The 54,366-nt window shown below is 65.8% G+C and carries 58 protein-coding genes and 1 tRNA gene (1 of these 59 only partly in view); 22 read left to right on the forward strand and 37 right to left on the reverse strand.

Annotated features, from left to right (window positions below; all coding sequences use genetic code 11):
• The first annotated feature begins 331 nt into the window (after window positions 1–331).
• Together LWH48_RS04550 and LWH48_RS04555 are read left to right on the forward strand one after the other, a co-directional pair.
• Window positions 332–1,015: a 7-cyano-7-deazaguanine/7-aminomethyl-7-deazaguanine transporter gene (locus LWH48_RS04550; RefSeq protein WP_232911549.1), complete on the forward strand. Its 684-nt coding sequence runs from the start codon at window positions 332–334 to the stop codon at window positions 1,013–1,015.
• 35 nt (window positions 1,016–1,050) lie between these two features.
• Window positions 1,051–1,839, forward strand: a complete 789-nt coding sequence (locus tag LWH48_RS04555) for an alpha/beta fold hydrolase (RefSeq protein ID WP_161432087.1) — start codon at window positions 1,051–1,053, stop codon at window positions 1,837–1,839.
• 3 nt (window positions 1,840–1,842) lie between these two features.
• Here the strand turns inward: LWH48_RS04555 and LWH48_RS04560 are convergent, their stop codons facing one another.
• Window positions 1,843–3,036, reverse strand: coding sequence for an ABC transporter substrate-binding protein (locus LWH48_RS04560; protein WP_232911551.1), 1,194 nt, complete (start codon window positions 3,034–3,036; stop codon window positions 1,843–1,845).
• A 146-nt stretch (window positions 3,037–3,182) separates the two neighbouring features.
• Between LWH48_RS04560 and LWH48_RS04565 the strand changes: the two genes are divergently transcribed.
• The 10 genes from LWH48_RS04565 to LWH48_RS04610 all read left to right on the forward strand — a co-directional run bounded on the left by LWH48_RS04565 (window position 3,183) and on the right by LWH48_RS04610 (window position 9,151).
• Window positions 3,183–4,889 (forward strand): potassium/proton antiporter, encoded by a 1,707-nt coding sequence (locus LWH48_RS04565; protein ID WP_232911553.1) that lies wholly within the window; start codon window positions 3,183–3,185, stop codon window positions 4,887–4,889.
• A gap of 74 nt (window positions 4,890–4,963) precedes the next feature.
• A tRNA-Ser gene (locus LWH48_RS04570) sits at window positions 4,964–5,053 on the forward strand.
• A gap of 95 nt (window positions 5,054–5,148) precedes the next feature.
• The gene (locus LWH48_RS04575; RefSeq protein ID WP_232911555.1) at window positions 5,149–5,706 is read left to right on the forward strand and encodes a YaeQ family protein; all 558 of its coding nucleotides are present in this window, start codon (window positions 5,149–5,151) and stop codon (window positions 5,704–5,706) included.
• A 105-nt stretch (window positions 5,707–5,811) separates the two neighbouring features.
• The gene (locus LWH48_RS04580) at window positions 5,812–6,267 is read left to right on the forward strand and encodes an NUDIX hydrolase (protein ID WP_232911557.1); all 456 of its coding nucleotides are present in this window, start codon (window positions 5,812–5,814) and stop codon (window positions 6,265–6,267) included.
• 109 nt (window positions 6,268–6,376) lie between these two features.
• The gene (locus tag LWH48_RS04585; protein WP_232911559.1) at window positions 6,377–7,051 is read left to right on the forward strand and encodes a Bax inhibitor-1/YccA family protein; all 675 of its coding nucleotides are present in this window, start codon (window positions 6,377–6,379) and stop codon (window positions 7,049–7,051) included.
• A 73-nt stretch (window positions 7,052–7,124) separates the two neighbouring features.
• A complete protein-coding gene (gene tusD / locus LWH48_RS04590; RefSeq protein ID WP_232911561.1) occupies window positions 7,125–7,517 on the forward strand; it encodes a sulfurtransferase complex subunit TusD in 393 nt (130 codons plus the stop codon).
• Window positions 7,518–7,529: 12 nt separating this feature from the next.
• Window positions 7,530–7,904: a sulfurtransferase complex subunit TusC gene (tusC, locus tag LWH48_RS04595; protein ID WP_232911562.1), complete on the forward strand. Its 375-nt coding sequence runs from the start codon at window positions 7,530–7,532 to the stop codon at window positions 7,902–7,904.
• Window positions 7,905–7,915: 11 nt separating this feature from the next.
• Window positions 7,916–8,203: a sulfurtransferase complex subunit TusB gene (tusB, locus tag LWH48_RS04600; RefSeq protein WP_232911563.1), complete on the forward strand. Its 288-nt coding sequence runs from the start codon at window positions 7,916–7,918 to the stop codon at window positions 8,201–8,203.
• A complete protein-coding gene (locus tag LWH48_RS04605) occupies window positions 8,203–8,556 on the forward strand; it encodes a TusE/DsrC/DsvC family sulfur relay protein (protein ID WP_232911564.1) in 354 nt (117 codons plus the stop codon). The genes tusB and LWH48_RS04605 overlap by 1 nt, the downstream gene beginning before the upstream one ends.
• Window positions 8,557–8,563: 7 nt before the next feature.
• Window positions 8,564–9,151, forward strand: a complete 588-nt coding sequence (locus LWH48_RS04610) for an acyl carrier protein phosphodiesterase (protein WP_232911565.1) — start codon at window positions 8,564–8,566, stop codon at window positions 9,149–9,151.
• Here the strand turns inward: LWH48_RS04610 and LWH48_RS04615 are convergent.
• From LWH48_RS04615 to LWH48_RS04665, 11 genes are all read right to left on the reverse strand, one after another.
• Window positions 9,135–10,346 (reverse strand): molybdopterin molybdotransferase MoeA, encoded by a 1,212-nt coding sequence (locus tag LWH48_RS04615; RefSeq protein ID WP_232911566.1) that lies wholly within the window; start codon window positions 10,344–10,346, stop codon window positions 9,135–9,137. The genes LWH48_RS04610 and LWH48_RS04615 overlap by 17 nt on opposite strands.
• A 162-nt stretch (window positions 10,347–10,508) precedes the next feature.
• Window positions 10,509–11,030: a molybdenum cofactor biosynthesis protein B gene (gene moaB / locus LWH48_RS04620; RefSeq protein WP_232911568.1), complete on the reverse strand. Its 522-nt coding sequence runs from the start codon at window positions 11,028–11,030 to the stop codon at window positions 10,509–10,511.
• Window positions 11,023–11,373: a DUF1244 domain-containing protein gene (locus LWH48_RS04625; protein ID WP_232911569.1), complete on the reverse strand. Its 351-nt coding sequence runs from the start codon at window positions 11,371–11,373 to the stop codon at window positions 11,023–11,025. Before LWH48_RS04625 ends, moaB begins: the two co-directional genes overlap by 8 nt.
• Before the next feature lie 86 nt (window positions 11,374–11,459).
• Complete coding sequence (locus tag LWH48_RS04630) at window positions 11,460–12,521, reverse strand: formate dehydrogenase subunit gamma (protein ID WP_232911570.1); 1,062 nt, start codon at window positions 12,519–12,521, stop codon at window positions 11,460–11,462.
• Window positions 12,522–12,533: 12 nt separating this feature from the next.
• A complete protein-coding gene (fdh3B, locus tag LWH48_RS04635) occupies window positions 12,534–13,148 on the reverse strand; it encodes a formate dehydrogenase FDH3 subunit beta (RefSeq protein WP_023005457.1) in 615 nt (204 codons plus the stop codon).
• Window positions 13,149–13,203: 55 nt separating this feature from the next.
• On the reverse strand, window positions 13,204–16,056 hold the full coding sequence (locus LWH48_RS04640) for a molybdopterin-dependent oxidoreductase (RefSeq protein ID WP_232911572.1): 2,853 nt from the start codon (window positions 16,054–16,056) through the stop codon (window positions 13,204–13,206).
• 26 nt (window positions 16,057–16,082) lie between these two features.
• Window positions 16,083–16,286 (reverse strand): twin-arginine translocation signal domain-containing protein, encoded by a 204-nt coding sequence (locus LWH48_RS04645; protein ID WP_161432104.1) that lies wholly within the window; start codon window positions 16,284–16,286, stop codon window positions 16,083–16,085.
• Window positions 16,287–16,363: 77 nt separating this feature from the next.
• Window positions 16,364–17,014, reverse strand: a complete 651-nt coding sequence (locus tag LWH48_RS04650) for a TorD/DmsD family molecular chaperone (RefSeq protein WP_232911574.1) — start codon at window positions 17,012–17,014, stop codon at window positions 16,364–16,366.
• A 4-nt stretch (window positions 17,015–17,018) separates the two neighbouring features.
• The gene (locus LWH48_RS04655; protein ID WP_232911575.1) at window positions 17,019–18,737 is read right to left on the reverse strand and encodes a 4Fe-4S dicluster domain-containing protein; all 1,719 of its coding nucleotides are present in this window, start codon (window positions 18,735–18,737) and stop codon (window positions 17,019–17,021) included.
• 62 nt (window positions 18,738–18,799) lie between these two features.
• Entirely contained in the window at window positions 18,800–19,381 is a 582-nt protein-coding gene (locus LWH48_RS04660; protein ID WP_232911577.1) for a DUF3306 domain-containing protein, read from the reverse strand.
• Window positions 19,378–19,809, reverse strand: coding sequence for a DUF3305 domain-containing protein (locus LWH48_RS04665; protein WP_232911579.1), 432 nt, complete (start codon window positions 19,807–19,809; stop codon window positions 19,378–19,380). Before LWH48_RS04665 ends, LWH48_RS04660 begins: the two co-directional genes overlap by 4 nt.
• A 94-nt stretch (window positions 19,810–19,903) precedes the next feature.
• On the opposite strand from LWH48_RS04665, the gene LWH48_RS04670 reads away from it, so the two are divergent.
• Window positions 19,904–20,755 (forward strand): formate dehydrogenase accessory sulfurtransferase FdhD, encoded by an 852-nt coding sequence (locus tag LWH48_RS04670; protein ID WP_232911581.1) that lies wholly within the window; start codon window positions 19,904–19,906, stop codon window positions 20,753–20,755.
• Here LWH48_RS04670 and LWH48_RS04675 read toward each other — a convergent pair whose 3' ends face one another.
• Window positions 20,756–21,388 carry a helix-turn-helix domain-containing protein gene (locus LWH48_RS04675; RefSeq protein ID WP_161432109.1) on the reverse strand — a complete coding sequence of 211 codons (633 nt, stop codon included), beginning with the start codon at window positions 21,386–21,388 and terminating at the stop codon, window positions 20,756–20,758.
• A 105-nt stretch (window positions 21,389–21,493) separates the two neighbouring features.
• On the reverse strand, window positions 21,494–22,483 hold the full coding sequence (locus LWH48_RS04680; protein ID WP_232911582.1) for a histone deacetylase family protein: 990 nt from the start codon (window positions 22,481–22,483) through the stop codon (window positions 21,494–21,496).
• A gap of 114 nt (window positions 22,484–22,597) precedes the next feature.
• On the opposite strand from LWH48_RS04680, the gene LWH48_RS04685 reads away from it, so the two are divergent.
• Entirely contained in the window at window positions 22,598–25,345 is a 2,748-nt protein-coding gene (locus LWH48_RS04685; RefSeq protein ID WP_232911583.1) for a bifunctional acetate--CoA ligase family protein/GNAT family N-acetyltransferase, read from the forward strand.
• Window positions 25,346–25,429: 84 nt separating this feature from the next.
• Here LWH48_RS04685 and pdxH read toward each other — a convergent pair whose 3' ends face one another.
• From pdxH to LWH48_RS04700, 3 genes are all read right to left on the reverse strand, one after another.
• On the reverse strand, window positions 25,430–26,071 hold the full coding sequence (gene pdxH, locus LWH48_RS04690; RefSeq protein WP_232911584.1) for a pyridoxamine 5'-phosphate oxidase: 642 nt from the start codon (window positions 26,069–26,071) through the stop codon (window positions 25,430–25,432).
• A 122-nt stretch (window positions 26,072–26,193) separates the two neighbouring features.
• The gene (locus LWH48_RS04695) at window positions 26,194–26,541 is read right to left on the reverse strand and encodes a branched-chain amino acid transporter permease (RefSeq protein ID WP_232911585.1); all 348 of its coding nucleotides are present in this window, start codon (window positions 26,539–26,541) and stop codon (window positions 26,194–26,196) included.
• On the reverse strand, window positions 26,538–27,233 hold the full coding sequence (locus tag LWH48_RS04700; protein ID WP_232911587.1) for an AzlC family ABC transporter permease: 696 nt from the start codon (window positions 27,231–27,233) through the stop codon (window positions 26,538–26,540). Before LWH48_RS04700 ends, LWH48_RS04695 begins: the two co-directional genes overlap by 4 nt.
• Before the next feature lie 124 nt (window positions 27,234–27,357).
• On the opposite strand from LWH48_RS04700, the gene LWH48_RS04705 reads away from it, so the two are divergent.
• Window positions 27,358–28,041 carry a cytochrome b/b6 domain-containing protein gene (locus tag LWH48_RS04705; protein ID WP_232911589.1) on the forward strand — a complete coding sequence of 228 codons (684 nt, stop codon included), beginning with the start codon at window positions 27,358–27,360 and terminating at the stop codon, window positions 28,039–28,041.
• A gap of 71 nt (window positions 28,042–28,112) precedes the next feature.
• Here the strand turns inward: LWH48_RS04705 and LWH48_RS04710 are convergent, their stop codons facing one another.
• From LWH48_RS04710 to LWH48_RS04730, 5 genes are all read right to left on the reverse strand, one after another.
• Complete coding sequence (locus tag LWH48_RS04710) at window positions 28,113–28,586, reverse strand: c-type cytochrome (RefSeq protein WP_232911591.1); 474 nt, start codon at window positions 28,584–28,586, stop codon at window positions 28,113–28,115.
• Window positions 28,587–28,663: 77 nt separating this feature from the next.
• On the reverse strand, window positions 28,664–29,068 hold the full coding sequence (locus LWH48_RS04715; RefSeq protein WP_232911592.1) for a DUF2069 domain-containing protein: 405 nt from the start codon (window positions 29,066–29,068) through the stop codon (window positions 28,664–28,666).
• Window positions 29,065–29,688, reverse strand: coding sequence for an NAD(P)H:quinone oxidoreductase (gene wrbA / locus LWH48_RS04720; protein WP_232911593.1), 624 nt, complete (start codon window positions 29,686–29,688; stop codon window positions 29,065–29,067). The genes LWH48_RS04715 and wrbA overlap by 4 nt, the downstream gene beginning before the upstream one ends.
• A gap of 35 nt (window positions 29,689–29,723) precedes the next feature.
• The gene (arsC, locus tag LWH48_RS04725; RefSeq protein ID WP_232911594.1) at window positions 29,724–30,071 is read right to left on the reverse strand and encodes an arsenate reductase (glutaredoxin); all 348 of its coding nucleotides are present in this window, start codon (window positions 30,069–30,071) and stop codon (window positions 29,724–29,726) included.
• A gap of 67 nt (window positions 30,072–30,138) precedes the next feature.
• Window positions 30,139–30,582 (reverse strand): gamma-glutamylcyclotransferase family protein, encoded by a 444-nt coding sequence (locus LWH48_RS04730; RefSeq protein ID WP_232911595.1) that lies wholly within the window; start codon window positions 30,580–30,582, stop codon window positions 30,139–30,141.
• A gap of 104 nt (window positions 30,583–30,686) precedes the next feature.
• Between LWH48_RS04730 and smrA the strand changes: the two genes are divergently transcribed.
• On the forward strand, window positions 30,687–31,280 hold the full coding sequence (smrA, locus tag LWH48_RS04735; RefSeq protein WP_232911596.1) for a DNA endonuclease SmrA: 594 nt from the start codon (window positions 30,687–30,689) through the stop codon (window positions 31,278–31,280).
• A gap of 181 nt (window positions 31,281–31,461) precedes the next feature.
• Here the strand turns inward: smrA and LWH48_RS04740 are convergent, their stop codons facing one another.
• From LWH48_RS04740 to metH, 4 genes are all read right to left on the reverse strand, one after another.
• Window positions 31,462–32,007, reverse strand: coding sequence for a DUF934 domain-containing protein (locus tag LWH48_RS04740; protein ID WP_232911597.1), 546 nt, complete (start codon window positions 32,005–32,007; stop codon window positions 31,462–31,464).
• Window positions 32,000–33,652, reverse strand: a complete 1,653-nt coding sequence (locus LWH48_RS04745; protein ID WP_232911598.1) for a nitrite/sulfite reductase — start codon at window positions 33,650–33,652, stop codon at window positions 32,000–32,002. Before LWH48_RS04745 ends, LWH48_RS04740 begins: the two co-directional genes overlap by 8 nt.
• A gap of 120 nt (window positions 33,653–33,772) precedes the next feature.
• On the reverse strand, window positions 33,773–35,101 hold the full coding sequence (locus LWH48_RS04750) for an MATE family efflux transporter (protein ID WP_232911600.1): 1,329 nt from the start codon (window positions 35,099–35,101) through the stop codon (window positions 33,773–33,775).
• Window positions 35,102–35,153: 52 nt separating this feature from the next.
• On the reverse strand, window positions 35,154–38,879 hold the full coding sequence (gene metH, locus LWH48_RS04755) for a methionine synthase (protein WP_232911602.1): 3,726 nt from the start codon (window positions 38,877–38,879) through the stop codon (window positions 35,154–35,156).
• Window positions 38,880–39,146: 267 nt separating this feature from the next.
• On the opposite strand from metH, the gene nfuA reads away from it, so the two are divergent.
• Window positions 39,147–39,737, forward strand: coding sequence for a Fe-S biogenesis protein NfuA (gene nfuA / locus LWH48_RS04760; protein ID WP_232911604.1), 591 nt, complete (start codon window positions 39,147–39,149; stop codon window positions 39,735–39,737).
• Between the two features lie 111 nt (window positions 39,738–39,848).
• Here nfuA and LWH48_RS04765 read toward each other — a convergent pair whose 3' ends face one another.
• Window positions 39,849–40,892 (reverse strand): DNA-binding protein, encoded by a 1,044-nt coding sequence (locus tag LWH48_RS04765; RefSeq protein WP_232911606.1) that lies wholly within the window; start codon window positions 40,890–40,892, stop codon window positions 39,849–39,851.
• Window positions 40,893–41,234: 342 nt separating this feature from the next.
• Here LWH48_RS04765 and LWH48_RS04770 point away from each other — a divergent pair, with 342 nt between their 5' ends.
• Together LWH48_RS04770 and LWH48_RS04775 are read left to right on the forward strand one after the other, a co-directional pair.
• Window positions 41,235–42,374 (forward strand): tyrosine-type recombinase/integrase, encoded by a 1,140-nt coding sequence (locus LWH48_RS04770; RefSeq protein ID WP_232911607.1) that lies wholly within the window; start codon window positions 41,235–41,237, stop codon window positions 42,372–42,374.
• A 28-nt stretch (window positions 42,375–42,402) separates the two neighbouring features.
• Window positions 42,403–42,828, forward strand: coding sequence for a SufE family protein (locus LWH48_RS04775; RefSeq protein WP_232911608.1), 426 nt, complete (start codon window positions 42,403–42,405; stop codon window positions 42,826–42,828).
• A gap of 3 nt (window positions 42,829–42,831) precedes the next feature.
• On the opposite strand, the gene yidD is transcribed toward LWH48_RS04775, so the two are convergent.
• The 6 genes from yidD to LWH48_RS04805 all read right to left on the reverse strand — a co-directional run bounded on the left by yidD (window position 42,832) and on the right by LWH48_RS04805 (window position 47,550).
• Window positions 42,832–43,185, reverse strand: a complete 354-nt coding sequence (gene yidD / locus LWH48_RS04780) for a membrane protein insertion efficiency factor YidD (RefSeq protein ID WP_232911610.1) — start codon at window positions 43,183–43,185, stop codon at window positions 42,832–42,834.
• Complete coding sequence (hisI, locus tag LWH48_RS04785) at window positions 43,185–43,625, reverse strand: phosphoribosyl-AMP cyclohydrolase (protein ID WP_161432130.1); 441 nt, start codon at window positions 43,623–43,625, stop codon at window positions 43,185–43,187. Before hisI ends, yidD begins: the two co-directional genes overlap by 1 nt.
• Before the next feature lie 39 nt (window positions 43,626–43,664).
• On the reverse strand, window positions 43,665–44,111 hold the full coding sequence (locus LWH48_RS04790) for a Fur family transcriptional regulator (protein WP_161432131.1): 447 nt from the start codon (window positions 44,109–44,111) through the stop codon (window positions 43,665–43,667).
• A gap of 65 nt (window positions 44,112–44,176) precedes the next feature.
• Window positions 44,177–45,151, reverse strand: coding sequence for an alpha-L-glutamate ligase-like protein (locus LWH48_RS04795; RefSeq protein WP_232911616.1), 975 nt, complete (start codon window positions 45,149–45,151; stop codon window positions 44,177–44,179).
• Window positions 45,152–45,154: 3 nt separating this feature from the next.
• Complete coding sequence (locus LWH48_RS04800) at window positions 45,155–46,660, reverse strand: UUP1 family membrane protein (protein ID WP_232911618.1); 1,506 nt, start codon at window positions 46,658–46,660, stop codon at window positions 45,155–45,157.
• Between the two features lie 35 nt (window positions 46,661–46,695).
• Window positions 46,696–47,550 (reverse strand): ATP-dependent zinc protease family protein, encoded by an 855-nt coding sequence (locus LWH48_RS04805; protein WP_232911620.1) that lies wholly within the window; start codon window positions 47,548–47,550, stop codon window positions 46,696–46,698.
• 324 nt (window positions 47,551–47,874) lie between these two features.
• Between LWH48_RS04805 and LWH48_RS04810 the strand changes: the two genes are divergently transcribed.
• Window positions 47,875–48,414, forward strand: coding sequence for a DUF3833 domain-containing protein (locus tag LWH48_RS04810; protein ID WP_232911621.1), 540 nt, complete (start codon window positions 47,875–47,877; stop codon window positions 48,412–48,414).
• A gap of 81 nt (window positions 48,415–48,495) precedes the next feature.
• Here LWH48_RS04810 and LWH48_RS04815 read toward each other — a convergent pair whose 3' ends face one another.
• The 4 genes from LWH48_RS04815 to gorA all read right to left on the reverse strand — a co-directional run bounded on the left by LWH48_RS04815 (window position 48,496) and on the right by gorA (window position 52,561).
• Window positions 48,496–48,885, reverse strand: a complete 390-nt coding sequence (locus tag LWH48_RS04815; protein WP_232911622.1) for an ectoine synthase — start codon at window positions 48,883–48,885, stop codon at window positions 48,496–48,498.
• Between the two features lie 89 nt (window positions 48,886–48,974).
• Complete coding sequence (gene ectB, locus LWH48_RS04820) at window positions 48,975–50,240, reverse strand: diaminobutyrate--2-oxoglutarate transaminase (protein ID WP_161432137.1); 1,266 nt, start codon at window positions 50,238–50,240, stop codon at window positions 48,975–48,977.
• A gap of 88 nt (window positions 50,241–50,328) precedes the next feature.
• On the reverse strand, window positions 50,329–50,907 hold the full coding sequence (ectA, locus tag LWH48_RS04825) for a diaminobutyrate acetyltransferase (protein ID WP_232911623.1): 579 nt from the start codon (window positions 50,905–50,907) through the stop codon (window positions 50,329–50,331).
• Window positions 50,908–51,181: 274 nt separating this feature from the next.
• Entirely contained in the window at window positions 51,182–52,561 is a 1,380-nt protein-coding gene (gorA, locus tag LWH48_RS04830) for a glutathione-disulfide reductase (protein WP_232911625.1), read from the reverse strand.
• A gap of 180 nt (window positions 52,562–52,741) precedes the next feature.
• Here gorA and can point away from each other — a divergent pair, with 180 nt between their 5' ends.
• Together can and LWH48_RS04840 are read left to right on the forward strand one after the other, a co-directional pair.
• The gene (can, locus tag LWH48_RS04835; RefSeq protein ID WP_232911627.1) at window positions 52,742–53,389 is read left to right on the forward strand and encodes a carbonate dehydratase; all 648 of its coding nucleotides are present in this window, start codon (window positions 52,742–52,744) and stop codon (window positions 53,387–53,389) included.
• 206 nt (window positions 53,390–53,595) lie between these two features.
• Window positions 53,596–54,366, forward strand: the 5' end (the start) of a protein-coding gene (locus tag LWH48_RS04840; protein ID WP_232911628.1) for an ABC transporter substrate-binding protein. 810 nt of this gene lie beyond the right edge of the window; 771 of the gene's 1,581 nt are visible here — the first part of the coding sequence; the start codon lies at window positions 53,596–53,598; its stop codon lies beyond the right edge, outside the window.

Consider the following 54,366-nt stretch of genomic DNA (forward strand, 5'->3'; position numbering starts at 1 on the left):
AGTATGCTGATTCATGGTCTCCTCCTTCGGATCGCCCGATCCTTGAATGGATGTCTCTTCCATTCTGGCGCATTGCGACGCCGCTAAAGAGGGAGGAGACCATCTCATCATCCCTGGGCGCTACCGATGCCATCCTTGGCATAGGACCCCCTCTACGACCTGTCCCCGGCGCCTTGCGCTATGGCATAGGGGCTAACGGCGATAGCCCTGTCTGGTGGGGCGGATGCATGGCCAGCGGGCGAGTCAGCCCGTATAATACGCCCGCGCCGGCAGATGCCGGCGCCTTCCTGCATGAGGGTTCCCTCACCCCTCCACCAAAAAAGGACCCGAGATGTTCGTGCTTTCCGACTCCCAGTATCGCCGCTGCCTGGCGCTGCTCGTCACCTTCCATATCGCCGTGATCGCCGCCAGCAACTACCTGGTGCAGTTGCCCTTCACGCTGTTCGGCTACCACACCACCTGGGGCGCCTTCAGCTTTCCCTTCATCTTCCTGGCCACCGACCTGACCGTGCGCCTCTTCGGCAAGGGCCCGGCTCGAGCCATCATCATGCGGGTGATGCTGCCGGCGCTGGTGATCTCCTATGTCGTCTCGGTGGTGTTCCCGCGTGGCGGCTTCGCCGGCATTGAGGCCCTGGGCGAGTGGAACCTGTTCGTTGCCCGCATCGCCGTGGCCAGCTTCATGGCCTACGTGCTGGGGCAGCTGCTCGATGTCCACGTCTTCGATCGCCTGCGCCGTCTGCGCGCCTGGTGGGTGGCGCCGGCGATCTCCACGGTGGCGGGCAACCTGGCTGATACCTTCGCCTTCTTCTCGATCGCCTTCCACAACAGCCCCGATGCCTTCATGGCGGCCAACTGGCTGGAGATCGCCTGGGTCGACTACGTGATCAAGCTGATCATCAGCCTGCTGTTCTTCCTGCCGCTCTACGGGGTACTGCTGGCCTGGCTGAGCCGTCGCCTGGTGTCCGTCACCGGCAGCGACGATCTCGCACCCGAGGTGGCGCGCGCTCGCTACTGATACGCCAACCGACACTCCTGGACGAGGACTACCCCATGCCTATCGAGCTCAATTACCTGGATACCGGTGGCGCTGGCACGCCGCTGGTGGTCATCCACGGCCTGTTCGGCAGTGCCGACAACTGGCGCTCACATATCAAGGCCTGGGAGTCCAGTCGCCGGGTGGTGGCGGTGGACCTGCGTAACCATGGCCGTTCGCCGCATGTCACCGGGATGGGCTATGCGGAGATGGCCGGGGATGTGCTGGCGCTGCTCGACCGCCTGTCTATTCCGTGCGCCCATCTACTCGGCCACTCCATGGGCGGCAAGGTCGTGATTTCCCTGGCCCGTCTGGCGCCCGAGCGTGTGGCGTCGCTGATCGTCGGCGACATCGCGCCGGTGGCCTACGGACACGACCACGACAGCGTATTCGCGGGGCTGCGCCGGGTGGTGGAGGGCCGCCCGGCCAATCGCCGCGAGGCCGATGCGTTGCTGGCCGAACATGTCAGCGAGAAGGCCGTGCGACTGTTCCTGGCCACGAATCTGGTGCGCGGCGAGCCAGAGGGCATGGCGCTGCGCCTGGGGCTGGACGAGATTCAGGATGACTACGAGTCGATCATGGGAGAGCCGGCCGGCAGCGAGCCCTTCACCGGGCCGACCCTGGTGCTGCGAGGCCGCGATTCTCACTATGTCGCCGATGAGCACCTGCCGGCACTTCATGAGGTGCTGCCGGAGGCCCGGCTGGTGACGCTGGAAGCGGGGCACTGGCTGCATGCCGAACAGCCCGAGGCATTCCGTGAGTCCATCGATGAATTCCTCGCGGCCGTGGAGTCGGGTGCCGCCTGACGCTCAGTCGGCGCCGAGGTCCACCGCAAGGCGTTCCAGCGGGCTGATCGATTCGATCAGACCGTTTTCGTGGAGGTAAGCCTCGACCTGGCTGTAGCGCCTACTGTCCAGCGCCGCGGGCTGGGCACTCAGACGCATCAGGGTGGCGCTCCAGGCGTCACGGTTGGCGGGGGTGTCGATGGTCGGCTCCAGTTCGACCAGGGCCTCCCATGCCATCTCGGGGTTCTCGATCATCCATAGGGTGGTGTCACGCAGGATGTCGACAAGCTCGATGATGGGCTCCCGGAGACGGACCAGGCGGTCGCGGTTTGCCACAAGGATCAGCCCGTCGTGGAACGGGATGCCGTGCTTCTCGACGTTGAACTGGCGGGTCGACACGCCGCGATCCGCCAGCTGGCGCGGCAGCGTCAGTCGCAGCGGCGTCACCAGGCCGTCCAGGGACTGTTCGGTCATGGCGGTGGCCAGGGCGAAGCCGGTCTCTACCATGCTCACCTCACCCTGGGCGATGCCGTGGGGGGCAATCAGGGCGGGAAGCAGGATGTCGCGGCCATCCTCGGTGGCATACCCGAGGGTGAGCCCGGCGAGGTCCTCCGGTCCCTCGACGCCGGTGGTTTCGCGGATCACCACGCCGGCCAGCGGGGTATCCGCCAGTGTTGCCACGCGTACCGGCGACTTGCCGCGATCGACCTGGAGATGCAGCTGCAGCTGATGAGTGAGGGCCAGGTCGACCAGGTTGGCATTCAGGAGCCGAAGCGGGGCGCCGGGGTCGGCCGGGGTCGTGAGTTCCAGCTCCAGTCCCTCGCGCTGGGGCAGCCCGTTGCCCGCCGCCAGGATCAGGGCGGCATGATGCAGGCCGGGATACCAGTCGAGCATGATCGTCAGTGACTCGAGCGGCGGGGGTTCCAGCGGCTCGGCAGGCGCGTGGGTCACGCTGGGGACCGGCGTATCGGGCTCGGCTCCTGCCGTCTCGTCGACAGGCGGCTCCTCGATCCTGGGCAAGCTCGGGGTTGCCGTCTGTTGTTCGGGGGTGGCGTCGAGGTCGGGCACCATGACATCGCCACCGAGGGTCAGCGGAGCCTCGGGGGGCTCCAGGCTCTCTTCTGCCCAGGTCAGGGAGGTGAGTAGTCCCAGGGCCAGCAGCAGGCACAGGACGAGACGCGAACATCGCCAGAGAACAGAGGCAGGGTGGTTGGGCATTCACGGGCTCCGCGACGAGATAAGGGGGCGCTTGGCCGGAGCCAAGTGTATCCGCGACGCGGACTGTGTGGCCAGTTGCTCGCCATCGGCATCGCGCGGTCATGGGCCGCATGCGATAATGCAATGTCAGCCATCGAGAGGATGCCATGGACGTCATCAATACCCTGTTCTTCTTCACCGGGCTGCTGATCGCCTTGAGCGTGCTGGGCAGTCGACTTTCCAGCCTCATCGGGCTTCCCCTGCTGCTGATCTTCCTCGGCCTGGGAATGCTGGCTGGGGAAGAGGGGTTGCTGGGCATCCAGTTCGACAACTATCCATTGGCCTTCATCATCAGCCATCTCGCCCTGGCGATGATCCTTCTCGACGGCGGGCTTCGTACCCGCCTGAAGACCTTTCGCGTAGGCTTCAGGCCGGCCCTGTCGCTGGCCACCCTAGGGGTCTTCATCACCAGCGGCCTGGTTGGCCTTTTCGCCATGTGGGTCTTCGAGCTCACCCTGATCCAGGGGTTGCTGGTGGGGGCCATCGTTGGCTCGACCGACGCCGCGGCGGTGTTCTCCATGCTCAGCGGCCGAGGGCTGAACCTCAACGAGCGGGTCGGGGCGACACTCGAGATCGAATCCGGAACCAACGATCCCATGGCCATCTTCCTGACCATGGTGCTGGCCGAGCTGCTGGTCGGCCAGATCGATGGTCCCCTGGAGACCGGGCTGCTGCTGGTCGAGCAGTTCGGGCTCGGGCTGTTGATCGGTGTGGGGGCCGGATGGCTGAGCGGGCGACTGTTGCGCTGGGTGGACCTGGCCCCCGGACTCTACTCCCTGCTGGCGCTGGCGCTGGGCTTCTGCATCTTCGGACTGACCAGTTTCCTCGGCGGCAGCGGTTTCCTGGCGATCTATCTGGCGGGCCTGATGATCGGCAACCAGAAGGGGCGCCACCTCAACTTTATCCTGCCGGTCCACGACGGCCTGGCATGGCTGAGCCAGATCGGTCTCTTCCTGATGCTTGGCCTGCTGGTTTCCCCCTCGGACCTGCTTCAATACGCGCTGCCGGCGGGGCTGGTTGGCCTGATGTTGATCTTCGTGGCCCGCCCCATCGCCGTGGTGCTGTCGCTCAAGCCGTTCTTCAAGTTCCGCTGGCGGGAGATCGGCTTCATCTCCTGGGTGGGGCTGCGCGGTGCGGTACCCATCGTGCTGGCCATCTTTCCGGTCATCGGTGGCGTGGAGGGGGCAGCGCTCTACTTCAATGTGGCCTTCGCTGTGGTGCTTCTCTCGCTGCTGGTGCAGGGTGGCACCTTGTCGTTGATGGCGCGCTGGACGAAGGTGTTGATGCCCAGTTCGGCGACGCCCAATCATCGCGGGCCTCTGGGCATCCTGCCCGAGAACGATTACGAGATGTTTGTCTACGCGGTGGAGAACGAGGACCTGGCCGATGTCCCGATCCGCCTGCTGCGCTTCCCCTCCGGTGCCCTGATCTCGGCACTGTTTCGTGAGCACGCCATGCTGCATCCCAAGGGGAGTACTCGGCTGCAACTGGGCGATGTGCTCTGCGTGATCGGCCGCAGCGAGGATCTGCCGGCCTTGAATCGGCTATTCAACGGCGAAGCCAAGCTGAAGCAGGAGCGTGCCTTCTTCGGTACCTTTACCTTCGACGGTGACGCCAGGATGCAGGATATTGCGGATGCCTACGGCCTGACCCTGAGCCCGGGGGAGCGCGAGATGAGCCTGAGCGAGTTCGTCTCGTTGCGCGTCGGTGGCCATCCGGTGGTGGGCGACGACGTCGACTGGCATGGCATCCATTGGGTGGTCAGTGCGATGGAGGGCAATCGCGTGACCCGGGTCGGCCTGCGACTCTACTGATGGCAGCTAAGGCCTTGATCGCATTTGGCTCTTGACCGAGGCATGAAAACTGGTAATATTCTCCGCCGTAAGCCGGAGGGATGGCAGAGCGGTTGAATGCACCGGTCTTGAAAACCGGCAAGGGTTAACGCCCTTCCAGGGTTCGAATCCCTGTCCCTCCGCCATTACACTAGGAAAAGCCACTGTTTACAGTGGCTTTTTTTATAGGCAGCGGTGTTCTGGAGCTGGCTATCATGCACGTTTCCTTGAGGCCACCCGAATGGCACTGAAAGCCACCATTTTCAAGGCAAGGCTCCAGATTGCCGATATGGATCGCCACTACTACGGCGAACATGCTCTCACCCTTGCCCGCCATCCGTCGGAGACCGACGAGCGCATGATGCTCCGCGTGCTGGCCTATGCGCGACATGCCCATGAGGATCTTGCCTTCGGCCGCGGTGTCAGTACCGACGACGAGCCCGATCTGTGGATCCGCAACCTGACCGGCGAGATCGAGCTCTGGATTCAGCTGGGTCAGCCGGATGAGCGCGAGATTCGCCGTGCCTGCGGCCGCGCGCGGCAGGTGGTGCTCTATACCTACAGCGGCCAAGGCGCCAGGGTCTGGTGGGAACAGCTGGGCAGAAAGCTGGCGAGCCTGGGTAATCTCAGCGTCTACGACATTCCCCCGGAGAGCATGGCAGTACTTGGCCAGCTGGCGGGCCGCGGCATGGATCTCAATATCACCATTCAGGATGGCGCCATCTGGTTGGCCAATGAGGAGACGGCGCTAGAGGTCAACGTCGAGGCGCGCCAGGAAGCCGTCCCGAGTCGGATGTAAGCGAGCCAAAGCCTGAGCGGGTACCGGCCCGCGTAGATCATCGTCTTGCGACGAGCGTCGGTAACTCTCAGAGTAGGAAAACATCCCTGTCGCCGTGAGTCCCGCATGTCGATTACCGAAGCCCCCCACGTCTTGACCCGCCCGATTCCCGCGGTCTCCACCGCCCTGATCTGGAACGACCGCATACTAATGGTGCGTCGTGCCCATGCGCCCAACGCAGGGCGGCTGGCTCTTCCTGGCGGCAAGGTCGAGCCAGGGGAGACGTTGCAGGCCGCCGCCGAACGCGAACTCCTCGAGGAGACTGGGCTGCAAGCGCGTGCCGGGGAGGTCTTTACCGCCATCGATGTGTTCGACCATGAGATCGACGGTAGCCTGCGGGGCCACTTTGTGATCATCGTCCTACGCATGGAGTGGCAGGGTGGCGAGGAGCGCGCCGCCAGCGATGCCACCGAGCTGGTCTGGCTGGATGAAGAGGCGCTGGAGGCCGCAGGTAGCGATGTCTGTTCCACGGCAGCGGGTGTTGCCAGGGCCTTGCTGCGGGGGGCACATTTGGGGGCATGAGAGCAGAAACAGCGTTGAGTGCCGTTCCCTCAAGCTCTTGCGTGCGGAACTTCCAGGCGGCATGCTAGTCCACTGGCAAGATCAATTGACGACAGGGAGCACAGGATCAATGGCCTATCAAGAGTCACAGATGACCCGCCAGGAGACCCAGACCCGGGTGTCCAGCACCAACAAGGTGCTGCGCAATACCTACGGGCTGCTGGCCATGACGCTGCTCTTCTCCGCCGTGACCGCCGGTGCCGCCATGGCGATGGGCATCGAGCGCATGAATATTTTTGTCTTCTTCATCGGCGCCTACGGACTGATGTTCCTGGTCCACAAGACTGCCCACTCCGCGATGGGGCTGCTCACCACCTTCGCCTTCACCGGTTTCATGGGCTTCACCCTCGGCCCGATTCTCAACGCCTACCTGGCGCTGCCCAATGGCGCCGCCCTGGTGATGAATGCCCTGGCCATGACCGGCCTGACCTTCATCGGCCTCTCCGCTGTTGCACTGGTGACCAAGAAGGACTTCAGCTTCCTGGGTAACTTCATGATGGCAGGCGCCATCGTGCTGGTCCTGGCCATGGTGGCCGGGCTGATCTTCCAGATTCCCGCCCTGATGCTGATGGTTTCCGCCGGTTTCGTGCTTTTCTCCTCCGCGGCGATCCTCTACCAGACCAGCGAGATCGTTCACCGCGCCGGTGAGACCAACTATATCCTGGCCACCATCACCCTCTACGTATCGATCTATAACCTCTTCGTCAGCCTGCTCTCCCTGCTGGGGATCATGAGCAACGACTGATCGAAGCTACGACAGGCCAATGACATGGCTGGCCCCGCCTCGGCGGGGCCAGCCTGTTTTCAGGAGACCCCGGATGCGCTACGCCATCCTTCTGCTCGATGCCCCCTACACCAGCCAGGCGGCCCACTCGGCGCTACGCTTCACGCGTGCGCTGCTGGCCAAGGGTCATGTCGTCGACGGGGTGTTCTTCTACCATGATGGCGTGCATAACGCGGCCAGGCTGGCTGCCCCGCCCCAGGACGAACCCCACCTGGTTGATGCCTGGACCGAGCTGGCCCGCGAGCACGCCGTGCCCCTGCAGGTCTGTATTGCCGCCGCCCTCAGGCGCGGCCTGCTCGACGAGCAGGAGGCCGCACGACACGGCAAGCAGGGTTGCAGCGTCGAGCCCCCCTTTGAACTGACGGGGCTGGGTCAGTTGGTCGATCTTGGCCTGCGCTGCGATCGGCTGATCACGTTCGGTCCTTGAGGAGAACCCCGGATGCAAGACGATACTCGCCAGGGCGACCTGCTGGTGATACTGCGCCATGCCCCCCATGGATCGAGCTGGCTCAAGGAAGGGCTGGATGTCGCCCTGGTCGCCGCGGCCTTCGACCGGCGGGTGACACTGCTGTTCATGGAGGAGGGCATCACGGCACTGCTCGAGGGGCAGCAGGCGGGACCGCTGGGACAGAAGGGCACCGCACCGACACTGGCCATGCTGGAGATGTACGATATCGACAGCCTGCTGGTGGAAAAGCGCGGGATGGAGTCGCTGGGCCTGAGCGACGAGCAATTTATGCTGCCGGTGCAGGGCGTGGACGCTGACAGGATCGCTGAGCTACTGGCGTCCCATGCGCTGGTTCTGAACTTCTGACGAGATACGCCATGTTGCTGCATACCCTGAATCGCTCTCCGCTGTCCCCCGTTCTCGACCAGGCACTGGCGGGGATGGGGCCGGAGGACAGGCTGTTGTTGATCGAGGACGGCGTCATCGGTGCGTTGCCGGCGCAGCAGGCTCGGTACGCGAGTGTCGCCGGACGTGTCTTCGCCCTGCATGAGGACCTCGTGTCACGCGGACTGCTCGCGCTTTGCGATGAAGCGGTGCGGGTCGTCGATATCGAGGGCTTCGTGGCCCTGACCGAGGAGTGCGAGCGCACGGTGAGCTGGTACTGATGGCAAGTGTAGAAATATACCGTTATCTATCTTTGAGTGGAAAAGACATACCGCTCGACCCGGAGGGCTTCCTGGTCAACATGGGCGACTGGTCACCCGAGGTCGCCGAACGACTGGCCGAGGAGGAGGGCATCGTGCTGAGCAAGGAGCACTGGGAGGTCCTGCGCGTACTGCGGGAGTTCTATGCGCGCTTCGAACAGGCGCCGGCAATGCGACCACTGGTGAAGGCTGTCGGGCAGGCGCTTGGACCCGACAAGGGGCGCTCGATGCACCTGATGAAGCTGTTCCCGGGCAGTCCCGCCAAGGTAGGCGCGCGGCTGGCGGGGTTGCCCAAGCCCACCAACTGCCTGTGAGCGCGCCATGAACTTCCTGGCCCATGCCTGGCTGGCCCGCGGTGGCGGCGACGACTTCCTCTACGGCAACCTGATCGCCGACGGGGTGAAGGGAAGTGACCTCGACGGCTGGCCTGACGAGGTTGCCCGTGGGATTCGCCACCACCGCCGCGTCGATGCCTTCGTGGACAGCCATGGGGTGACGCGCGAGATCCTGGCGCGGTCACCGCGCTCGGGCAGACGCTTCGTGGGAATCGCCCTGGACCTCGTCTGGGATCACTTCGTGGCCCTGGAGCCGGGTATCGCGGAGCGGGACTCGCCGCTGGTCACGCGCAGCTATCGGCTGCTGGCAGCGCGCTCGGCACCATCACGGCTGGCACCGATGATGCCGCTACTAGTGGAGCAGGACTGGTTGCGACGCTATGCCGACTTCTCCTTTACCTGCCGTGCGATCGGCGGCATTGGCCAGCGACTCTCCGGTCCCAACCGGCTGATGGAGCTGGTGCCCTGGCTGGAAGCTGAGTACCCGCTCCTGCGTGATGATTTCCAGCGCCTCTGGCCAGCGGTGCGCGAGGCGCTGGAAGTGACCCCGGAATCGCCTAGGCGTCGCTCCTGAGCCACAGGCAGGTCACGCGATCGCCCGGTGAAAGGGTGGTCTCGGGGGGAATGACCGCCAGGGCATCGGCCTCGATGCACGAGGAGAGCACCGCCGAATTCTGGTCGGCGAACGCCTCGGCAAATGGGCCCTGCTCGTCGAAGCGCAGTATGACCCGCATGTAGTGGGCCCGCGGGCCGGTGCGGGTCGAGAAATCGCTGCGCGCCGGGATCTCGGGCAACGAGACCAGTGCCGGGCAGCCCAGCATGCTGCCGACCAGCGGCCTCAGGAACAGCCAGGCACCCACGAAGCTCGACACCGGGTTGCCCGGCAGCCCCACGAAACGTGTCTCACCGTCTCTCCGGGAAATCCGGCCCAGGGCCAGCGGCTTGCCCGGGCGAATCGCCAGCCGCCACAGATCCAGCTGCCCGAGGGACTCCACGGCCGCCTTGACGTGGTCCTCCTCGCCGACGCTGACGCCGCCGGTGGTCACCACGATATCCGCCTGGCTGGCAGCCTCGGCCAGCACTTCCCGGGTGGCGGCGGGGTCATCCGGTATCGATGCCGTCATCACCAGGGTGGCCCCGAAGCGCTCCAGCAGCCGGCGGAGCATGGGGCGGTTGGAGTTGTAGAGCTGGCCCGGGCCCAGCGACTGGCCGGGATCGACGATCTCGTCGCCGGTGGAGAGCAGGGCGACCCGCGGCCGACGCCGCACCTCGACCTCGGTGATGCCCTGGCCGGCGAGATGCCCGAGGGCCGCGGCCTCCAGCCGGGTGCCGGCATCGAGCAGCGTGCTGCCGGATGCGACGTCGCGGCCGCGGCGACGGATGCTGTCGCCTGCCGCAATATCCGCAGGGACAAGGGCCGTATCACCCGTCACCTCGACGCGCTCCTGCATCACCACACAGTCGGCACCCGGCGGAATCTCGCCGCCGGTGAAGATCCTGGCGCAACTGCCGGGCTCCAGCGGCTGAACCGGACTCCCCGCGGCAATACGCTGGCTGATGGGCAGCCGGCGGCCAGCGTCGCGATGATGCAGGGCATAGCCATCCATGGCGCTGTTGTCGAAGGAGGGCACGTCGAGCCTCGCCATGACAGCCTCGGCCAGCACGCGACCGGCCGCCTTGTCACACGGCACCCTCTCGTTGTCCAGCATGGCGACACCCTGCAGCAGTGCCTCCAGCGCCTCGGCGACCGGCTTGAGTTTGCTATCCATGCTGGCCTCGCTCGGGAATCACCAGGTTGGCCTGAATGTATAGAAAGTTGCATGGCTTGTGCCGATTGATTGTCATGTCAGCCATGCTGGCCTCGCTCGGGAATCACCAGGTTGGCCTGAATGTATAGAAAGTTGCATGGCTTGTGCCGATTGAACGTCTTGTCAGGCATGCTGGCCTCGCTCCGGAATCACCAGATTGGCGAAATTACATGGTTTGTGTCGGCTGTCGAGCTGCTCGGCGAGGATGCCATCCCAGGCGGTACGACAGGCGCCGGTGGAGCCCGGCAGGCAGAACAGCACGGTGGCGTTGGCCAGCCCACCCAGGCAGCGGCTCTGCACGGTGGAGCTGCCGATCTCCTGCCAGCTCAGTTGGCGAAACAGCTCCCCGAAGCCCTCGATTCGCTTATCGAGGAGCACCGATACCGCCTCCGGCGTGGAGTCACGCCCAGTGAAACCGGTGCCGCCGGTGGTGAGTACCACCTGTATCTCGGGGTCGGCGATCCAGGCGGAGACAACGGCGCGAATCCGGTAGACGTCATCGGGGACGATGCGCTTCTCGGCCAGGTGGTGGCCGGCCGTGGTCAGGCGCTCGACCAGTGCCTGGCCGCTGCGGTCGGTCTCCTCGGTGCGGGTATCGGAGATCGTCAGCACGGCGATGGAGAGGGAGATCATCGACTCAGCCATTCTGTGCTGACTCCTCGTTGTTCTGCCTGGTGCTGGGCTGCTTCGGGGCGTGGCGTGCCTCGAAGGCGGCCTGCTGTTCCGGCGTGGCCTCCTGCTGGTACTTCTCCTTCCACTCGGCGTAGGGCATGCCGTAGACATACTCGCGGGCCTTGTCGTAGTCGAGCTCGGCGCCGCGCTCCTCGGCGGCGGTCACCAGCCACTTGGAGAGGCAGTTGCGACAGAAGTCCGCGAGGATCATCAGGTCGATGTTCTGGACCTCCTTGTGCTCATCCAGGTGACGCAGCAGGCGACGGAAGGCGGCCGCCTCGAGTTCGGTGCGGGTTGTCTCGTCCAGGTGTTGCATGGGGATCACTCCATCCTGTGGTAGGCATCCAGAATAACAAAAGACACCGCCCGAAGGCGGTGTCGAAGGTGGCTCAATGAATCACGCTAGGTGGAGCTCTGCGGCGAGGAGCCTCCCGTCGCTTCCTTGCTGCCGGTAGCGAGCTGCTCCTCGGGCACGGCGCTCTCCTTCACCTCCTCATACCAGAGGTTATGGTGCTCCTTGGCCCAGGTCTCGTCGACGTAGCCGGTCGTCATGCCCTCGAGGGAGCCCTCGGTGCCGAGCGTGCCGATGTAGATATGGCCCAGCGCCACGGCGGTGAGGCCCAGTGCACCGATGCCGTGTACCAGATTGGCCCACTGCATGGTGTCACGTGCCTGGCCGTAGTTGGGGAAGTCCAGCACGAAGCCGCTGACAATGACCGCCAGGCCGGCGGTGGCCAGCAGCCAGTACCAGACCTTCTCGCCGCCGTTGGCGAAGCCGGCATCGGGGTGCCCCTTGCCCACCAGGCCGCCGCCCTTGGCGAACCACTGCAGATCGTGGGCCTTGGGGATGTTGTGGCTGAGCAGGCGCAGCAGCAGGATCACCAGCAGGATGCCGAACAGCGGTCCCAGGTAGTTGTGGATCAGCTTGGTACCCGACATCATCGCCGCCCAGACCCCGTCGCCGAACAGCGGACGCAGCAGCGTCTTGCCATAGGCCAGGTTGAGTCCGGTGAGGGCCAGCAGGATGAACAGCGTCGCCACCGTCCAGTGCAGGGAGCGCACGACCAGTGACCAGCGCAGCAGCTTGCGGCCGGTACGCGGCTCGTCGAGCTTCTTGCGTCCCACCAGCAGGTAGAAGAGCGCGATCGCCGCGATCATGCCCAGCACCGCGATCGCCCCGAACGGGGAGATCCAGCGCTCGCGGATCTGCCGCCAGGTCTCGCCGCTCGCGTTCACCAGGTTATAGGTGCTCTCGGCCCGGGAGTCCCGGTAGTTGGGGCCTGTCTCGCCGGCCTTGACCTGTCGCCACAGGTCGGCGTCCACGGCGGGGACAGCGAAGGCTGCCTCGCGGCCAGGATCGGCCTGCTGCGCCAGGGCGCCCTGGGAGAGGGCCAGCCCCAGCGCCAGGGTCAGCGCGAGCAGGCCCAGCCGCCAGAGCGACCGCCATTGCATGGTATGGCTCATGGGATCACCTCCTCAGCCCTGCTGGCTGGCGTCATAGGCCAGCGAGTCGGCATCGGCGCGGGGGTTGCCGGACCAGCCGCCATCCTTGTGGCCGCGCTGGACCACCCGCTGGCGGAAGATGTCGGCCACCTCCTGGGCGTCGCCGGCCAGCAGCGCCTTGGTGGAACACATCTCGGCGCACAGAGGCAGCTTGCCCTCGGCGATGCGGTTGGCACCGTACTTCTGGTACTCCTCCTCCTTGGTCTCGGCGGGGCCGCCGGCACAGAAGGTGCACTTGTCCATCTTGCCGCGCTCGCCGAAGGCGTTCTGCTGCGGGAACTGCGGCGCGCCGAAGGGGCAGGCGTAGAGGCAGTAGCCGCAGCCGATACAGAGGTCCTTGTCGTGCAGCACGATGCCGTCATCGCGCTGAAACAAGGTTTCGGTCGGGCATACAGCGATACAGGGGGCATCGTCGCAGTGCATGCAGGCGACGGAGATCGAGACCTCCTCCGGCTCGCCGTCGTTGAGGGTCACCACCCGGCGGCGCTGGATCCCCCATTCCACCTCATTGGCGTTCTTGCAGGCGGTGACGCAGCCGTTGCACTCGATGCAGCGCTCCGCGTCGCACATGAATTTCATCGTGGCCATGGTTGTCTCCTTGTCGCGGTGCGGGCCGCGCCCGCAACGCGTGTCTGGTCAGGCGTCAGGCGCGCTCGATGCGGCACAGGGTGCACTTGGTTTCCTGCATCTGGGTCACGCTGTCGTAGCCGTAGGTGGTGGCGGTATTGGCCGCCTCGCCCAGCACATAGGGTGCCGAGCCCTCCGGATAGACGTCGTGCAGGCTCTCACCCTGGAACATGCCGCCGAAGTGGAAGGGCATGAACACCACCTCACGGGCGACGCGGTTGGTCACCAGTGCCTTGACCCGCACGCGGCCGCCCTCGGCACCCTCGACCCAGACGTCGTCGCCCTCGGCGATACCCAGGTCGTTGGCCAGCGCCGGGTTGATCTCGACGAACATCTCCTGCTGCAGTTCGGCGAGCCAGGACATGGAGCGGGTCTCCTCGCCACCGCCTTCGTATTCCACCAGGCGTCCGGAGGTGAGGATGATCGGGTAGTCCCCGGTCACATCCTGCTCCTGGATGCTCTTGTAGAGCGTCGGCAGGCGGTAGTGGGAGGCGACGTCGTCCCAGGTCGGGTAGTCCTCGACCAGGTCGCGACGGCTGGTATACAGCGGCTCGCGGTGCTTGGGGATCGGGTCGGGGAAGGTCCAGACGTTGCAGCGTGCCTTGGCATTGCCGAAGGGCGCACACTCGTGGGCGATGGCCACGCGCTGGATGCCGCCGGAGAGGTCGGTCTTCCAGTTCTTGCCCTCGGCCTCGGCCTTCTCCTCCTCGGTCAGGTCCTCCCACCAGCCCAGGTCCTTGAGCATGTCGGCGGTGAACTCGGGATAGCCATCCTCGAGCTCGGACCCCGCGCTGTAGGAGCCGTCGGAGAGGATGTTCTCGCCCTCGTGCTCGATGCCGAAGCGGGCGCGGAAGGTGAGGCCACCCTCGGAGACCTTCTTGCTGGTGTCGTAGAGGATCGGGGTGCCGGGGTGGCCCATCTTGGCGTTGCCCCAGCAGGGCCAGGGCAGGCCGTAGTAGTCACCGTCGGCGGGACCGCCCTCGGCCTTGAGGTCGCGGAAGCTGAAGGTGTGCCAGTTCTGCTGGTGCTCCTTGAGACGCTCCGGGCTCTGGCCGGTGTAGCCCACGGTCCACATGCCGGCGTTGAACTCGCGGGTGATGTCCTCGATCACCGGCTCGGTGCCTTTGACCTCGATGTTCTTGAAGAGCTGGTCGGCGAAGCCCAGCTTGCGCGAGAGCAGGTACATGATCTCGTGGTCGGGCTTGGACTCGAACAGCGGGTCGATCACCTTGTCGCGCCACTGGATGGAGCGGTTGGTGGCGGTGACACTGCCGGTGGTCTCGAACTGGGTCGCCGCCGGCAGCAGGTAGACACCGTCCTGGCGGCCATGCATGACGCCTGCCACGGTGGGGTAGGGGTCGACGATGACCATCATCTCCAGCTGCTGCATGGCCTTCTGCATCTCGGGGCCGCGGGTCTGGGAGTTGACCGCATGGCCCCAGTAGAACATCGCCTTGAGCTGCGTGCGCTGGGTGATGTTCTCGTCGTCCTCGAGTACCCCGTCGACCCAGCGCGACACCGTGATGCCGTTGGTGTACATCGGCTGGCCGTCCGAGTACTCGGTCTGGTCGAAGCGGCCCTTCAGCCACTCGTAGTCGAGATCCCAGACCCGTGCCCAGTGCTTCCAGGCGCCTTCGGCCAGACCGTAGTAGCCGGGCAGGGAGTGGGACATCAGGCCCAGGTCGGTGGCGCCCTGGACGTTGTCGTGGCCGCGGAAGATGTTGGCGCCGCCACCGGACTTGCCGATGTTGCCCAGTGCCAGCTCGAGGATGCAGTAGGCCCGGGTATTGTTGTTGCCGGTGGTGTGCTGAGTGCCGCCCATGCACCACACGATGCAGCCCGGGCGGTTCTCTGCCAGGCGGCGGGCGGTGTCGTACATCTGCGCTTCGGGCACACCGGTGATACGCTCGACCTCATCGGGCGTGAAGTTGGCGACCTCCTCGCGCACCTCGTCCAGGGCGTAGACGCGCTGGTCGATATACTCGCGGTCTTCCCAGCCATTCTCGAAGATGTGCCACAGCAGGCCCCAGATGAAGGCCACGTCGGAGCCGGGGCGGATGCGTACATAGCTGTCGGCCTTGGCGGCGGTACGCGTGAAGCGCGGGTCGACGACGATGATCTGCGCCTGGCTGCGCTCCTTGGCCAGCAGGATATGCTGCATGGCTACCGGATGCGCCTCGCTGGGGTTGGAGCCGATGAACATGATCGACTTGCTGTTCTGGAGGTCGTTGAGCGAGTTGGTCATCGCCCCGTAGCCCCAGGTGTTGGCCACGCCGGCCACGGTGGTGGAGTGGCAGATGCGCGCCTGGTGGTCGGTATTGTTGGTACCGGCCAGGGCGGCGAACTTGCGCATCAGGTAGGCCTGTTCGTTGTTGAACTTGGCCGAGCCCAGCCAGTAGATGCTGTCGGGGCCATGCTGCTCGGTGAGCTGGAGCACCTTGTCGCCGATCTCCTCGATGGCGTCCTCCCAGCTCATGCGCTGCCATTCGCCCCCCACCAGCTTCATGGGGTACTTGAGGCGGCGGCTGGAGTGACCGTGCTGACGAAGAGACGCGCCCTTGGCGCAGTGGGCGCCGCGGTTGATCGGGTGATCGAAGGCCGGCTCCTGCTTGGTCCAGACCCCTTCCTGGACCTCGGCATAGACGCCGCAGCCCACCGAGCAGTGTGAGCAGACGGTGCGCTTGGTCTCCACCGGGGCGTCGGAATATGCCGTCTTCTCGGCGGCTTCGGCACGGCGCATCATCGGCGTGCCCATGAAACCGGCGGCGGCCAGGCCCCCGGTGGTCGCCCCGCTCCGCTTGAGGAACTGGCGACGTGAAATGCCCAGGCCCTGGGGCCGCTGGGACTGTGTCTTACGAGTCAGACGCATGACATCTCTCTCCTCGCTGGCGGCCGTCAATCACGCAGGGTGGCGTAGTAGGCCCGGATATGGGGGGTTTCGTGGTAGTTGCTGTCGGCCTTCTCGGGGGCAGCCTTCTCCGCGGTGTCGGCCTGGACCAGGGTCACATGGCCCACGGCGGCAGCGGCACCCGCCGCGGCGGTGCCGGCGCCCAGGGTCTTCAGGAAGCGCCGGCGCTCCGGGTTGCTTGTCGTGCGCATGGTGTTCTCCTCTCTCATTTTTCTCATCATTCTTGTTGTGGCCGTCGGTCGGCCTTGTTCTTTTGATGCCTGGCGGGTCAGGGCTCGATGATCTTGACCGGGGAGCGCTCCGCCTCTGCGGCCAGCTGGCTGCGCTCGCGGGCGATGAAGGCCTGCCCGAGCTCTCCTGTTCGAGCATAGAAGGCCGTGTCGACTCGGGCCAGATCGTCCAGACAACGCTCAGTCCATGGTGCGAGGTGCGACATGAAGAAAGCGGCGGTCTCCGCCGCGTGGTCCTCGATCAGCATGGCCATGATCTCGAACAGCGCGGCCAGGTGATCCTCGGGATCGTGGCTGGACTCACTGCGCATGAAGCCCAGTCGACGCAGGTCCTCGCGCAGCGTCACCAGCGCCTGGTCCATCAGCTCGCCGTTGCGGTACCAGGAGGCGTAGGGAGTGATCTCGCCCTGGACCACGCCCACCAGATGGCGGAAATGGGCGCGCTCGAGCTCGCTCGGGGTGGCGCCGCCGGCGGCGTGGGAGAGCCTCGCCAGTGCCGCGGCGACGGGGTCACGGTTCTCCTCGACATCATCCTCGAGCTCGAGTCTGGCGAGCCAGGCGAGCAGCTCGTCATCGACGGGTTCGCGTATCAGGCGTGCAAGCAGGCGGTAAAGGTCAGCGCGCAGCGCTTCCTGCTCATCCGGCCCTGCCTCCGTGGCCAGCACCTCCTGATCCATCTCCTGGCTCATGGCGTCATACCTTCAGTTGGGATTCGGGGTCGCGGACCATGCCCTGGTACACATCCTTGACGCGACAGTCCTCGCACATTTCCAGTCGCGCCGCGGCGTCGCCGGCGAAGTAGGGGTGTTCGGCCAGTTTCGCCTTGATGGTGGCGATGGTGCTTGCGCTGGCGAAGGGCTTGCCACAGCGAATGCAGCAGAAGGGCGGCTCCTCGTGACGAGCCTGGCGCTGGGTACGGCTGGCATCGGCCAGGAAGCCGGGCACCAGGTGAATGGCATCCTCGGGGCACGCCTCCACGCACAGGCCGCACTGCACGCAATCGGCTTCGCGATAGCTGAGCAGCGGGGTCTCGTCACCGCTGGCCAGGGCCGGAGTGGGACAATTGCTGACACAGGCGAAGCAGAGCGTGCAGGCGTCGCGGTCGATCTGGAGCCCGCCGTAGGCGGCACCGGATGGCATGGGGTGGCGCTGGCCGTCGGCCTTGCCGAGTGCCGTCAGGCGTGCCAGCACCTCCTCGAAGCGCTCCCGCTTGGGCTGCGCAGATAGTTCGAGAGGTTCTTCGCTGAGCGGCAGGTACTCCGGCAAGGCATCACGGGCGGCACCATCGCCGCGCTGGATGCGCTTGATGCGGCCTGGCTCGTGACCCAGCGCCGCCAACAGCGCCTGGGCCTGGGCGATCTGGTCATCGATGAAGGCGGACAGCGTGGGTGGCAACTCGGGATGCACCTGGATACGCACCTCGGCGGCCCCGGCGGCCAGCGCGGTGAGCCACTGGTCGTGGCCGGCATTGCCCAGCTCCTCCAGCGGGACGTCCAGCACACAGCCGGCCGGCTCATCCTCGACTTCCAGGTCGCCGGCCTCGACGAAGCGCATCACCGGCACGCTGCCGCCGGCCTGGCGATAGGCGTCCAGCCAGCTGGCCAGGGCCTCCTGCTGACGTGCCGGTTCCGGCAGGCGGAACTGGATGGCGCCAGTGGGGCAAGCGCTGGAGCAGCTGCCCACACCCTGGCAGAGGTAGGGGGCGATCTCGATACGCGACTCGATGCGACCCTTGTGGCTGGATATGGCGTCCGCGGGGCAGACCTCGAGGCAGCGGGTACAGCCGACATTGCCCGAGGCGGAGTGGGCGCAGAGGTCGGCGTTGATCTGGAAGTAGCGCGGCTTGTCGAACTCGCCGACCAGCTCGGCGAACTCGTCCAGGGCCGTATCGCACTCCGCGTCTCCCCAGGCGAGGTGACGATACCCGGGGGGTGGCAGTTCCAGTTCCAGGGCCGGTGAGCGACCCAGGTCGAGGATCAGGTCGGCATGCTGACGACCGAACAGCGGCAGCGTCAGGTCGAGCCGCTCATCCGGGCTGTGGAGGCCAACGCTGAACCGCCCCAGGTAGCCCTCGATACGCAACTGGCTGCGTTGCGTGGGCGACAGGGTCCGGCAGGGCAGGCGTCGGGTGCTCTCCAGCAGGGCCTCGACCTGCGCGTCGTCGAGGCCGGTATCGGCGGCGGCTGGCTCGGTGATCAGCAGGGCGATGGCGGAAAGCCCTTGCCCCTGCAGGCATTGAGCGGCCAGGCGGACGCTGATCTCGTCGCCCAGGAGCAGGGCGTGACCGGCGCTCTCGTAGGTGACGCTGGCGGGGGTCAGGTTGACCGGCCAGGAAACGCGCTGCCGAGCCGCCTCGCGGGCGCTGCGGTTGGCAGCGTCGTCCACGGTCACGGCGTCAATGGGTGATGTCATGCGGCCTCACGGTAGTGGTGTCGTGCTTGTTGTCGTTATTGGTGAACATTGAAAAATCAGCATTAACTAAATTTATTATCGCCTCCAATTGCCTCTTCGTCTAATCGATTCTTTGCGTCGGTCTCGTGTCGCGGGGTGGCCTGAGCGTCGTCATCATGGCTCTCGTCACGCTGCTCCTCGGCCGGCCGTGTCGCCTCAGCGAGCAGCTCGCTCTCCGCGCCCTCCGTCGCCTCGGGGGCCTCCTCGCTGGGACGGGTCCAGCGCCGCAGTTGCTCCGCCACATCCCGGGCGAGCGGCTTTAGCACCTCGCGATAGTTCTCGTCGTAGTCATCGAGCCCATCACGGACCCCGTAGTTGCCTGAGGTCCACAGGCGACGCAGGGCGCGCCGGCGCAGCTGGCCGCTGACGCCTTCCTTGAGGTAGGCGGTAAAGTCAGACCCGGCCGGCAGGTCGTCGGGATCGGGCAGGGTGTGGTCGAGGCTGCCGGGCGCCAGTCCCTCGGGCTCGACTGCCATGTCCTGCGACGTCTCACCGGCGGACTCGTCCCCGGCATGCTCGGAGGTGCGTGCTACAGGCTCCCGGTCGGGCTCGTCCGGTACCTCTTCCCCCAGCTTGCGGCGCGACCAGCGCTCGAAGCGGCTCATGGCGTCATCTCCCGGGCGCGCCCGGCGCCCTTGCGCTTCTTCTTGCGTCCCTCCTCGGGTGCCTCGCCGTGGCGGGCCAGGTAGGCCTCGAGCCAGGCCTGGATCGCCACTGGCATCGCCACGTCCAGCACCTGCTGCTCGCCGTCCATCCAGCTGGCGGCGACGTCCTGACTGGCAGTGATCGCCGAGGGAGTGGGGGAGCCGCCGGCGTCGCCGCAGCGCACGAAGAGCCGAGGGGTGTCGGAGGTAAGGTTGAAACGGTAGGCGGCGCGCTCGGTCATGGTGAGCTGCAGGGTCAGCGTCCAGGGGCCACCATCCCCGGGCGTCAGTTCGCTGATAAAGTGACGACGCGAGACGAATCCCTTGATACGGGTGGTTTCTTCACCCAGCGCGAGACTCACGCTGCGGTGGTTGGTTAAGGCTGTCATCGAAGGTCTCTCGGACGAGGGTAAGTGCATTAAAGACTTTCAGTATCGGCAATGCCATCATGACCCATCAACGTATTTCAGGAGCCCGCACCGGATGCCACCGATCAGCCTCAGCCGTGCCCGCCTGCCCGCCACCCTGGAGATCGAGGTCCTCGACGAGTATGGCGACCCGCGCCGTCAGGCGATCGCCGCCGAGCGGCCGCTCACTCTCTATCTTAACAAGCGCGAGATCGTCACCCTGATGACCCTGGGGGCAGACCCCGAAGCGCTGGTGGTGGGTTACCTGCGCAATCAGGGCCTGCTCGAGCGACGCGAGGACCTGGAAGCGGTGCATGTCGACTGGGAGGTGGAAGCCGCCGCGGTGGTCACCCGGCATCTTCCCGAGGACCTCGACGAGCGTCTGGGGCATCGCACCGTTACCACCGGCTGTGGCCAGGGTACGGTGTTCGGTCGCATTCTGGACGCGGTGCCCCGGCAACCCTTGCCGGATACCCCGGTTCGCCAGTCGGTGCTCTATGCCCTGCTCGAGAACCTGGGCGCCCATAACGAGACCTACCGCAGCGCCGGGGCGGTACACGGCTGCGCCCTGTGTCGCCAGGATTCGGTGCTCGACTTCGTGGAGGACGTGGGGCGCCACAATGCGGTGGATACCCTGGCGGGGCGCCAGTGGCTGGGGGAGAGCGAGACTGATGGGGCGGATATCTTCTATACCACCGGCCGGCTCACCTCGGAAATGGTGATCAAGGTGGCCCAGATGGGAATCGGGGTACTGGTGTCGCGCTCCGGGGTGACCCAGAAGGGGGTGGAGCTGGCGGAGCGCTTCGGCGTCATGCTGGTGGCCCGGGCCAAGGGACGCCACTTCCAGGCGATCCATGCCCAGCGGCGCCTCGAACTGGACGCCATTCCGGCCAGGCGGCCCGGCGACCGGCGGCGGGAGAAGGCCTGATCAGGCGGCCTCGCCCCGGGTACACACCGACAGCACCACGGCATCCTCGTCGCTGGTCGAGACCAGCGCGTGGCCCATGGCGCTGTCGAAGTAGATGCTGTCACCAGTCTCCAGCTGCAGCGGCTCGTAGAACTCGGTATACAGCAGGATCTCGCCCTCCAGCACCATCAGGAACTCCTCGCCGTCGTGGCGGACCCACTCGCTGAACTCCTCGAAGCGTCGTGCCCGCACGATGGTCTTGAAGGGAATCATGCGCTTCTGGGCCAGTTCACAGCTGAGCAGTTCGTGCTCGTAGGTCGGTGTCGGGTGCAGTTCGCCATGGCCGCGTCGGGTCAGGTCGCGCCGCCCCGTGGTGCGCGCCTGCTGGCGAGGCGGCGAGAGCAGTTGGGGGAGGTCGATTCCGAGCCCGCTGATCAGCTTCTGAACCGCGGTGAACGTCGGCGAGATCTGGTCGTTCTCGATCTTCGACAGGGTAGAGCGTGCAAGGCCAGTACGCTGGCTGACGTCTTCCAGCGTCCACTGGTTGGCCAGGCGGATTTCGCGCAGGCGTTCGCCGAGTCGCAGCGGCTCGACGAAGGGCTTGCGCCCGGAGGCGATGCGCAGGGCGGCATCCTGATCGTTGGTTTCTGTCATGGCGCGAGTTCACTATAGGAAACAGGTTTTCCCGAGCTTATCACAACTCCACCGGATGCCGGCTATCCCGTGCGCCGGCAGATTCGCCGCCTCGGTGCGGGAAGATCAGCCGCGGCTGCCCGGGTCACCGGCGGTGTCGGTTTCCTGATCGTCAGAAACGCCATCGCCGAAGGGCAGTCCCAGCAGTGCCTTGACATGGGCATCAACGCAGCGTCCCAGCGACTCCAGGTGATAGCCACCCTCGAGTACCGACACCAGCCGTCCATCGGCATATAGCTCGGCGATCTCCAGCGCCATATGGGTCACCCAGTGGAAGTCCTCGTCCTCCAGGTTGAGCTCGGCCATCTCGTCCTCGCGGTGGGCGTCGAAACCCGAGGAGAGCAGCACCAGTTCGGGCTTGAAACGATGCAGGGCGGGCAGCCAGTCATCCTCGATTGCCTTGCGGAAGGCGGCGCTGTCGGTGCCGGCGGAGAGCGGTGTGTTGACCACGTTCTGCCATTCGCTGCGCAGGTAACGCCAAGGATAGAACGGAAACTGGAAACTGGTGCAGACCAGCACCTCGGTGTCGTCCTTGAAGATGTCGATGGTGCCGTTGCACTGGTGGACATCGAAATCGAGGATGGCGATGCGCCGTGCGCCGTACTTCTTGCGGGCATGGGCGGCACCCACCGCGACATTGTTGTAGAAGCAGAAGCCCATGGCATCGGTGGCCTCGGCGTGATGGCCGGGTGGGCGCACCGCGCAGAAGACGTTGTCGGCCTGATGGCGAAACACCTGGTCGACGCCGCGGATCACCGCCCCCGCAGCGACACGCGCCGCCTTGAGGCTGTCGGGGTTCATCATGGTGTCACTGTCGAGGGTGACGATCCCCTGCTCCGGCACACACTTGTCCAGGGCACGCAGGTGGCGCACTGGATGGACCAGGGCGAGCTCTTCCTCGGTGGCCGGACGCGCCTCCGACTGCATGGTCTGCTGCAGGGTACCCGACAGGGACAGGCGTGCCCGGATCGCCTCCAGGCGCAGGGGGCTTTCCGGGTGCTCCGGCCCCATATGGTGGAGGTGGCAGTCGGGATGGGTGATGTAACCGGTGATCATGGCGCTCTCCGTGCTGACTGGGATCACTTTACTTGGGCCAAGCCCTTGCCAGACAGTGTCAATAGGTCGTACACAGTAGGCATCAATTCATGCGCCAACAGCCGGGAGATTGCCTTGAGCACCCGTTTCCTCCGCCACTTCTTCGAACCTCGCACCATCGCCGTGATCGGCGCCTCGGAAAAGTCGGAATCCCTGGGGGGCATCGTCATCCGTAACCTGCTGGAGGGGGAGTTTCCCGGCACGATCTGGGCGGTGAACCCCAAGGGTTACAGCAGCGTGCATGGCCAGCCGGCCTTCTCTCGTGTCTCCCAACTCCCCGAGGTGCCCGACCTGGCGGTGATCTGCTCACCGGTCGAGACGGTACCGGGCCGTATCGCCAGGCTAGGCAGCTTCGGCTGCCGCGCCGCTCTGGTGCTCTCCGGTGGCTCGCATCTCGACGAGGAGCGTGATGGCAAGGCCTCGATCCGCAGCCGCATGCTGGAGGCGGCCCGCGCCTCCGGCATACGGGTTCTGGGTCCCGAGTGCATGGGGCTGATCGTCCCCGGACGGCACCTCAATGCCTCCTATGCCAACCAGGTCATCAAGCGCGGCAAGGTCGCCTATCTCGGTCAGTCGGGCATGCTGGGCACGGCGATGATCGACTGGGCGGCGGGCCGCGGGGTGGGCTTCTCCCACCTGATCACCCTGGGGGATAGCGTCGACGTGATGCTTCCCGACCTGCTGGATTACATCAACCAGTACTCGCCGACCCAGGCAATCCTGCTGCATCTCGAGAAGGTGATGGATGCCCAGCATTTCATGACCGCGCTGCGCGATGCCTCACGCAACCGTCTGGTGCTGGCGATCAAGAGCGGGCGCACCCCCGAGTCCGACCTCACCGGGCTACCGCCAACCCCGGGGATTGCCAACCGCGACCAGCTGTTCGATGCCGCCTTCTCCCGGGCCGGCGTGGTTCGCGTGCATGACTCCGACGAGCTGTTCGACGCCCTGATGACCCTGTCACGCATGAAGCCCCTGCGTGGCGACCGACTGGCGATCGTCTCCAACGGCCTGGGGCCGGCGATGCTGGCCATCGACAAGCTGATCAACGCCGGCGGCAAGCTGGCGGACTTCAGAGAGGAGACGCGTGACGCCCTGCGTAGTGGCGGCCTGGATATCAGCAAGCCCGGCGAGAACCCCGTCGACCTGGGCGGCAACGCCACGCCAGAAATGATGGTGGATGCGTTGGAGATCGTCGCCGCGGATCCCGGTGTCGATGCGGTGCTGGTGGTGCATGCCCCCACTCGCCTGGCGCCTTCCAAGGTGACCGCCCAGGCGCTGGTGGCCAACCGCAAGCGGTTCCGCCGCAACCTGTTGACCAGCTTCATGGGCCTCGAAGAGGCCTTCTCGGCTCGCCACGAATGCAACCTGGCAGGGATCCCCACCTATGTGTCGCCCGAGCAGGCGGTGAAGGCCTTCATGCACATGGTGAACTTCCAGCGCGTCCAGGCGCTGTTGCAGGAGACGCCTCCGAGCCTGCCGTTCTCAACTACCCGCGAGAGTCGTGTCCGCTGCCGCAAGCTGATCGAGACGGTTAAGGCCGAGGGGCGCGAAACGTTGACCCACTCCGAGACCGCCCAGGTGCTGGAGGCCTACGGCATTCCCGTGGCGACCCGGCGCTATGTGACGACAGCGGAGGAGGGTGCCGCGGCAGCGGAGGCGTTCGAGGGCAGCATGGCCCTCAAGGTGATCCACGAGGGCAACTGCCGACCGTTCCGCTATCGCAAGCATCCTCACCGCCTCTCCGCCGGCCTGCTTCAGGACCTGAGGACGCCGCAGCAGGTAGCAGAGGGGGTCGAGTTGCTGGGCGAGAAGATCGCCGAGAAATATCCCGCCTTCGAGGTGCGTGAGTATTGCCTGCAGCCCATGCAGCGCGGCAAGCACTCCATGCAGGTGTGCGCCGGCATTACCCGCGATCCGGTGTTCGGCCCGGTGGTGGTGTTCGGCATCGGCGGCTACAAGGTCAATATCCTGGCCGACCGCCAGGTGGCGCTGCCGCCGCTCAACATGCGCCTGGCCGAGGACACGATCGAGCACACCCATGTGGCGCGCCTGATCCACGAGCACTCCAGCGACCCGAGCCGCGATATCGACAGGCTATGTCAGTTGCTGGTCAAGCTGTCGCAGATGGCCAGCGACCTGCTCGAGCTGCGTGGTCTTGAGATCAACCCGTTGCTGCTCAATCGCGATGACATGGTGGCGGTGGACTTCGCCATGGATCTCGGCCAACCGGCGCGCTTCGCGATCATGCCCTATCCCGAGGAGCTCAGGGAGTGGGTCACGCTCAAGAACGGCTGGGAAGTCGAGGTGCGTCCGATTCGCGCAGAGGATGCGCCGCTGATTACCAGCTTCCACGGCCAGCTCTCCGAGGAGAGCATCCGCTTCCGCTATTTCCACAACAAGGCGGACCTGACCCAGCGCGACCTGTCGATGCTCTCGCATATCAACTACGACCGTCAGATGGCCTTTATCGCCGAGCACCTGGTGGAGGATGGCAGGAAGGAGATGCTGGGCGTGGTCAGGGTCTGGAACGACCCCGACAATATCCGTACCGAGTTCTCGGTCATCATCCGCGACGACCTGCAGGGCCTGGGCATCGGCAGCCTGCTGATGAACAAGATGATCAATTACTGCAAGAGTGTCGGCACCCTGGAGATGATCGGCAAGATCATGGTCGACAATCACCCCATGCGTGCGCTGATGAAGCATCTGGGCTTCAAGCAGCGCTACAACATGGAGGAGCAGGTAGTCGACGCGGTGCTGCGCCTCAATGAACCCGAGAGCGACTGGCAGCGCCACCGCCTGGAGAGTCTGCCCGACTGAGGATCCCGGGATAATCGCCTGCGTGCCGCCGCGGGATCACACAGCGGCGGCATCGACAAGGCAGCTAGCAGTCCGGGAAGCGCTTCAGGGCGCGAGGCGGAAGTGGTGCCAGTCGCCGTCGCGGCGCTCGTAGCGCATACGGTCATGGAGGCGGCTGGGCTGCCCCTGCCAGAACTCGACCATCTCGGGAATGACGCGGTACCCCCCCCAGTGCACCGGGCGGGGGATCTGCTGACCCTCGTAGGCCTGCTCGAAGCGTGCCTGACGCTCCTCGATCCAGGTGCGATCCGGTATGACCACGCTCTGGGTGGCGATCCAGGCGCCGAGCTGGCTGGCCCGGGGACGACTGGCGAAGTAGTCGTCGGACTCCTGTTCGCTGACCTGTTCGACGCGTCCCTCGATGCGCACCTGGCGAGCCAGTGACGGCCACCAGAAGGTCAGGGCGGCGTGGGGCACGTTGGTCAGTTCACTGCCCTTGTGGCTGTGGTAGTTGGTGTAGAAGACGAAACCCTGTTCATCGACGCCCTTGAGCAGCACCACTCGAGCGTGGGGTCGCCCTTGGCTGTCTGCGGTGGCCAGGGTCATGGCGTTGCCGTCGAGGCCCTCGCTCTCCAGCGCCAGGGTCAACCACTCCTCGAACAGCGGCATGGGGTCATCGGTAACCTGGGCCTCGTCGAGCTGGCCGCCTTCATAGTCGCGGCGGATATCGGCAATGTTGCGTGTCATCGTGCTGAGCTCTCCTGAAATCTCTGTGCATGTTCGCCGCTTCGAAGACGCAGCTCAACACCTGTTTTGCGGCGCGGTAACATTTTCTGGCGCCATACATAGTGTCGACCCCGTCGGGACTCTCATCCCATCCAGCCAAGCTGGACCATGGCCATATAGGCACCGGTGCCGCCGATGATCGAGAGCAGGGCGTTGCGCTGCCAAAGGTGCAGGAGGGCGACGATCAGCGCGGCCGCAATCATCGGCCAGCCGGTGGCGCCGGCGTTGAGCCGGCCGTCGAGCAGCGGACGAAAGTCGCGCAGTGCATAGATCACCAGGATCATCATCACCGTGGGGGGCAGGTAGCGCCCCAGGTGCAGGATCAGCGGGTGGTCGGCATGCTTCGCCAGGGCCACGAAGGGGATGACCCGGGTAGCGAAGGTCGCCAGGGCGCAGACGCCGATGAACAGCAGCAGTGAGGGAGTGCTCATGCGCAGGCCTCCGGGTTGCGGCCGAGACGATAGTGCAGCAGCAGGATCAGGCTGGCCGCGCCGATGGCGCCAAGCAGCAGGTGACGGTCCGGCAGCAGCAGCAGGGCGCCCAGCCCGGTGAACAGGGCGATGGCGAAGGGCAACCAGCGGCGCAGCCGGCGCGCCTGCTCGAGGGTGAGCACGATGAATAGCGCCGTGAGGGCGAACTCGATGCCCCGACTGTCGAAGGCCAGGGTGGTGCCTGCCAGCACCCCGGCGATGGAGCCCAGCACCCACCAGGCCTGGTTGAGCAGGCTGACCCGGAAGGCCAGGGCCTGGTCACCGGCGCGCTCGGCCGGCAAGGTGGTGATCAGCGAGTAGGTCTCGTCGGTGAGGGCGAAGATCAGGTAGGGCTTGCGCCAACCGGCCCCCTGGAAGCGCTTGAGCAGCGAGAGACCATAGAAGAGGTGCCGGGAGTTGAGCATCAGGGTGGCCACGGCCAGTTCCATGAGTCCGGCGCCGGCGGCGAGCAGCGCAACGGCGAGAAACTGGCCGGCGCCGGCATAGATTACCAGCGACATCATCACCGCCGCCCACCAGGGCACGCCGACCTCCACGGCGAGGATCCCGTAGGCGGCTCCCAGCGGCAGGTAGCCGAACATCACGGGCAGGGTAAGCTTCCCGGCTTCCTTCCAGGCATACGGTAATGACACGGTGATAGACTCCTTACCGGCAGTAGGCTGATGCGATGGCCAGCATTGCCATTTATGGTAAGGCAAATCCACCGCCTTGGCAGCTCATGACAAGATACTCATCTGAAAAATGCAGGGAGGCAAGATGACTCGACTGTTGGTTTGGGATATCCCGGTTCGCCTTTTTCACTGGTCCCTGGTGGCCCTTGTGGGGCTCTCGTTCTACACGATGAAAACCGAGGGCGCGCCCTTCGTCTTTCCGGTCGAGATCCATGCCCGCGCGGGTTACCTGCTGCTGGGACTGCTGCTGTTTCGCTGGCTCTGGGGGCTGCTGGGCAGCCCTCATGCGCGCTTCGCCAGCTTCCTGCGCTCCCCCGGCAGCATGATCGACTATGGGCGGCGCCTGCTCGGCGGCAGACCGCCCGCGTTCGCCGGCCACAACCCCCTGGGCGGCGTCATGGTCCTGGTCATGTTGCTGTCACTGTCGTTCCAGGCGGTCAGCGGTCTGTTCATGACCGATGATATCTTCTTCAAGGCGCCGCTGAACGGCTGGGTGGACGGTGATACCGTCGATATCCTCATGGCGCTCCATCACCTCAACGCCAACCTGCTGGTGGTGCTGATCGCCGGCCACCTGTTGGCACTGGTGGTCCATCGCTTGAAGGGAGAGCGGCTGGTGGGCGCCATGATCACCGGCCGCAAGGCACTGGAGCGGTGCCCCGAAGATGAACCCGACGCTGGCCTGCAACCCCGTGTGGCAAGCCTCTGGATGGCTCTGGTGCTGGGCGTGATCTGTGCCCTGCCGGTGATCTGGCTGTGGTACGCGTGAGCCGAATATGCGACGGGGCGGCCTTCAGGCCGCCCCGTCGCATTCACATCCAGGTGGGTGTCTGGGTATGACTACTCGGCACGGAAATCGTCGTGACACCCCTTGCAGCTGTTGCCCACGGCACCGACCTGACCACGCAGGGCGTTGAACTCCTCGCCGTCCTCGACCATCTGGGCCAGGGTGGCGGCCTCCTGCTTGAATGTCTCCTGCTTCTCCTCGAAGCCTTCCCAGTCATCGGCGATCTTGGCTAGGGCATCGGTCTCGGCGTCATGGTCGTCACCCTGCAGCGTGCCTTCCATGAAACCTTCCCAGGGCAGATGGGCAACGGCTGCCAGGTTGTTCGCCCGGGTAGCGAACTCTTCCGCGTCATACTCGATATCACCCTGGGCCATGTCGCCCATGGGACCCAGCTGCCAAGCCATCACACTCAGGGCCGACTGGCGATAGTCGATGGCATCCTCGGGTTCTGCGGCCTGGACGGCGAGCGGCAGAGCAAGCGCGGCCGACAGGCCGAGGGCGACAAGGGGACGGAACGTCACGGTCATCACGAACTCCTTTCGTCAGTATTGGCTCAAGCGGCTTGATGTGTATCAAGCCGCTCCAAGCCTAGCATGTCCGCGGCTCAGCTGCCGTTGGCGGCGAGTCGCAGCTGTCGGCTGCGAAAGCGTGCATAGCCGGTACAGCCGGCAAACAGCGCCAGTGACACCACCGCCTCGACCACGCCACGCAGGCCCTGCCCGGGAAGGGTGGCGACCATCACGCCCTGGGCGAAGTAGAGGAGGCTGACGAAGGCCAGCCAGGCATGGCCACGGGGGCGCCGGCCGATCAGCGATGGCAGGAAGAGCACCAGCGGCAGCACGAAGGCGACGATGGGCACCAACGGGCCGGTGTCGCCCTCTATCTGCATGCCGCGATAGACCATCAAGGCCATCAGCGCGGCGTAGCTGCCCAGCACCAGCCGGCGCATCTTGGCGGTCAGGGCATCGAGCCCCCTGTCCTTCTCCATCCGCTCCAGTGCGGCCCTCATGAGTGGCTCTCCTGCAGCGTGGACAACGCCAGGGCGAGGCGAGCCAGCCGGCGTCCCTGGGCATACGCCAGGCTGCGCTCATGCTCGTCGAGGGGCAGGTCGCTACGCTTGCCGGCCAGGTGGCTGGCACCGTAGGGCGTACCCCCGCTGGTGGTCTCCATCAGCTCGGTCTCGCTGTAGGGAAGGCCGGCATAGACCATGCCGTGGTGCAGAAGCGGCACCAGCATGGTCAGCAGTGTCGCCTCCTGGCCGCCATGCAGGCTCGAGGTCGAGGTGAAGGCGGTGGCCGGCTTGTCGATCAGCGCGCCCCCCAGCCATAGCTCGCTGGTCCCGTCCAGGAAGTGCTTCAGGGGAGCTGCCATGTTGCCGAAGCGAGTGGGGCTGCCGATGGCAAGGCCGGCGCAGTGGCGCAGGTCATCCAGGCTGGCGTAGACCGCCCCTTCGGCGGGAATCTCGGGGTCCACCGCCTCGCAGGTAGCGGAGACCGGCGGCACGGTGCGCAGGCGTGCCTCGACACCACGCAGGGACTCCACGCCGGCGGCGAGGCGCTCGGCCATTGCGCGGGTAGCACCATGCCGGGAGTAGTAGAGGATCAGCACGTAGGGCAGGGAAGCGCTCATCTAGGCTCCAGATAGCGGGGGATTGAAAGGGAAGCTCACGCCAGCAGCGCAAGGATATCCTCGGGAGGGCGTCCGATCATGGCCCGCTGGCCATCGTCGGCGATAGGCCGCTCCATGACCTTCGGGTGGGCCAGTATCGCCCGGATCACCTGCTCCGGGTCACTGGCATCGGCGGCAAGGGCCTTCCACTCGGCCTCCTTGGTGCGCACCAGGCGCTCCACTCCGCTCTCCAACCGGTCGATCAGGGCGCGCAGCTCTGCCTCGTCCAGGGGCTCGTCAAGATAGCGACGCACCGCGACCTCGACACCACGCTCCTCGAGCAGGGCCAGGGCCTGGCGTGACTTCGAGCAGCGCGGGTTGTGCAGCAGGGTAATCCGGGTCATGGGGCTCCTCGGCAAGATGGCCAATTGGCGACGGTTCGCGGCATTGTAGCAAGGGCGACGGGGTGGCTCACGGAGAAGCCGCTGCCGGCGAGGCCTCGGGCAGGCGACGATAGACCCAGGCCTCGCTGCCGTCGGCGAGGGTGAGCCGGACTCTCTGGTAGCGAATGCCCAGCCGCTCGTAGCGGTCGAGCCGGGAAAGCTCCTCGGCAGCGACGGTCAATACCTCGCCCGGCACACGCTCGCCGGGGGCCGGCTCGAGGTCCAGCCCGCTCCGTTGCCAGTCCTCGAGGTAGGCGGGTCGGGTCTCGACCCGGTCTCCGATCACGATCCAGCGCACCGGCGGCACGCGCAGGGTGCCATAGACGAAGACCTCATGGGGGCCCTCGCCGATGGGATCCAGATAGTCGGGGCGCTCGTAGGTGAAGGGGCTCAGCATGGTCAGCCACAGCCAGCCAGCGACTGCCAAGGGGGTGCCGATAAGGGTGGTGGTCAGCAGGTGTCGGAGTCGCATGGAGGTCTCGCCGTTGCGGTCGCCCCATCCTGCCATGCCCCGGCATCGCGACGCGAGGTTGGGCTCTGCTAGGATAGCCTTTCCCATGACGATGGAGGTGAGCCATGAACCCGACGGCACGCAATGACCTCGATTTCCAGGCGCTGATGGGGGATGTACGCCCGCTGACCCGGGGCAGGGATCGCGCCGATACCGGCCGTTCTGCGCGCTCGCCAAGTGAGGCACAGCTGGCTCGTCGCGAGAGTGCCGCCGCCGAGCCGGAGGGTCACGGCTTCCTCTCGGACGACTTCGTCGACCTGGTGCCGCCCTTCGACCCCCTCGACTATCGCCGTGACGGCATCCAGCAGGGCGTGGTGGATCGCCTGCGCCACGGCGGCTATGCCGCCCAGGCGCGGCTGCACCTGCTGCGCCGCCCGCTGGAGGAGTGCCGGCGCAGCCTGACGCCCTTTATCCACGAGGCCTACGCCCATGACCTGCGCTCGGTGCTGATCGTGCATGGCCGCGGCCAGGCCATCGACAGCCCGCCCAACGTGCTGCGCTCCTACCTGGCCAAGTGGCTCACGCAGTTTCTCGAGGTGCAGGCCTTCGTCTCCGCCCAGCCCGCCGACGGTGGCCTGGGGGCCACCTGGGTGTTGCTGCGCAAGAGCGAACGCGCCCGCGTCGATAACCGCGAACGCCAACAGAAGCGGCGGGGGTAAGGAGGAAGTGGGGTAGCGTCGGGGGAGTATCTGGCGCCAGGGCTTTGCCGGCGACAGGTCTGTACGGGGGCGCTGTGAACCCCTCCCTGGGCGCTACCGACGCCATCCCTGGCGTAGGACCCCCTTCAGACCTGTCCCCGTCGCCCCTCAAGGGGGCTGCGATAGAATAGTGCTCGCTTTATCAAGCGAAAGCAGGAGCCTCTTTCCGCGCCTGGCTCCGTTCGCGCTCGCGGCGCCGGAACAGCGGCTCGGGCTGGTCCACCGCCGGCTGGTAGGCGCGACTGAAGACGTTCAGGTTGCGCAGGGCGTCCTCCAGCCACTGGTCCTCGCGCAGCGAGAAGCCGTCGAAGCCGCAGCGGCGCATGAAGAAGAGCTGGTCGACCAGCACATCGCCGATGGCGCGAATCTCGCCCCGATAGCCGTGACGCTCGCGCAGCAGCCGCGCCAGGCTGTAGCCGCGACCGTCGGTGAACTTCGGGAAGTCGATGGCGACCAGCGGCGCCGCGGCGAGGCGGGCGGCCAGGGCGTCATCGAGCTCGGTGTCGGCGGCAAGCCAGGGAGCGCGCGCTTCGCTAGGCTCGCCCTCGAGCCACTGGCTCAGCGGCACGATGGCCGGCGTTCCATCCGCCGGGTGGCCCTCGCGGATCAGCTGCCACTCATCGACGGCCGGCTGGCCGCGGAAGAGATAGGGGCGTTGGCTTGCGGAGTGGGGGGCCTGATCAGGCATAGACGCGCTCCTTGAAGGGCTTGAGACCGATGCGACGGTAGGTGTCGAGGAAGGTCTCGTCGTCGCTGCGCTCGCTGACGTAGACCTTGAGCAGAGTGTCGATGACCCCGGGGACCGCCTCGCGACTGAAGGAGGGACCGAGGATCTTTCCCAGCGAAGCGGCATTGCCCTGGGCGCCACCGAGCGAGATCTGGTACCACTCCTCGCCTTTCTTGTCGACGCCGAGGATGCCGATGTGACCCACGTGGTGATGGCCACAGGCGTTCATGCAGCCGGAGATATTGAGCTCCAGCGGACCCAGGTCGTAGAGGAAGTCCAGGTCCTCGAAGCGCTCCTGGATGGCCTGGGCCACCGGGATCGACTTGGCGTTGGCCAGGGCGCAGTAGTCGCCTCCCGGGCAGCAGATGAGGTCTGCCAGGGTGCCCACCGTGGGATTGGCCAGGCCCAGTGCCTCGAGCTCGTGCCACAGCGCCTCCAGACGATCCATGGGCACATCAGAGAGCACCAGGTTCTGCTCATGGGTGACGCGCAGCTCGCCGAAGCTGTACTCGTCGGCGAGATCCGCGATCTGGTGCATCTGCTCGGCGGTGACGTCGCCGGGGGAGTGGCCGCTGCGCTTGAGCGACAGGGTCACCGCCTTGTAGCCGGGCACCTTGTGGGCGTGGACATTGTTGGTCATGAAGCGGCCGAAGGCGCGATTCTCGCCGCGCAGCGACTCGATGCGTGCGATCGCTTCCTCGGCCACCGGGCGGCGCTCGGGATCCACGAAGTGGGCCGCGACCCGCGCGATGCTCTCCCGGGTCAGGGTCTGGGGGCCATCCTTGAGATGGGCCCACTCCTCGTCGACGCGGCGGCGGAACTCCTCGATGCCCAGGGCCTTGACCAGGATCTTGATGCGCGCCTTGAACTTGTTGTCACGGCGGCCGAACTGGTTGTAGACCCGCACCAGAGCCTCGAGGTAGGTGAGCAGGTGCTGCCATGGCAGGTCGTCGCGGACCACCTCGCCGATCATCGGGGTGCGGCCCAGGCCGCCGCCGGCCAGCACCCTGACACGTACCTCGCCCTGGGCGTCCTTCCACAGGCGCAGGCCCACGTCGTGGACCTGGATCGCGGCGCGATCCTCGGCGGCACCGGTCACCGCGATCTTGAACTTGCGCGGCAGGTAGGCGAATTCGGGGTGGAAGGTGGACCACTGGCGGATCAGTTCGCACCAGGGACGCGGGTCGACCTCCTCGTCCTCGGCGACGCCGGCGAACTGGTCGGTGGTGGTGTTGCGGATGTCGTTGCCGCTGGTCTGGATGGCGTGCATCTGCACGCTGGCCAGTTCGGCGAGCATATCCGGCACACTCTCGAGCTTCGGCCAGTTGAGCTGCAGGTTGGTGCGGGTGGTGAAGTGCCCATAGCCGCGATCGTAGTCGCGGGCCAGGTCACCGAGCTTGCGCAGCTGATAGGCGGCCAGCATGCCATAGGGGATTGCGATACGCAGCATGGGAGCATAGCGCTGGATATACAGGCCGTTCTGCACCCGCAGCGGCAGGAACTCCTCTTCGCTCAGGCGCCCGGCAAGATAGCGATCCATCTGGTCGCGGAACTGGGCCACGCGTTCGTTGACGAGGGTCTGGTCGTGGGAATCGTAGCGATACATTCAGCCATCCTGCTGCAGTGAAAGTGGCAGTGCCTGGCCATGCACGATACGCGGAGCACCATATTATTTAAAAGAATAAATATTCATAGTTTTTATACTTAAAGTAATTAGGGGGCATTCCTACACGCAGAGCCGCTGCCAGCGCCGACGCTGCCAGATCGCCGCGAACCACACCGAATTGAGGATGCGATAGGCGAGCTGTACCCACCAGATGCCCAGTAATCCCTGCTCGAACCAGACGCCTACCAGCCAGGCCAGCGGCAGGAACAGCAGCCACTGCAGCGACAGGGTGGCGGTCATTACCGTGCGGTTGGCCCCAGCACCGAGCAGTGCCTGGGCCAGCACCAGTGCCGCGGCATCGAGCACGATCATCAGCGCCGTCAGGCGCAGCGGCAGCCGTGCCAGCTCGATCAGGGCCGAGTCATGCAGGAAGAGCGCGAGGACGGCATCGGGAAACAGCGCCATGGGCAGTGCGATGACCGCCAGGCAGAGCCAGGCGAGATGCACCACCTCCCAGCCCCAGCGGTGGGCGTCACCGTGCTCCTCACGCCCGAGTGCCTGGCCCACCAGGCTCATGGCCGCCATTCCCAGCCCCACACCGGGCAGGATCAGCAACAGCGAGAGATTCACCAGCACGTGTCCCACCGCCACGCTGGCGGTGCCGACCTGACCCAGTATCCAGAACAGCACCGCGTAGCCTGCCGCGAACCACAGCTGCTGGAAGGAGTGGGGGCCGGCCAGGCGCAGGGTAGTAAGGAAGGTGAAGCGGCGGGGCAATCCGGCGAGGAAGCCGCTGGGCCGGGCATGACGCAGGCTGGCCCAGGCCCACATCGCGAGCCCGGCGAACAGTGACAGGGTAGTGCCGGCGCCGGCGCCGGCGGCGCCCATGGCGGGCAGCCCCAGATAGCCGAAGATCAGAGCCAGGCTCGCCATCACGTTGATGACATGCATCGCAAGGATAATGCGCAGGTAGAGGCCGGTCTGCTGGATGCCGTTCCAGTAGCCGCGAAAGCAGAAGATCATCGCCACGGCAACCAGCGACAGCACCCGCCAGCGGAAGTAGGTGACCGCCTCGGCGTTGACCCCGGTATCCTGGCTGATCAGCGCCATCAGCGCCGGTGCCTGCCACAGGCAGAGTGCCGTCACGGGCAGCGAGAGTCCGACAGCGATGACCAGACCGGCATTGAGTGGCATGGCCAGGCGGGTCCAGGCCTGCTCGCCGTGGCGCCGTGCGGTCTGGGCCTGCACGCCGGAGGAGAGTCCGAACACCAGGGCGGTGATCATGAACATCACGTAGCCGCCGATCCCCACCCCGGCCAGGGGCACCTCGCCCAGCGAGCCCACCATGGCGGCATCGATCAGATTGATCAGGCTCTGGGAGAGCATGCCGGCGATGATCGGCAGGGCCAGGCGCAGGATGATGCGGCGACGTGTCGAGGGAGGCAGCATGGCGTTCCGCGGCAGGGGCTGGGTGCGGGCCGCCTGGGCGGCCCGCAGCGAGTCAGGCGGGGTCGTAGGAGAGCACCGGCGCCAGCCAGCGTTCCATCTCCTCGAGACTCATTCCCTTGCGCTCGGCCAGGGCCTCCACCTGGTCGCGGGTGATCTTGCCGGTGGAGAAGTACTTCGACTGCGGATGCGAGAAGTACCAGCCGGCCACGGCGGCCGCCGGCCACATGGCGAAGTTCTCGGTCAGGGTGATGCCGGCCGCCTGGGTGGCCTCGAGCAGCCTGAACAGGGTGGGCTTCTCGGTGTGGTCGGGGCAGGCCGGATAACCCGGTGCCGGGCGGATGCCCTGGTACTTCTCGGCGATCAGGGCGTCGTTGTCCAGCGTCTCCTCGGGCACATAGCCCCAGAACTCCTTGCGCACCCGCTCATGGAGGCGCTCGGCGAAGGCCTCGGCCAGGCGGTCGGTGAGCGACTGCACCAGGATGGCGTTGTAGTCGTCACCGGCGGCCTTGTACTGCTCGGCCAGCGCTTCCACCCCATGGCCGGTGGTCACCGCGAAGCCGCCGATCCAGTCGGGCTTGCCGCTCGGCTCTCCCTTCTCGTCGTAACGGGGCGCCACGAAGTCGGCCAGGCTATAGCAGACCCCGTCGCGGTTCTTGGTGGTCTGCTGGCGAATATGGTGCAGTCGCTCGATCACTGTCTCGCGGGACTCGTCGGCATACACCTCGATGACGTCGTCATCGACGCTGTTGGCGGGCCAGATGCCGATCACGCCGCGCGCCTCCACCAGCTTCTCGTCGATCAGCTTGCGCAGCATCGCCTGGGCGTCCTGGAACAGGCTGCGCGCCGCCTCGCCGACCTTGGCATCATCGAGGATCTTCGGGTACTTGCCGGCCAGCTGCCAACTCATGAAGAAGGGCGTCCAGTCGATGCGCTCGACCATCTCCTCGAGGTCGTAGTCATCGAAGGAGAGCGTACCCGTCATGGCCGGCCGCGGCGGGGTGTAGGCGTTCCAGTCGAGGCGACACTTGCGCTCCCGGGCCTGGGCGTAGGTCAGGTCGGCGGCCTTGGGGCGACGCTTGGCGTTGCGTTCGCGTACCTTCTCGTACTCGGCGCTGATCTCCGCGACATAGTCCGGCTTTAGCGTCGGCGAGAGCAGCTTGCCGGCGACCCCCACGGCGCGGGAAGCGTCGGACACGTAGATCACCGGCTGTTCGTACTGGGGTTCCACCTTCACGGCGGTGTGGGCCTTGGAGGTGGTGGCGCCGCCGATCAGCAGCGGAAGCTCGAAGCCCTGGCGCTGCATCTCCTTGGCCACGTGGACCATCTCGTCCAGCGACGGGGTGATCAGCCCGGAGAGACCGATGATATCGGCATTCTCCTCCCGGGCCGTCTGCAGGATCTTCTCCGCCGGCACCATCACGCCGAGGTCGACCACCTCGTAGTTGTTGCACTGCAGGACCACGCCGACGATATTCTTGCCGATGTCGTGGACGTCGCCCTTCACCGTGGCCATGACGATCTTGCCCTTGGCCTGGGTGTCCTCGTTGAGGGCCTTCTCCGCCTCGATATAGGGGATCAGGTAGGCCACCGCCTGCTTCATGACCCGCGCCGACTTGACCACCTGGGGCAGGAACATCTTGCCGGCGCCGAACAGGTCGCCGACCACGTTCATGCCGTCCATCAGCGGCCCCTCGATCACCTCGATGGGGCGGGTGGCGCGCTGACGGGCCAGCTCGGTGTCCTCCTCGATGTAGGCGGTGATGCCCTTGACCAGGGCGTGCTCGATGCGCTTCTCGACCTCCCAGGAGCGCCACTCGAGGTCCTCCTTCCTGGCCGCGCCGCCGCCGTCACCCTTGTACTTCTCGGCGAGGTCCACCAGGCGTTCGGTGCTGTCGGCGCGACGGTTCTGGACCACGTCCTCCACCGCCTCGCGCAGCTCCTCGGGAAGGTCGTCGTAGACCGCCAGCTGGCCGGCGTTGACGATGCCCATGGTCAGCCCGGCGCGGATGGCGTGGTAGAGGAATACCGAGTGGATCGCCTCGCGCACCGGATTGTTGCCACGGAAGGAGAACGATACGTTGGAGACGCCACCCGAGACCATGGCGTGGGGCAGGTGCTCACGGATCCAGCGGGTGGCCTCGATGAAGTCCACGGCGTAGTTGTCGTGCTCCTCGATGCCGGTGGCGATGGCGAAGATATTGGGGTCGAAGATGATGTCTTCCGGCGGGAAGTCGAGCTCGTCGACCAGGATCCGGTAGGCGCGCTGACAGATCTCGGTCTTGCGTGCGAAGGTATCCGCCTGGCCCGTCTCGTCGAAGGCCATCACCACCACGGCGGCGCCATGGCGACGACAGATGGTGGCCTGCTCGCGGAAGGCGTCCTCGCCCTCCTTCATGGAGATGGAGTTGACCACCGCCTTGCCCTGGATGCACTTGAGGCCCGCCTCGATGATCTCCCACTTGGAGGAGTCGACCATGATCGGCACCCGGGCGATGTCGGGCTCGCCGGCGATCAGGTTGAGGAAGCGCACCATCGCCTCCTGGGACTCGAGCATCCCCTCGTCCATGTTGATGTCGATGATCTGGGCGCCGTTCTCCACCTGCTCGAGGGCCACCTCCAGGGCGGTGGTGTAGTCCTCGTCGACGATCAGTCGCTTGAAGCGCGCCGAGCCGGTGACGTTGGTGCGCTCGCCGACGTTGACGAACAGCGAGTCGGGGCCGATGTTGAAGGGCTCCAGACCCGACAGGCGGCAGGCCTGGGGAATCTCGGGTACCCGGCGCGGCGCCATGCCCTGGATGGCGCGATGGATGGCGGCGATATGTTCGGGGGTCGAGCCGCAGCAGCCGCCGATGATATTGACCAGGCCGCTTGAGGCGAACTCGGCAACGATGGCCGCCATCTCCTCCGGGGTCTGGTCATATTCGCCGAACTCGTTGGGCAGGCCGGCGTTGGGGTGGGCCGAGACGAAGGTCTCCGCCTTGGTGGAGAGCTCCTCGATATAGGGGCGCAGTTCAGCGGCCCCCAGCGCACAGTTCAGGCCCACCGAGAGCGGCTTGGCGTGGCGCACCGAGTTCCAGAATGCCTCGGTGGTCTGCCCGGAGAGGGTGCGACCCGAGGCATCGGTGATGGTGCCGGAGATCATCACCGGCAGGCGCTCGCCGCGTGCCTCGAACAGCTCCTCCAGGGCGTAGATCGCCGCCTTGGCGTTGAGGGTATCGAAGATGGTCTCGATCATGATCAGGTCGGCGCCACCCTCGATCAGCGCCTCGGCCGCTTCAAAGTAGTTCTCTCGCAGCGCATCGAAGGTGACGTTGCGCTTGGCCGGATCGTTGACGTCCGGGGAGAGCGAGGCGGTGCGCGAGGTGGGCCCGAGGACCCCGGCCACATAGCGGGGAATGCCGGTCTCTGCGCCCACCGCATCGCACACCTCACGCGCCAGGCGCGCCGCCTCACGGTTGAGCTCGGGTACCTGCGCCTCCATACCGTAGTCGGCCTGGGAGAGGCGCGTGCTGTTGAAGGTGTTGGTCTCGACGATGTCGGCGCCGGCCTCGAGATACTCGCGATGGATGCGCGTGACCAGGTCCGGGCAGGTGAGCACCAGAAGGTCGTTGTTGCCCTTGAGGTCCGAAGGCCAGTCGGCGAAGCGCTCCCCCCGGAACTCCTCCTCGGAGAGGCCGGCGTTCTGGAGCATGGTGCCCATGCCCCCATCGAGCATCAGGATGCGCTCGGCAAGACGTTCGATCAGGGTAGCGGTCTGGGCAGTGGGAACGGCGGCCATGGTGTGAATCGGTCTCCAGCGGGGTAGTGTCCGGGGTTCGCGGCCGCTGGGTGCCTCGGGGCATCTTCTGTGCAGCGGCCACTGTCAAGCCCGACATGGTACCAAACTGGCCGCGGCGGGGGCAGGTGGGTGCACAAAAACCCAGCAAATCAGTCGGGATTGTTTCGTCGCGTCCCGTGTCTTACCATTGGCAGCATCACTTTATCCGGTACGCAGCAACCACGCCGCTGCCGCGGACCGACAGCGACAGCTTCACAAGAGAGTGCCATGAGCGAACCGATCCAGATTACCGACAGTGCCCAGGACTACCTCGCCGAGCTGCTCGAGAAGCAGAATGTCGAGGGTATCGCAGTACGCATCTTCATCACTCAGCCGGGTACCCCCTATGCCGAGACCTGCCTGGCCTACTGCCGGCCCGGCGAGGAGGAGCCGACCGACGAGAAGCTGGAGCTGCCCAAGCTCGGCGTCTTCCTGGACAAGAACAGCCTGCCGTTCCTCGAGGAGGCGGTGGTCGACTTCAACGCCGATCGCATGGGCGGTCAGCTGACCATCAAGGCGCCCAACGCCAAAATGCCCAAGGTCAACGCCGACAGCCCGCTGGAGGATCGCGTCAACTACATCCTCTACAGCGAGATCAACCCCGGCCTCGCGGCTCATGGCGGCGAGATCAAGCTGGTCGAGCTGACCGGCGAGAACGTGGCCGTGCTGGCCTTCGGTGGTGGTTGCCAGGGTTGTGCGGCGGTGGACCTGACCCTCAAGGAGGGCGTCGAGCGCACCCTGATGGAGCGCATCCCGGAGCTGGGTGGTATCCGTGACGTCACCGACCATACCGACACCACCAACGCCTACTACCGCTAGGCGGGACCGACCCCTAGTCGACAGGAAGATAGGGCCAGCCGTGAGGCAGGCCCTGTGCCAACACAAGGGCCCCACCGATCGGTGGGGCCCTTGTGCTTGCGTCCGGTGAGATCACTGGGCGTCGTCGGTGGGCTCGCGCTTCTCGCTGCTCTTCTCTTCATCATCGGTATCACCCTCCGCCTCGTTACCCTTGGTCGTCGGCGTCTGCCACAGGCAGCGATGGAGCTGTTCCTCCAGGCTCCTGACGCGCTGGGCCTGGTCCTCCAGATGACGCTTCTGTTCGTCGATGCGCGCCTGAAGCAGCGCCTGCTCGTGGTGGCGAGTGTCCGCCAGCGACTCGGCCTGGCGCCGCGCCCAGTCGGTCTCGCGATGGCGCTTCTCCTCCTCGGCCAGCCGGGCACGCGCCTCCTGCAGCTGTGACTCCTGGCGGGCGAGGCGCTTCTCCTGCTGCTCCTCACGGCCGGCCGCGGCCTTCTCCTGGGCCTGTCGCTCCTGGCGCGCCTGGTCGAGCAGCGCCATCAGGCGTGTCTCGGCACTTTCGTGGCGCTGCTCCTCTCGCGTCAGCTTCTCGCGATGCTCGGCTTCCCGAGCCTGCATGGCCTGCTGATGCTCGTCCGCCACCCGGGCCGCCTCGTCCCGATGACGCTGCAGCAGGGACTCCGCCTCGGCCAGTCGCGTGGCGAGGCGCTGCTCGGCCTTGCGGAGGGTCTCGTTATCCGCCTGACGGGTGGCCAGCTCGGCGCTGAGTGTCTCCAGTCGCTGTTCTGTGCCGGCCAGGTGGCTGGCCAATGCCGTTTCGCGCTGCCTGGCATCCTCGGCCTGGCGGTGGGAGTCGGCGGCAGCCTCACGGGCCTCCTCGATCTTGCGGTCAGCCTCTTCCCGATAGTGGGCCAGCGCCTGGTTGGCGCTCTCCTGAGCCTGGCGCCATAGCCCCTCGGCCAGCTCCTGCAGGGCGGCCGGCATGCCGCGGGGCGGGGGCACGTCGCGGTTCTCCTCGCGCTGTTGCCGCCACTCGCGCAGGTGCTCGCTGATGGTGGTGAAGCTGCCGGTACCAAGAATCTCGCGAATCTTCTGCACGCTGGGGGCGTCACCGCGGGTCAGCAGTTCATCGATGGCTCGCTGCACGTCTTCGTAGGTCACGCCACTGCGCGCCATGGGTCTCTCCTCGGCAGGAAGGGGCGCGAGCCGGTGGATCGCGATGCCCCCTCTGGGGTGTTTTCCGGCGCAGCATAGCGGGGATTGTCGCTAAATGGAAGATTATTACATTATACGTAATACGTAAAATATGATATGAAATAGAGAATAAAAGCAAGATTACGCGGCTTATCTTGCTTTTTATTGACCGCGGACGGGATACTGGCGAGCAAGGAGCAAGGAGCAAGGAGCAAGGAGCAAGGAGCAAGGAGCCAGTGGGCCAGTGTGGAGAGGGAGTGAGCCGTGCAAGGGACAGGTAGTGAATTGCCGGTCGGCGTCGGGACGCGCCTTGTGGAGCGTCCAATGGCCGGGCAGGGCGGTTATATCGCGGCACGCAGCGATGCCGAGGCGGTCGCCGAATGGCTGGCGGAGTATCGGGCCAGCCCGAGAACCCGGCGCGCCTATCGTCGCGAGGCCGAGCGCCTGCTGCTGTGGCTCGCCGAGCGGGGCATGACGCTGAACCAGGTGAGACGCGACCACCTGGAGGGCTTCGAGGCATTCCTCGCCGACCCCCAGCCTCGCTCGCGCTGGGTGGGGCCGCCGCGGCCTCGCCGGGCCGAAGACTGGCGCCCGTTTCGCGGCCCGCTGTCGCCGGCGAGCCGTCGCCAGAGTCTGGTGATCCTGCAGGGCATGTATGCCTGGTTAACCGAGGCGGGGTGGGTAGCCCACAATCCCTTCCGGTTGATGCGCGACAAGCGACGACGCCTGGACAATCGTCAGGGGGGCATCGAACGCTATCTGGAGGCGCCACTATGGGAGTGGTTCTGGGGCTGGTTGACCGGCGCGGGCACTCCAGCCACGGAGGAGGGCGGCTCACCGCGAGAGCGTTACCAGCGCCACCGGCGCCGCTTCGTGTTCGGCTTCGCCTACCTGCTGGCCCCGCGCATCAGCGAGATGAGCGCGGCGCGCATGGGCGACTTCCAGCGGCAGGAGGGTCGCTGGTGGTGGAACGTCGTCGGCAAGGGGAGCAAGACCGCCAGCATTCCGGTACCGCCCGACATGCTGACCCTGCTGACCGAGTGGCGTCTTGCCCTGGGCCTGAGCCCGGAACCCCAGCCGGACGATGCCACACCGTTGCTGCGCGCCCTGGATGGCAGGCGGGGCATCGGCGACAACCGCCTCTACCGGCTGATCCGCGATGCATTTCGCGAGGCCGCCGATGCCGTCGAGGCAACGCACGGGGAGGGCGCCCATGGCTGGGCGCTGCGGCTGCGCCAGGCGACCCCGCACTGGCTGCGCCATACGGCGCTGACCCATCAGGCCCAGGCCGGTGTCGAGCTGCGCTACCTCTCAGCCACGGCGCGCCATTCGAGGCTGGATACCACGGCCCGCTACCTGCACGCCGAGGACGAGGCGTGGCACCGCCAGCAGTCGCTGCATGGCCTTGCCGAGCGAAGAGAGGGACGACAGGGGGCGGACGCCACCCGGGACGAGCCGGTATAATCGTGGCAACGACCACGAAGGAGCTTTCATGACGATCGACACCACCGCCGAACAGGCGCAGCAGGAACTGATCGACGAGTTCGAGATGTTCGACAACTGGATGGATCGCTATCAGTACATCATCGACATGGGCAAGGCGCTGCCCGACTTCCCCGCGGAGTGGATGCGCGACGAGCTCAAGATCCAGGGCTGTCAGTCCAATGTCTGGATGCACCACGAGCGCCGCGGCGAGGTGGTGCACTTCGACGCCATCTCCGATGCCGCCATCGTCTCGGGGCTGATCGCCGTGCTGATGCGGATCTACAACGATCGGCCGGCCGCCGAGATCCGTGATACCTCGCCGCACTTCCTTGCCGACCTGGGGCTCGACAAGCACCTCTCGCCGACGCGCAGCAATGGCCTCAACGCCATGCTCAAGCGCATCTACGAGGTGGCCGAGCAGGAAGCCGCCTGAGGCTCAGCGCTCCCGCTCGTCGTCCGCCGGCGGCCGGGGGCGAAAGTTCTCGTCGAGCTCGGGATCCTCGCGGCACAGCGCCTCGCTGGGGCCGCCGGGTACCGGGTCGATGCCGCCCTCGCAGCCGGGGTGACAGCGCGCGATGCGGCGTGCGGCCATCAGCCCTCCCTTGAGCGGCCCGTGCACCCGGATCGCCTCCACGGCATAGCTGGAGCAGCTCGGCCAGTAGCGACAGCGGGGCCCGAGCAGGGGGCTCAGGGTAACCTGGTAGAGCTTCACGAGGGCGATCATCAGCCAGGCCGTGGCCTGGCGCAACAGCCGCACCAGCTTGGCCAGCCAGGCCGCCAGGCAGGGCATCAGGCCTTGCCGTAGAGGGAATCGGGGTCGATCAGCGGGGCGCTGGTGATGCGTGCCGCGTCCTTCTCGAGAGCCACATAGAAACAGCTGCGGCGTCCGCTATGGCAGGCCGGTCCGGTCTGGTCCACCTGCAGCAGCAGGGTGTCGCCATCGCAGTCCAGGGCGGCACTGACAAGGTGCTGCTGCTGGCCGGAACTCTCGCCCTTGCGCCACAGCTTGCCGCGTGAGCGCGACCAGTAGCAGACCCGCCCCGTGTTAAGGGTCTCCTCCAGCGCCTCGCGATTCATCCAGGCCATCATCAGCACCTCGCCGCTGTCATGCTGCTGGGCGATGGCCGGGATCAGGCCGTCGGCATTGAAGCGGATGGCCGCAAGCACGTCGGCCAGCGCATGGCGGCTGTCGGCGGGGGCCCGTTCCAGGGCCTTGAAGGTGTCGGGCATGGGGATTCTCCGCAGGATCGGGGCTCTCGCAGGTTGGGCTCAGTCGTCGGTGGCGCAGCAGGCATCGCAGCGCCCCAGCAGCTCGATGGTCTGACGCTCCACCCGAAAGCCCAGCTGGCGGGCACAGCCGGAGAGCTGGGCATTGACCTCATCCAGGTGCAACTCCTCGACACGCCCGCAGACGCGACAGATCAACAACTGGAAGCCGTGGGAGTGCTCGGGGCAGGGGCAGGCGACATAGGCATTGAGCGATTCGATGCGATGCACCAGACCCTGGTCGATCAGGAACTCCAGGGCGCGATACACCGTCGGAGGCCTGGCCGAGGCGTGCTCGGTCGCCAGGCGGTCGAGCAGGTCATAGGCCTTTAGCCCCCCGGGGGCGTCGGCAATCATCTCGAGCACCCGGCGGCGAATGGGCGTGAAGCGTGCGCCGCTCTGCTGGCACTGCCGCTCCGCCTGGAGCAGCAGGTTACGGGATTCGGTCATGGGACCCGTCGGCTGTGGATTCTGCCGCCATTCTACGCGGCTGGGTGAGGGCGGGCCACCGAGGCTCAGGCCTCGGCGACGGCCTCGAGCTCGCTGCGCCGTGCGAAATGCTCGCGAGCGAAGGCCACCCGTGCTTCGGGCGACAGGCCCTCGGGCTGCTTCTCGACCAGGTCGAGACGACGCCTGAGCCCCTCGCCATTGGCCATCTGGATTGCCAGCCCCGGGCGCGCATTGAGCTCGAGCAGCATGGGTCCCTGGTCGCGGTCGAGTACCATGTCGGTGCCCAGGTAGCCGAGGCCGGTCATCTCGTAGCAGCCGGCGGCGAGCAGCAGCAGGGTGGGCCAGTCGGGGATGGCCAGACTGGCCAGTTCATGGCCGGTATCGGGATGGTCGTGGCGGGTACGGTCGAACTGCACGCCGCGAATGGCGGTGCCGGTGGCGATATCCAGGCCCACCCCGACTGCCCCCTGGTGCAGGTTGGCCTTGCCGTCCGAGGCGGCGGTGGAGAGTCTCATCATCGCCATCACCGGATAGCCGCGGAAGACGATGACGCGGATATCCGGGACCCCCTCGTAGGTGTATTCGGAGAGACTCTCGTCGAAGTTGATCAACGCCTCGGCCAGCGCCACGTCGGGAGCACCGCCCAGCGAGTAGAGGCCGGAGAGGATATTGGAGACGTGACGCTCGACGTCTGCCAGCCGCATCCGGGCCCCGCTGGGCTTGATGAACTCGTCCCCCTCCACGCGCTCGATCACCAGAATGCCCTTGCCGCCACTGCCCTTGGCCGGCTTGATCACGAAGCCGTTGTGGCCGGCGAGCAGCTCACCGATATGCTTGACGCCGAACTGGGTGGTGACGGTGCCGATCAGCGCGGGGGTGGTGATGCCGAAGCGCTCGGCGAGCAGCTTGGTCTGCAGCTTGTCATCCACCAGCGGATAGAGGCGGCGGTTGTTGTATCGCCCGATGTAACGGATATTGCGCCGGTTCATGCCGATGATGCCCTTGGCGCGCAGCTTGCCGGGGGTCGTCCATTCACGCATGGCTCAATCCTCGGTGACCGGCTTGAAGCGACGCAGCTCCAGCAGGCGATAGCCGGTGTAGTTGCCGATCAGCAGGATCAGTGCCATCAGGATCAGCTGCACCCCCAGGAAGTTGAAGGTGATATGCCGCACCCAGGGGTTGTTCATGGCCAGGAAGGCCAGCACCGCGGTAATCAGGCTGCCGCCGCCCTGGATCAGCACCTGCTTGGGGCCTTCCTCCTCCCACAGGATCGACATGCGCTCGATGGTCCAGGAGAGGATGATCATCGGGAAGAAGGTGATGGTCAGTCCGGCATTGAGCCCGAACCGGTAGGCGAGCACCGAGAACACCGAGATGATGCCGATCACCGTGATGATCACCGCCGTGACCCTCGCCACCAGCAACAGGTTGAGGTAGGAGAGATAGCTGCGGATCACCAGGCCCACGGCCACCACCAGCAGGAAGCCGATCAGCCCCGTGGCCAGGCTGGTCTGGATGAAGGCCAGGGCGATCAGCACCGGCATGAAGGTGCCCGACGTCTTGATCCCCACCAGGATGCGCAGTAGCACCACCACCAGCGCGCCGATGGGGATCAGCAGGATGGTCTGGAAGAGCGCCTGCTCCTCCAGCGGCAGGCTGTGGATGGAGAAGTTGAGCAGGGTGTCCTCGGCCAGCTGGTTGCGCACCGCGGCGGCCGCGGGCTGGTTGCGGGAGAGCATCGAGAAGGTGACCCGCGAGTTGGTGCCGCCCTGTACCTCGAGCACCGCCTGGCCACTTCCCTCCCAGATCAGCAGGTTATCCGGGCGACCCTGCTCTCCGGTCGCCGGGTCGAACAGCTTCCAGCTCTGGTCGTCGAATACCTGGATCCAGCTGGTCAGCGACTGGCGGCGCCTTCCATCCTCGAGCAGCAGCCCGCTCACTTCCCGGGCGGGAACCCCTGCCTGGTTGAGCAGGCGAACCAGCAGGGGAGTGCGGTCGAACTGGGTCATCAGCAGGCGGGCATTCTCGCCCTGGCGCTCCGCGTCGAACTCATGGAACAGCTCGCGTGCGAAGGTGAAGGAGTCGGCGCTGCGACTCCAGGCGCGCTCGATCAGTTGCGCGGCCGCCGTGTCATAGGGACGCTCCCAGACGATGTCGCGGCGCAACGGTGGGGTCTCCAGGCGCGGTGGACGGCTGTCCGGTGCCACCAGGACCTGGGCGGTGTAGTAGAGCTGCTGGGAGCCGCTGGCCTCGCGGATCGACCACTGGGCGCGCCGGGCACCATCCTCCTCCACGAACGACAGCCCGAAGCCCGGTGAGGCGGTATGTTCGGTGAGCAGTCGGAAGCCTTCCTGGGTCGATGGCAGTGCCATGTCCACCAGCACCGGGTCGCCCAGCGCCGTGAAGTTGACCTGCGCTTCCACTTCCCACACCTGGCGCTGTTCGCCCGGAGTCCAGGGCACCTCGAGCTGGTAGTGACGGTGCAGGCTCATGGCTACGCCAGCCAGGAACAGGACGCCGACCAGCAGATAGAAGGGCAGTCGTGACATGGGTCTTCCTTGGCAGAGGGCGGTTGATGCGCGGCTCAGCGCTCTTCGTTGTCGAGATCGGCGTCATCCTGATCGCGTCCGGCTTCCGATGCCGGGCGCCCGCCGGGATATTCGGGACGCTCGTGGAGATAGCGCTCGGCTACGTCGACCACGGCAATATCGAGCAGGAAGCGCCTGCCCAGCAGGGCCGGGTAGTCGAGATGGGTGCGGTCGCTCAGGGTGAACTCCACCGGTTCGCGTATTGTGCCCAGGGTCATCATCAGCGTGACCACCGGGCGTGATTCCTCACCGGTGGCCTGGATGATACGGACACGCCTCTCGATAGGGGCCTCGATCCATTCGTCACGCACCGCATCGACGACCACATCGTCGTTGGTCAGCCCCAGTTTGAAGCGGATCCAGTCCTCGCCGTCGCGTTCGAAGCGGGTGATCTCGCGGGCCGAGAGCGAGGAGGTATTGGCGCCGGAGTCGATCCGTGCCTTGAGGTAGGTGCCCACGTCGGGCAGGCCGATCCATTCGCTGCTGCCGAGCACCGTCTTGTTGGCCAGCCCCAGCTCGTCGGCGGCACACTCGCGCCTGACCACCACCGGCTCGGGTTTATCGACCGCGATGTTGTCCAGCCGGGCATTCATCCCGCGCAGCAGTGAGCCCACCTCACGCACATCACCGATCAGGGCATCCTGGCGGCTGGTGACCGATGATATCTCGTTGCCCAGCCGCGACTGGTCGTCGCAGCGGGCACTCAGGGCATCCTCCAGCGCATCCATTCGCACATGGAAGTCGGCCGGTGTCAGCGGCGCCGGCGGTTCGGGCTTGTCGGTCAGGGCAACACAGCCGGTGAGCAGCAGGGCGGATGTCGCAAGAGCGGCGCTCAACAGGGGATGGGGCATGGGGCAGGACAATTCCTTTGAACAGTGCGGGGATAATAATGAGTCGCCAAGCAGCTTGTCCAACCTGCGGGCTTCAGGCTCGGATGGGGATAGTGGCAGCGGGCCGTCCTCGATACGTTCCGATATGCACTATTTAACATAATATACATTATACGAACTTGTTGGCCTCAACGCTTTGGACAGGAAACGACGCTAGCGCAGGCGCACCATTTTGCCTCTGGTAATCAGTGTCATGCATGGATGGCGCCCTGTCATCAGTACTGGTCACGCCGGCACGGGTCGGCTAGCCTGTTGCTGTACGCATATCATACAGAGGCTTTATCAATGTATAGGAAATGGCTGTCACGCCTGGCACTGCTGGGTGCCGCCCTGCTGCTGTCCGGTTGTACCAGCGTCGATATCGAGCGCTACGCCGGGACGCAACCGCGCCTGGATATCGCCGACTACTTCGAAGGCCAGACTCGCGCCTGGGGCATGGTGCAGGACTACAGCGGTGAGGTGCAGCGCCGTTTCACGGTGGAGATCGAGGGGCGTGTCGAAGGTGACACCCTGACCCTGGACGAGCACTTCGTCTATGACGACGGCGAGACCGATCGCCGGGTGTGGACCTTCGAGCGCGACGGCGAGGATCGCTGGCTGGGTACCGCCAACGATGTCGAGGGGCCCGTGACGGCTCGCCAGGCGGGGCATGTCTTCAACATGACCTACCGGCTGCCGGTGGAGGTCTCCGGCCGCGAGATCACCTTTACCCTGGATGACTGGATGTACCTGCAGCCCGACGGGCGACTGATCAACCGCACGGCGATGAAGAAGTTCGGCGTGACCCTGGCCGAGATCACCATCGTCTTCACGCGCGGCGAGTGAATTCTCTAAACGCAGCGGGCCCCGGCATCGCTGCCGGGGCCCGCTGTATACTTGTCTCGGCGATGCCGAGACGCTGCCGGCTTACTCGGCAGGCGCGTAGGAGCCATCCTCGCGGTGCACTTCGTTGCCGGTCAGACCCGGGGTGAAGACACAGGCCAGGTGCATGGTCTTGGTGGCCCGCAGCAGGTGCTCGTCGTGCTGGTCGAGGATATAGATATCGCCCGGCTTGATCGGCCAGATCTTGCCGTCGGCCAGGGTCTCCACCTCGCCCTCGCCCTCGATGCAGTAGACCGCCTCGAAGTGATGCTTGTAGTGGATATGGGTCTCGGTACCCTCGAAGATCCGAGTGATATGGAAGGAGCAGTTGCCGCCATCATCGGCCAGCGACAGGCGGGTGCTGTCCCAGTTGCCGTTCTCGGCGGTGACCAGGCGGTCTGTCTTGCGGCACTCCTCGAGATTGCGAACGATCATATCTATCTCCTTGAAATTCGGTGGCGGCGCGATCGGTGATCAGGATCGGCCGAGTGCTGGCGGACCGCCGGGGCGGCCCGCTCAGGATATCAGCTCAGCGCCTGCTTGGCGCTCTGCTCGAGGATATCCAGACCCTTCTGCAGGTCCTCCTCGGGAATGGTCAGCGGGCAGAGGCACTTGACCACTTCACCGTCCTGGCCGCTGGTCTCGATGACCAGGCCATTCTCGAACGCCTTGTGGGTGATCTTGTCGGCGATCTCGCCGCTGCCCACGTCGATGCCACGCATCAGGCCGCGGCCGCGCTCGGACGCCTCGATGCCCTGCTCGCTGATCCAGGCGGCGATCCTGGCGAAGCGCTCGGAGACGATGTCGCCCTTGCGCTGCACTTCCTTGGCGAAGCTGTCGTCGGTCCAGTAGTTCTCGATGGCGGCGGCGGCGGTGGTGAAGGCCAGCGCGAAGCCGCGGAAGGTGCCGTTGTACTGGCCCGGCTTCCAGATATCGAGTTCGGGACGCATCAGTACCTGGGAGAACGGCAGGCCGAGGCCGGAGAGCGACTTGGAGTTGGTGACGATGTCCGGCACCACTCCAGCATGCTCGAAGCTGAAGAACTTGCCGGTGCGCCCGCAACCTGCCTGGATGTCGTCGACGATCAGCAGGATGTCGTGGGCACGGCAGATCTGCTCGAGGCGCTTGAGCCAGTCGAGGCCGCAGGCGTTGATGCCGCCCTCGCCCTGCACGGTCTCGACGATCACGCCGGCCGGCACGTCGAGGCCGCCGGACTTGTCGCTGAGCAGCTTCTCGAAGTAGTCGAGGGTGTCGGTACCGTCGCCCAGGTAGCCATCGTAGGGCAGGAAGCTGCCGCCCACGGTGGGCACGCCGCCGGTCGCCTCGCGGAACTTGCGGTTACCTGTGGTGGCAAGCGCCCCCATGGTCACACCATGGAAGCCGTTGGTGAAGGTCACGATGTTGTGACGCTTCTTGGCATTGCGGGCCAGGCGGATGGCCGCCTCGACGGCGTTGGTGCCGGTCGGTCCGGGGAACTGCACCTTGTAGTCCAGGCCACGCGGCTTGAGGATGATCTCCTCGAGGGCCTGGAGGTAGCGACGCTTGGCGGCGGTCCAGAAATCCAGACCGTGGATGATGTTGTCCTCGGCCAGGTAGTCAAGCAGGGCCTGCTTGATCTTCGGGTTGTTGTGGCCGTAGTTCAGGGTGCCGGCACCGGCCAGGAAGTCAATATATTCGCGGCCATCCTCGTCGGTCAGACGGGCGTTCTGCGCCTTGGTGAAGACCACCGGAAAGGAGCGTGAATAGGTACGGACTTCGGATTCCATGCGTTCGAGGATCTGGGTCTGCATCGAGAGACCTCCTGTTGATGGAGAATGAATGGGCGTGAGCACGCGAGACGCCAGGGCTACCCCGCGTGCAGACGAAAAGTGGCGAGCGTCAGAGACGATCGGTCTGGAATGGGCCGATCCTGACCAGGTTCTCGGGGTCGTGTTCGCCGCCGAGCTGGTCGGTGGAGAAGTACTCACGGCTGTTCAGCGGCGCCTGCCAGCGGTCGGCGAGACGGCGGAACAGGCCCCAGGAAGCCTGGTTGTCGGGGGTGATGGTGGTCTCGAGGTGGTGCACCTCGGCGAGCTCCGGGCGCGTCATGATGGCCTCGACCAAGCGCCGGGCCAGGCCGGTACCACGCGCCTTCTCGCCCACGGCAACCTGCCACAGGAAGTAGGTATCCGGGGCGTTGCTCTTCACGTAGCCCGAGACGAAGCCGACGATCTCGCCCTCCTCGTCCGTGGCGACCGCGCAGGTATCACGAAACTGGGTGGCCAGCAGCAGGTAGGCATAGGCGGAATTGACGTCGAGTGGGGGGCATGACTTGACCAGTTCATAGATGCCCCAGCCGTCATCGGGGTTTGGCTTGCGGATGAACAGGTCGCTGGCTTCGGCGTCGACCACTTCGTCGGCCACGGTAGGCCGCGCGAGGTCGGCGGAAGGCGTGAAGGGCTCGGTTGTTGTCATCATGGGCGGTGTTCGCTTCGGCGATGTCGGGAGGGATTATACCAAGCGCCCGGCAAATCTCAAATCTGGGATTATTTTGCAGGGCATGATCCATAACAAAATATTATGCGAGCGTCTCGGCGGGCAGTCGATTCCGCTCGGCGACTCGACCCACACGGCTGTTGTGACTGCCATCGGGCAGCGCTCGGATGACCTGCCCTGCCTCTTCAGTCTAGTCCAACCGGCCGATGGCAGCGCCAACGCAAGGAGCCGCCCGAAGGCGGCCCCAGGGTAGCGCTCAGCGCCGGGTCGGCGTGCGCATGGTGACGAACTCCTCGGCGCCGGTCGGGTGGATACCCACGGTGGCATCGAAGTCAGCCTTGGTGAGCCCGGCCTTCACGGCGATGCCGATCCCCTGGATCACCTCGCCGGCCTCCTCACCCACCATGTGGGCGCCTACCACCACGTCGCTCTCGTCAGCGACGATCAGCTTCATCAGGCAGCGCTCGGCACTCCCCGACAGGGTGTGCTTCATGGGGCGGAAGTCGGCGCTGTAAACGCGGATCTCGCCGAACTGCTCCCGTGCCTCCTCCTCGGAGAGCCCCACGGTACCGATATTGGGGTGGCAGAATACCGCGGTGGGGATGTTGCGGTAGTCCAGCGCGGCAGGCGGTGGCGTGTCCTCGAAGTGGCAGCGCACCAGGTGCATGGCCTCGGCCAGCGCCACCGGGGTGAGCTCCGGCCCGCCGGTGACATCACCCAGGGCCAGCACCGAGGGCAGCGAACTCTCGAAGCGCTCGTTGACCTTGATATAGCCGCCGTCGTCCAGGGCCACGCCCAGGGTGTCCAGTCCCAGCCCCTCCAGATGCGGGCGGCGCCCGGTGGCGGCCAGTACCGCATCCACCTCCAGGACCTCGCCGTCGGTCAGGGTCACCGCCAGCCCCCCTTCGACCTTGTCGATGCGTTCGATGTTGGTCTCGAAATGCAGCTGGACCCCCTTCTGGCGCATCTGGTCGCGGGTGAATTCGCGCACCTCGTGGTCGAAGCCGCGCAGGAACAGCTCACCGCGGTAGATCAGGTGGGTGTCGCTGCCCAGGCCGTTGAAGATGCTGGCGAACTCCACGGCGATATAGCCACCGCCCAGTACCAGGAAGCGCTCGGGGAAGCTCTCCAGGTCGAACACCTCGTTGGAACTCACGGCCAGCTCGCTGCCCGGAAACTCCGGCACCCAGGGCCAGCCCCCCACGGCGATCAGGATCTTCTCGGCGCTGTACACCTCGTCGCCTACCGCGACGCGATGGGCGTCGAGCAGCCGGGCGCGGCCATTGATCAGGCGCACACCGGCACCGTCGAGCAGCCGGGCATAGATGCCGTTGAGCCGCTTGATCTCGCCCACCTTGTTGTCGCGCAGGGTCGGCCAGTCGAAGCTCGGCGCCTCGGCCAGTCGCCAGCCGAAGCCCTCGGCATCCTCGAAGGCGTCGTGGAAGTGGGCGGCGTAGGAGTAGAGTTTCTTGGGCACGCAACCCACGTTGACGCAGGTGCCGCCCAAGTAGCGGTCCTCCGCCACGGCCACCCGGGCACCGGCAGCGGCGGCGGTGCGCGCCGCCCGCACGCCGCCGGAGCCGGCGCCGATCACGAAGAGGTCCCAGTCGTAGGTGGTTGATTCGAGGTCGGACACGGTGTCGCTCCTTGTCGTGGGCGCTGGGCCCTGGATTCGATGCGGCGATGATAGCAGCGATGGCGTGGCAACGGCATGGCGGCACCGCGTCGCATCAGGGCGGCTTGTTGACCGCTCCCCGGGGGGACGGTAAAAGAGGCGCCAACTCTCACCACCTCTTCACTTGAATCGAGGCCAACCATGAGAAAGGAAATCGAGACCCTGCTGGAGAACAACCGCGCCTGGGCCGAGGACGTCAGTCGCGACGATCCTGATTTCTTCAATCGCCTGTCGAACCAGCAGAATCCCGACTATCTGTGGATCGGCTGCTCGGACAGCCGCGTCCCCGCCAACCAGATCATCGCCCTGCCCCCCGGCGAGGTCTTCGTGCACCGCAATGTCGCCAACCTGGTGCACCACAATGACCTCAATGCCCTCTCCGTCCTGCAGTATGCCGTGGACGTCCTCAAGGTGCGCCATATCATGGTCGTGGGCCACTACGGCTGCGGGGGGGTGCGTGCCGCCATCGAAGGTGGCGACAACGGCCTGGTCGACAACTGGCTGCATTCGGTTCGCGAGCTCTACTACCAGCATCGCGACGAGCTGGCACCGCTACCGCTCGATGAGCGTGTCGACCGCATGTGCGAACTCAATGCACGCGCCCAGGTGACCCGCCTGAGCCGCACCAAGATCATCCAGCACGCCTGGCAGCGCGGCCAGGAAATCTGGCTTCACGGCTGGGTCTACGGGCTGGCCGACGGCCGCGTCAAGGATCTCGAGTGCACCATCGCCGGCCTCGATGAGGCGGCCGACCTCTATCGCATTCAGAGCGCCACCCCCGCCGGCTGAGCATCGCGTTGGGCCGTCCACCCGTTTCGGATGGACGGCCTGGAGATATTCCACTTTCGTATTATTCAATGACGCTTCATTCATCCCGCGCATGACACCAGTCGGAATTTCGATTGTGTCGGGCCCTTTCGTGTCTCTATGTTGAAGGTTGCAACGCCCGTGCGCGGTGACCGTGCACCAAAAACAACCTCGAAAGGGAACCCGACATGAAGTTCAAGCGCACCCTCCTGGCCGCCGTCGTTGGCGCCACCATGACCGGCGCGGCCCTGCTGCCGGCCACCGCCAGTGCGGAAACCACGCTGCGCATGGCCTACGATGCCGACCCGGTCTCGTTGGATATCCATGAGCAGCTCTCCGGCGGCATCCTGCAGCTGTCGCACATGACCCACGACCCGCTGGTCCGCTGGGATCAGGACCTGTCGTTCGAGCCGCGCCTGGCCACCGCCTGGGAGCAGGTCGACGACACCACCATGCGCATGACCCTGCGCGAGGGTGTCGAATTCCACACCGGCAACGCCTTCACCGCCGAGGATGTGGTGTGGACCGTGGAGCGCCTCAAGCACAGCCCCGACTTCAAGGCGATCTTTGATCCGATCGCCAGCGTCGAGGCCATCGACGAGCATACCGTCGAGATCACCACAGCCGAGCCCTACCCGCTGCTGCTTAACCTGGCCACCTACATCTTCCCGATGGACAGCGAGTTCTACAGCGGCACCGACGAGGATGGCGACCCCAAGGACGAGATCGTCAAGAACGGCAACTCCTTCGCCTCCGCGAACCTCTCGGGTACAGGCCCCTACACAGTGGTCGAGCACCGCAAGGGCACCCGCATGGAGTTCGAACGCAACCCGAACTACTGGGACAGCGAGTCGCCGGGCAACGTCGACACCATCGTGCTGACCCCGATCAGCGAGAACGCCACCCGTGTGGCCGCCCTGCTCTCCGGCGACGTCGACTTCATCGCCCCGGTACCGCCC

Source organism: Halomonas sp. G15 (assembly GCF_021282295.1).
Taxonomy (GTDB): Bacteria; Pseudomonadota; Gammaproteobacteria; order Pseudomonadales; family Halomonadaceae; genus Halomonas; species Halomonas alimentaria.

Bases quoted from the DNA above. Each gene is read 5' to 3' on its own strand.
- LWH48_RS04805 (WP_232911620.1), bottom strand. From the start codon at position 47,550: ATGCCCCATCCCCTGTTGAGCGCCGCTCTTGCGACATCCGCCCTGCTG.
- LWH48_RS04775 (WP_232911608.1), top strand. From the start codon at position 42,403: ATGACGATCGACACCACCGCCGAACAGGCGCAGCAGGAACTGATCGAC.
- LWH48_RS04770 (WP_232911607.1), top strand. From the start codon at position 41,235: ATGGCCGGGCAGGGCGGTTATATCGCGGCACGCAGCGATGCCGAGGCG.
- LWH48_RS04800 (WP_232911618.1), bottom strand. From the start codon at position 46,660: ATGTCACGACTGCCCTTCTATCTGCTGGTCGGCGTCCTGTTCCTGGCT.
- LWH48_RS04745 (WP_232911598.1), bottom strand. From the start codon at position 33,652: ATGTATCGCTACGATTCCCACGACCAGACCCTCGTCAACGAACGCGTG.
- LWH48_RS04675 (WP_161432109.1), bottom strand. From the start codon at position 21,388: ATGACAGAAACCAACGATCAGGATGCCGCCCTGCGCATCGCCTCCGGG.
- LWH48_RS04665 (WP_232911579.1), bottom strand. From the start codon at position 19,809: ATGACAGCCTTAACCAACCACCGCAGCGTGAGTCTCGCGCTGGGTGAA.
- LWH48_RS04640 (WP_232911572.1), bottom strand. From the start codon at position 16,056: ATGCGTCTGACTCGTAAGACACAGTCCCAGCGGCCCCAGGGCCTGGGC.
- LWH48_RS04655 (WP_232911575.1), bottom strand. From the start codon at position 18,737: ATGACATCACCCATTGACGCCGTGACCGTGGACGACGCTGCCAACCGC.
- LWH48_RS04715 (WP_232911592.1), bottom strand. From the start codon at position 29,068: ATGAGGGCCGCACTGGAGCGGATGGAGAAGGACAGGGGGCTCGATGCC.
- smrA (WP_232911596.1), top strand. From the start codon at position 30,687: ATGAACCCGACGGCACGCAATGACCTCGATTTCCAGGCGCTGATGGGG.
- wrbA (WP_232911593.1), bottom strand. From the start codon at position 29,688: ATGAGCGCTTCCCTGCCCTACGTGCTGATCCTCTACTACTCCCGGCAT.
- LWH48_RS04670 (WP_232911581.1), top strand. From the start codon at position 19,904: ATGCCACCGATCAGCCTCAGCCGTGCCCGCCTGCCCGCCACCCTGGAG.
- LWH48_RS04680 (WP_232911582.1), bottom strand. From the start codon at position 22,483: ATGATCACCGGTTACATCACCCATCCCGACTGCCACCTCCACCATATG.
- LWH48_RS04580 (WP_232911557.1), top strand. From the start codon at position 5,812: ATGTCGATTACCGAAGCCCCCCACGTCTTGACCCGCCCGATTCCCGCG.
- LWH48_RS04615 (WP_232911566.1), bottom strand. From the start codon at position 10,346: ATGGATAGCAAACTCAAGCCGGTCGCCGAGGCGCTGGAGGCACTGCTG.
- LWH48_RS04555 (WP_161432087.1), top strand. From the start codon at position 1,051: ATGCCTATCGAGCTCAATTACCTGGATACCGGTGGCGCTGGCACGCCG.
- tusC (WP_232911562.1), top strand. From the start codon at position 7,530: ATGCAAGACGATACTCGCCAGGGCGACCTGCTGGTGATACTGCGCCAT.
- LWH48_RS04790 (WP_161432131.1), bottom strand. From the start codon at position 44,111: ATGACCGAATCCCGTAACCTGCTGCTCCAGGCGGAGCGGCAGTGCCAG.
- tusB (WP_232911563.1), top strand. From the start codon at position 7,916: ATGTTGCTGCATACCCTGAATCGCTCTCCGCTGTCCCCCGTTCTCGAC.
- LWH48_RS04730 (WP_232911595.1), bottom strand. From the start codon at position 30,582: ATGCGACTCCGACACCTGCTGACCACCACCCTTATCGGCACCCCCTTG.
- LWH48_RS04795 (WP_232911616.1), bottom strand. From the start codon at position 45,151: ATGCGTGAATGGACGACCCCCGGCAAGCTGCGCGCCAAGGGCATCATC.
- yidD (WP_232911610.1), bottom strand. From the start codon at position 43,185: ATGCCCTGCCTGGCGGCCTGGCTGGCCAAGCTGGTGCGGCTGTTGCGC.
- pdxH (WP_232911584.1), bottom strand. From the start codon at position 26,071: ATGACACGCAACATTGCCGATATCCGCCGCGACTATGAAGGCGGCCAG.
- LWH48_RS04560 (WP_232911551.1), bottom strand. From the start codon at position 3,036: ATGCCCAACCACCCTGCCTCTGTTCTCTGGCGATGTTCGCGTCTCGTC.
- metH (WP_232911602.1), bottom strand. From the start codon at position 38,879: ATGGCCGCCGTTCCCACTGCCCAGACCGCTACCCTGATCGAACGTCTT.
- LWH48_RS04605 (WP_232911564.1), top strand. From the start codon at position 8,203: ATGGCAAGTGTAGAAATATACCGTTATCTATCTTTGAGTGGAAAAGAC.
- LWH48_RS04705 (WP_232911589.1), top strand. From the start codon at position 27,358: ATGACTCGACTGTTGGTTTGGGATATCCCGGTTCGCCTTTTTCACTGG.
- LWH48_RS04750 (WP_232911600.1), bottom strand. From the start codon at position 35,101: ATGCTGCCTCCCTCGACACGTCGCCGCATCATCCTGCGCCTGGCCCTG.
- LWH48_RS04630 (WP_232911570.1), bottom strand. From the start codon at position 12,521: ATGAGCCATACCATGCAATGGCGGTCGCTCTGGCGGCTGGGCCTGCTC.
- fdh3B (WP_023005457.1), bottom strand. From the start codon at position 13,148: ATGGCCACGATGAAATTCATGTGCGACGCGGAGCGCTGCATCGAGTGC.
- LWH48_RS04565 (WP_232911553.1), top strand. From the start codon at position 3,183: ATGGACGTCATCAATACCCTGTTCTTCTTCACCGGGCTGCTGATCGCC.
- moaB (WP_232911568.1), bottom strand. From the start codon at position 11,030: ATGGCTGAGTCGATGATCTCCCTCTCCATCGCCGTGCTGACGATCTCC.
- ectB (WP_161432137.1), bottom strand. From the start codon at position 50,240: ATGCAGACCCAGATCCTCGAACGCATGGAATCCGAAGTCCGTACCTAT.
- LWH48_RS04765 (WP_232911606.1), bottom strand. From the start codon at position 40,892: ATGGCGCGCAGTGGCGTGACCTACGAAGACGTGCAGCGAGCCATCGAT.
- LWH48_RS04810 (WP_232911621.1), top strand. From the start codon at position 47,875: ATGTATAGGAAATGGCTGTCACGCCTGGCACTGCTGGGTGCCGCCCTG.
- tusD (WP_232911561.1), top strand. From the start codon at position 7,125: ATGCGCTACGCCATCCTTCTGCTCGATGCCCCCTACACCAGCCAGGCG.
- LWH48_RS04710 (WP_232911591.1), bottom strand. From the start codon at position 28,586: ATGACCGTGACGTTCCGTCCCCTTGTCGCCCTCGGCCTGTCGGCCGCG.
- LWH48_RS04610 (WP_232911565.1), top strand. From the start codon at position 8,564: ATGAACTTCCTGGCCCATGCCTGGCTGGCCCGCGGTGGCGGCGACGAC.
- LWH48_RS04625 (WP_232911569.1), bottom strand. From the start codon at position 11,373: ATGCAACACCTGGACGAGACAACCCGCACCGAACTCGAGGCGGCCGCC.
- LWH48_RS04660 (WP_232911577.1), bottom strand. From the start codon at position 19,381: ATGAGCCGCTTCGAGCGCTGGTCGCGCCGCAAGCTGGGGGAAGAGGTA.
- LWH48_RS04650 (WP_232911574.1), bottom strand. From the start codon at position 17,014: ATGAGCCAGGAGATGGATCAGGAGGTGCTGGCCACGGAGGCAGGGCCG.
- LWH48_RS04645 (WP_161432104.1), bottom strand. From the start codon at position 16,286: ATGCGCACGACAAGCAACCCGGAGCGCCGGCGCTTCCTGAAGACCCTG.
- can (WP_232911627.1), top strand. From the start codon at position 52,742: ATGAGAAAGGAAATCGAGACCCTGCTGGAGAACAACCGCGCCTGGGCC.
- hisI (WP_161432130.1), bottom strand. From the start codon at position 43,625: ATGCCCGACACCTTCAAGGCCCTGGAACGGGCCCCCGCCGACAGCCGC.
- arsC (WP_232911594.1), bottom strand. From the start codon at position 30,071: ATGACCCGGATTACCCTGCTGCACAACCCGCGCTGCTCGAAGTCACGC.
- LWH48_RS04585 (WP_232911559.1), top strand. From the start codon at position 6,377: ATGGCCTATCAAGAGTCACAGATGACCCGCCAGGAGACCCAGACCCGG.
- nfuA (WP_232911604.1), top strand. From the start codon at position 39,147: ATGAGCGAACCGATCCAGATTACCGACAGTGCCCAGGACTACCTCGCC.
- ectA (WP_232911623.1), bottom strand. From the start codon at position 50,907: ATGATGACAACAACCGAGCCCTTCACGCCTTCCGCCGACCTCGCGCGG.
- LWH48_RS04550 (WP_232911549.1), top strand. From the start codon at position 332: ATGTTCGTGCTTTCCGACTCCCAGTATCGCCGCTGCCTGGCGCTGCTC.
- LWH48_RS04695 (WP_232911585.1), bottom strand. From the start codon at position 26,541: ATGAGCACTCCCTCACTGCTGCTGTTCATCGGCGTCTGCGCCCTGGCG.
- LWH48_RS04740 (WP_232911597.1), bottom strand. From the start codon at position 32,007: ATGCCTGATCAGGCCCCCCACTCCGCAAGCCAACGCCCCTATCTCTTC.
- LWH48_RS04815 (WP_232911622.1), bottom strand. From the start codon at position 48,885: ATGATCGTTCGCAATCTCGAGGAGTGCCGCAAGACAGACCGCCTGGTC.
- LWH48_RS04575 (WP_232911555.1), top strand. From the start codon at position 5,149: ATGGCACTGAAAGCCACCATTTTCAAGGCAAGGCTCCAGATTGCCGAT.